The sequence below is a fragment of the Prodigiosinella aquatilis genome, assembly GCA_030388725.1.
GTDB classification, from domain to species: Bacteria; Pseudomonadota; Gammaproteobacteria; order Enterobacterales; family Enterobacteriaceae; genus Prodigiosinella; species Prodigiosinella aquatilis.
Genome location: CP128857.1, coordinates 4,493,295 through 4,550,965, shown reverse-complemented (window position 1 = coordinate 4,550,965; position 57,671 = coordinate 4,493,295). Strand labels below are relative to the sequence as shown.

Below are 57,671 nucleotides of genomic sequence, written 5' to 3'. Positions count from 1 at the left end.
GAAGCGCGCTTTTTCAATATCCAGATAGGCGTTGACGTGTTCCATCTCATCACTTAGCGATACTTCATCATTGCTGCGCTTGAGGTTTTTGCGAAAGAAGGTCGACAGCGATAGCACCAGATGACGGGCATAGTCTGGATTGCGGCGAATGACCGCTGAAAGCGTATTCAGCGCATTGAACAGAAAATGAGGGTTGACCTGTGCATGGAGCAATTTGATTTCGGATTGCACCAGTAACTGTTTTTGTTGTTCAAAGCGGCCAGCCAGAATCTGTGCGGACAGTAGATGCGCAATCCCTTCGCCCAGTGTGCGGTTAATGCTGGAAAACAGCTTGTTCTTCGGTTCGTACAGTTTGATCGTGCCAATCACCCGTTGCTCCTCTCCACGCAACGGGATGACCAGCGTTGAGCCCAGCTTGCAGTGGGGGGAAATGGAGCAGGTATAGGGCACCGCATTGCCATCGGCGTAGACCACCTGGTTATTATCAATCGCCCGGTGGGTGTGAGGTGACGTAATGCGCGAACCAACTTTATGGTGATCATCCCCCAGCCCGATAAATGCCAACAGTTTTTCCCGGTCAGTGATAGCCACGGCACCGACGCCCAGCTCTTCATACAAAATGCGGGCCACACGCATACTGTTTTGTTGATTGAATCCCTGTCGCAACGCTCCTTCGGCCCGTGCCGCGATTTGCAAAGCTTTGGCGGAGAATGCGGAGGTATACTTCTCAAATATTGCTCGTCGATCGAGCAGAATGCGCATAAACATAGCGGCACCGATGCTGTTAGTGATCATCATTGGCAAAGCAATGTCCTTGACCAGTTCCAGTGCCTGGTCAAACGGACGAGCCACCAGCAGGATGATGAGCATCTGTAATATTTCGGCGACCAGTGTAGTGAGCGCCACGACCAATGGCTGGAACAGTTGATCGATACGGTTACGCCGGGCCAGGCTGCGATGGAGCAGGCCACCGACCAGACCTTCCACAATAGTAGAAAGCATACAGGCCAATGCGGTCATGCCGCCCATGGAATAGCGGTGCAGCCCACCGGTTAGTCCCACCAGAAACCCTACTGATGGGCCGCCCAGGACGCCACCCAGTACGGCGCCGATAGCCCGGGTATTGGCAATGGAGTCATCAATATGCAGACCAAAGTATGTACCCATGATGCAGAACATCGAAAAAGTCAGGTAGCACACCAGCTTGTGTGGCAGACGAATAGTGATCTGCATGAGTGGAATGAACAACGGGGTCTTGCTGAGCAGATAGGCAATAACCAGATAAACACACATTTGCTGCAAGAGGGAAAGGATAAGATCGATTTGGCTAACCATCATGGAACGTACCTCACTAATCGGTGCCTGTCGATTTTACGCTTTTAATGTGGTGCGTGACATTTGCATGATCAATGTTCAGTAAAATGATGATTCATAATTTATTCCTATAATATTTCGATGCAAAAGTTTAGCTATTTCTTAAATATTTTTTGGTTTCTTGACTAAGCTATTTAAGGCTAACTTGATGAACGCATTTTTTTGTATCAGGTATCGCCGCGATCAGTGATAACCCATCAGGTTAGCCATATTTTTTATAGGGTTAGATCAATTCTTTTTTGTTACAGGGCTAAGAAATCGTTATTTGGACAATAACACTAATATCATTATTTATCCCTTTAACATATTTAATGAATTCAGATGGTTAATTAGAGGATGGATACCATGTCAGGGTTTTCTGATCATCATGTAATTGATCTCCTTTTTTCCGGCCACTATGCCGATCCTTTTGCTGTGCTGGGTATGCACGAAACTGCTAATGGTCTGGAGGTACGGGCGTTACTTCCTGATGCTAGCGATGTGCATGTCGTGGATGCCCACAGTGGGCGCAACGTGGGACATCTGATTTGTCAGGATGAACGAGGTTTTTTTTCCGCCGTAATCCCACGCCGAAAAAAACGTTTTAGTTACCGTCTGTCAGTTACCTGGCGGAAGGAAACGTATCTGATTGATGATCCATACCGCTTTGGTCCGTTGTTGCAGGATTTGGATATCTGGCTGCTGGCGGAAGGCCGTCATCTGCGCCCGTTTGAACGAATGGGCGTACATCCTGAGACTCTGGATGGCGTGGAAGGTATGCGTTTTGCCGTGTGGGCACCCAATGCGCAACGGGTTTCGGTAGTAGGGAATTTCAATTTCTGGGATGGGCGTCGTCATCCAATGCGTCTGCGTAGTGAGAATGGCATATGGGAACTGTTTCTTCCCGCTGTCCCTTTCGGCGAGCTTTACAAATACGAAATCATCGACTGTTACGACAATGTATTGCTGAAGTCGGATCCTTATGCCTTTGAAGCTCAAATGCGCCCAGACACCGCTTCTCTTATCAGTCCTCTGCCGAAGAAGGTGGCATCCTCTGTGCAGCGTCAGCAGGCTAACGATCTGCAGGCACCCATCTCCGTTTATGAGGTGCATCTGGGATCGTGGCGACGTCATACTGACAATAATTTCTGGCTCAGCTATCAGGAACTGGCCGAACAACTGGTGCCTTATGTCAAAGAAATGGGGTTTACTCACGTTGAACTGATGCCGATCAATGAGCATCCGTTTGATGGTAGCTGGGGTTATCAGCCGCTGGGGTTATATGCACCGACCCGCCGTTTTGGTACGCCAGAAGCGTTTCAGATGCTGGTAAACGCGTTTCATCAGGCGGGTATCAATGTGTTACTGGATTGGGTGCCGGGTCATTTCCCCTCGGATAGTTATGGGTTGTCCTGTTTCGATGGTACTTCACTGTATGAATATGCCGACCCGCGGGAAGGTTATCATCAGGACTGGAATACACTGATTTATAACTATGGCCGCTATGAAGTGCGTAATTATCTGGCAGGTAACGCGCTTTACTGGACGGAGCGCTACGGTATTGATGGCCTGCGCGTGGACGCGGTGGCATCGATGATTTACCGCGATTATAGCCGTCAGGAGGGGGAATGGGTGCCCAACTATTATGGCGGCAAGGAAAACCTGGAGGCGATTGCTTTTCTGCAATACACCAACCAGGTGCTGGGTCAGAATTGTCCAGGAGTGATCACCGCTGCTGAGGAGTCGACGGATTATCCCGGCGTCACGTTACCGCCGGAGAATAACGGGTTGGGTTTCCACTACAAATGGAACATGGGCTGGATGCACGACACGCTGTCCTATATGCAGCTTGATCCGGTGCATCGTAAGTACCATCACGATCTACTGACTTTCGGCATGCTTTACGCTTACAGCGAAAATTTTATCCTACCGCTTTCTCACGATGAAGTGGTGCACGGCAAACATTCGTTGTTGGATCGTATGCCAGGTGACGCCTGGCAAAAGTTTGCTAATTTGCGTGCCTATTACGGTTTTATGTGGGCGTATCCCGGCAAGAAATTATTGTTCATGGGGGGGGAATTCGCCCAGGGCAATGAATGGAACTACGACACCAGTCTGGACTGGCATCTGCTGGACGAGCCGGAGGGCTGGCATAGCGGTGTGCAGCATCTGGTGCGAGATCTCAACCACTGTTATCGCCAGCATCCGCCACTTTACCAGTGCGACTACCAGCCGCAGGGATTTGAGTGGGTGGTGGTGGATGACTGCGAAAATTCCGTTTTTGCCTTTATCCGGCGCGATGGAGAAGGTAAGGAGATGCTGATTGTCAGCAACTTTACGCCGGTGCCGCGCTATGGCTATCGTATTGGCATCAATCAGCCGGGCCCCTGGCGGGAAGTGCTGAATACGGATTCATGGTATTACCACGGCAGTAATCAGGGTAATGAAGGCGTTGTGCACAGCGAATTGGTTGGAAGCCACACCCGTGCGCAATCACTGGTACTGACATTGCCGCCATTGGCCACCTTATATCTGGTCAGGGAGGGCGAGTGACGGTACTGCGAGAAGGTCATTCGACGCCGTTAGGATCGCACTTTGATGGTAACGGCGTCAATTTTGCCCTGTTTTCTGCCGGAGCGGAGCGGGTTGAACTGTGTGTGTTTGATGAACACCAGCAAGAACAACGGCTGCCGTTGACAGGGCGTACCGGGGATATCTGGCACGGTTATCTGCCGGGCGCCCTCCCAGGGTTGCGTTATGGTTTCCGGGTTGACGGCCCGTTTGATCCGCTGAATGGGTTGCGTTTTAACCCGCACAAGCTGTTGCTCGATCCTCGAGCCAGACTGATGGATGGTCAGGTCGTGGATGATGAGATTCTGCATGGTGGTCATGAACGACGTGATGAACGTGACAGCGCCTGCGTTATGCCCAAATGTGTGGTGATTGACGACGATTATGACTGGCAGGATGACCGTTTTCCGCAAGTTCCTTGGGGAAAAACCGTGATTTACGAGGCCCATGTGCGCGGGTTGACCAAACGGTATACGGCGATCCCTTCGGCAATTCGTGGCACCTATGCGGCACTGGCGCATCCGCTGATATTGGATTATCTGACCCACCTCGGCATTACCACACTAGAGCTGATGCCCATTCAGCAGCATGCCGATGAGCCACGCCTGCAAGAGTTGGGACTACGTAATTACTGGGGTTATAACATGCTGCTGCCGTTCGCGGTGGATAACAGTCTGTCAGCCAGTGATGATCCGCTCAATGAGTTCCGTGAGGCGGTGCGGTTACTACATAACGCGGGTATCGAAGTGATTCTGGATGTGGTTTTCAATCACAGCGCAGAACTGGATATCTACGGCCCGACACTCTCGTTGCGCGGTATCGATAACGCCAGTTATTACTGGCTGAATCAGGACGGGACCTATAAAAACTGGACCGGTTGCGGCAATGTGATGCGCCTGGATCATCCGGCGGTTGTCGATTGGGTGATGGACTGTCTGATTTTCTGGCATGAAGAGTGCCATGTGGATGGTTTTCGTTTTGATCTGGCAACGGTTATGGGACGTATACCGGATTTCAGCACTTCCGCGCCATTATTTACTGTTCTGCAACAGCATCATCGACTGCGAGGTTGCAAGTTGATTGCCGAACCGTGGGATATCGGTTGCGGCGGTTATCAGTTAGGAAAATTTCCGCTGCTGTTTGCAGAATGGAATGATCGTTACCGCGATGATATGCGCCGTTTCTGGTTACACGGCACTCTGTCTCTGGGTGAGTTTGCCCGTCGTTTTGCCGCATCCAGCGATGTATTTGAACATCATGGTCGAGAGCCCTGGGCTTCGATCAATATGCTCACCGCCCACGATGGTTTTACTTTGTGCGACCTGGTGAGCTTCAACAATAAACATAACGGAGCTAACGGCGAGCATAACCGGGATGGGGCCAACAGCAATTTCAGTTATAACCACGGGATCGAAGGGCTGGATGCGGATACGGAAATACAGCTCCGACGGCGTGTCAGTCAGCAGGCATTGCTGACCACACTCTTGCTATCTCAGGGAACGCCGATGTTGTTGGCGGGCGACGAGTTTGGGCACAGCCAGCAAGGCAATAACAATGCCTACTGCCAGGATAATTTGATGACCTGGCTGGAGTGGCTGGATGCAGATAAAACATTGATTGCGTTCACTGCCGGGCTGATCAGTTTACGAAAATCGATCCCGGCACTGCAAAAGGAGTCGTGGTGGCGTGCTGACGAGAATGTCGTGCAGTGGCTGAATACACAGGGAGAGCCATTGACGCCGCACGAATGGGAACAAGGGGAGCACCGGATACAAATACAACTTTCCGAACGTTGGCTATTACTGATTAACGCTTGCCCGCAAGCATGCGACATGATCCTGCCGGAAGGCGAATGGCAGGTGTCCTCGCCGTTTGATGCAACAGAAAATCCGATTGATAACCGGATATGGCACGGAAAAGCGCATGCAGTGTGTGTTCTTGTGAAGAAGTGAAAAGGAGTCCGATATGGTTAGTGCTGAAAAAAATGATCCTATGATGCTTGCCCGACAGCTTCCACTAAAATCTGTAGCACTAATTCTGGCTGGTGGCCGGGGAACGAGACTGAAAGATTTAACTGCTCTGCGTGCCAAACCCGCGGTTCATTTCGGAGGGAAATACCGGATTATTGATTTCGCTCTGTCAAACTGCCTGAATTCTGGTATTCGGCGCATTGGTGTGATTACGCAGTACCAATCTCATACTCTGGTACAGCATATCCAACGAGGCTGGTCGTTCCTCAATGCGGAGATGAACGAGTTTGTCGATTTATTGCCCGCACAGCAACGGCATGATGGGAATGATCAATGGTATCGCGGTACTGCCGATGCCGTCTGCCATAACCTGGATATTATCCGGCGCTATCGGGCCGAATATGTGGTGATTCTGGCCGGCGATCATATCTACAAAATGGATTATTCACGCATGCTGCTTGACCACGTAGAGAAAGGCGCGGAATGCTCGGTGGCCTGCCTGCCAGTGCCGCTGAACGAAGCCAGCGCATTCGGTATTGTGAGTGTGGATAAAGATGACCGTATTGTCAGTTTTGCCGAAAAGCCGAAACAACCGACGCCTATGCCGGGTCATCCAGACAAGGTGCTGGCGAGCATGGGCATTTATGTTTTTAATGCGGAGTTTCTCTATCGGCGCCTTGAAGAGGACGTGTGTCAGTCGGATTCCAGTCATGACTTTGGCAAAGACCTGATCCCGAAAATTGTCGAACAGGGCCTGGCCTGGGCACATCCTTTTTCCCTTTCCTGTGTTACTTCCAATGAGAATGCACCGCCGTACTGGCGGGATGTTGGCACGCTGGAAGCCTATTGGCGTGCGAATCTTGATCTGGCTTCGGTAATGCCGGAGTTGGATATGTATGACCACAACTGGCCGATGCGCTCGGCGATGGATGCCATGCCTCCCGCCAAGTTTGTGCAGGATCGTTCAGGCAGTCACGGATTGACCATGAATTCTCTGGTGTCAGGTGGTTGTATTGTCTCTGGCTCGGTGGTGACGCACTCCGTTTTGTTCCCACGAGTGCGAGTGAATTCATTCTGTAGCATCGACTCTTCGGTGTTACTGCCAGACGTCACGATAGGACGTTCCTGCCGCTTGCATCGCTGTATTATTGACCGGGCCTGTGAAATTCCGGAAGGCATGATCATTGGTGAAAACGCAGAGGAGGACATCCGGCGCTTTTATCGATCTGATGAAGGTATCGTGCTGGTAACACGAGCGATGTTGGCAAAACTGAAATAGTTTACCGTTAGCGTGGCGGATAAACCCGGATGGTGTGGATAGGTCTGTGATGTGATCCAATACGAATAATAACGTGGATGCTCAAACGGGAGTAATAATGCGGGTATTACATGTATGTTCTGAATTGTTCCCGTTGTTGAAAACGGGAGGGCTGGCAGATGTCGTTGGCGCGTTGCCTGCGGCACAGATTGAGGCTGGTATGGATGTACGGGTACTGTTGCCCGCGTTTCCCGATCTGAAAAAAGGCATACCTGACACTCAGGTGGTCCGTGAACTGGATACGTTTGCCGGGCATGTGACGGTACGCTATGGGCATTTCAATGGTGTAGGAATTTATCTTATTGATGTACCGCATCTTTATGCCCGTGCTGGTAGCCCTTATCATGATACGTCGCTGTATGCTTATACTGATAACTATCTGCGTTTTGCCTTGCTGGGCTGGATAGGCGCGGAAATGGCTTGTGGCATTGATCCATTCTGGCGACCAGATATTGTTCATGCTCATGATTGGCACGCAGGATTGACCTGCGCTTATCTGGCGGCGCGTGGACGCCCGGCAAAATCGGTGTTTACCGTCCATAATCTGGCGTATCAGGGATTGTTTGAGGCCCGGCATATGTCGGAGCTGAATTTGCCGATGGAGTATTTTCATGTTTATGGTCTGGAGTTTTACGGCCAGATTTCGTACCTGAAGGCGGGGCTGTACTATGCCGATCACGTCACTACCGTCAGCCCGACTTACGCCCATGAAATTACCCAGGCAGAATATGGCTACGGGATGGAAGGATTACTGAAAGCCCGGGAAGAGGAAGGCCGCCTTTCCGGTATTCTCAACGGTGTGGACGATATGATATGGAATCCGGCCCACGACCCGTTACTGACCAGTACGTATGACCGCGATGTACTGTCGCGAAAAGCGGAAAACAAGCAACATCTGCAAACGGCTATGGGATTGACAGTCGATGACAAAATACCGGTTTTTGCCATTGTCAGTCGTCTTACCAACCAGAAAGGTCTGGATATCGCATTGGAAACCGTGCCCGAATTGCTGGATCAGGGCGGGCAACTGGTGGTTCTGGGGGCGGGAGACGCCATCTTGCAGGAAAGCTTTCTGGCGGCGGCGGCGGAATATCATGGCCGGGTCGGTGTCCAGATTGGTTATCACGAAGCATTTTCGCACCGCATTATTGGCGGCGCGGATGTCATTATGGTTCCTAGTCGGTTTGAACCCTGTGGTTTAACCCAGCTCTACGGCCTGAAATACGGTACGTTACCGCTGGTGCGCCGCACGGGAGGACTGGCAGATACGGTAGCAGACTGCTCGCTGGAAAATCTGGCCGATGGCCTGGCGAGTGGATTTGTCTTCAGCGATTGCAATGCAGCATCGCTGGCGCGGGCGATTCGTCGGGTTTTTGTATTATGGTCGCGTCCATCGCTGTGGCGATATGTACAACGTCAGGCGATGGCGATGGATTTTAGCTGGCAGGTCTCTGCTCAGGCCTATCGTGCGCTTTATCAACGTCTGTGGTAGTCACGCATCAGTGGGAAAGGAATATTATGAACTCTCCGTTTATTTATAATTCACCAACACTCAGTGTTGAAGCGCTGAAACACTCTATCGCTTACAAACTTATGTTTACCGTCGGTAAAGACCCCAGCATTGCTAATAAGCACGACTGGTTGAATGCGACATTGTTGGCGGTGCGCGATCGGATGGTAGAACGCTGGTTACGTTCCAATCGGGCTCAACTGTCCCAGGATGTCCGGCAGGTTTATTATCTGTCGATGGAGTTTTTGTTAGGGAGAACCCTATCTAACGCACTGCTGGCGATGGGGCAATATGACGATTTGAAAGCCGCCCTGGATGCCATGGGATTGGACCTGGATGAGCTGCTGGAAGAGGAGTATGACCCAGGGCTGGGGAACGGTGGTCTCGGGCGTCTGGCTGCCTGTTTCCTGGATTCGATGGCGACCATGGCACTGCCGGGGCGCGGCTATGGTATTCGCTATGAATACGGTATGTTCAAGCAGAATATTGTTAATGGTCGTCAGGCCGAGTCGCCGGACTACTGGCTGGAATACGGTAACGCCTGGGAGTTTGTGCGCCATAGCACTCGTTATAAAGTGCGTTTTGGCGGACGTCTTCAGCAGGAAGGCAGCAAAGTCCGCTGGCTGGAAACGGAAGAAATTGTTGCCTGTGCCTATGACCAGATTATCCCCGGTTATGATACCGATGCCACTAACACCTTGCGGTTATGGGCCGCGCAGGCCAGTAACGAAATCAACCTGGGTAAATTCAATCAGGGTGACTACTTCGCGGCGGTGGAAGATAAAAATCACTCGGAAAATGTGTCTCGTGTACTTTACCCGGATGATTCCACCTATTCTGGCCGTGAGCTACGTTTACGCCAGGAGTATTTTCTGGTTTCGGCGACAGTGCAGGATATTCTCATCCGTCACTGGATGATGCACAAAACCTATGACAATCTGGCTGAAAAAATTGCCATCCATCTGAATGATACGCACCCGGTGCTGGCTATTCCGGAGCTGATGCGACTGTTGCTTGATGAGCATAAATTCAAATGGGATGCCGCATGGGAGATAGTGACCAAAGTATTCTCCTACACCAACCACACCCTGATGAGTGAAGCGCTGGAAACCTGGCCGGTGGATATGCTAGGTAAAATCCTGCCGCGTCATCTGCAATTGATTTTCGAAATTAATGAACAGTTTCTGGATGATGTACAGGCACGCTATCCTGATGACAATGAATTATTGGCTCGCGTCTCCGTTATTGATGAAACGCATGGGCGGCAAGTGCGTATGGCCTGGCTGGCAGTAATCTGTTGCCACAAGGTCAATGGCGTCTCCCAGTTACATTCTGATCTGATGGTGCAATCGCTGTTTGCGGATTTTGCCCGGCTTTTTCCGGATCGTTTCTGCAACAAAACCAATGGTGTCACGCCGCGTCGCTGGTTGGCGCTTTCCAATCCGGCGCTGTCCAAAGTGTTGGATGACTCTATTGGACAAACCTGGCGTACTGACCTTAGTCAATTGGACGATTTGAAACAGCATATCGACTATCCGGCTTTTATTCAGAAAGTGCGCAAGGCCAAGCTGGAGAACAAGAAGCGGTTGGCGATTTATGTGGCAGAGCATATGAATGTCGTGATTGATCCGAATGCGCTGTTTGATGTGCAGATCAAACGCATTCATGAATACAAACGGCAATTGCTAAATGTATTACACCTGATCACGCTGTATAACCGTATCAAAGATGACATGGACTCGGAGCGTGTGCCGCGTGTGGCTATTTTTGCCGGTAAAGCGGCGTCGGCATACTACAGTGCCAAGCACATTATCAATCTGATCAATGATGTGGCGAAAGTGGTTAACAATGATCCATTGGTGCAGGATAAACTGAAGATCATTTTTATCCCTAACTACAGTGTCAGTCTGGCACAGATTATCATTCCGGCTGCGGATCTTTCGGAGCAGATTTCGCTGGCGGGTACGGAAGCATCCGGCACCAGCAATATGAAATTTGCACTTAACGGCGCACTGACAATTGGTACGTTGGATGGTGCCAATGTGGAGATGCTGGAGCATGTGGGCGAAGATAATATTTTGATTTTCGGTAACACGGCTGAGCAGGTGGAAGAGTTGCGCCGCAATGGTTACAACCCACGGATTTACTATGATCGTGATGCAGAGTTACATCGGACGCTGACGCAAATTGCCACTGGCGTTTTCAGCCCTGACGAACCGCATCGCTATGCTGACCTGTTCGATTCACTGGTGAACTTCGGTGATCACTACCAGTTACTGGCGGATTACCGCAGCTATGTGGACACACAGGACAAGGTGGATGAGTTGTATTGCGATGAGGAAGAATGGACGCGTCGTACATTGCATAATATTGCCAATATGGGATATTTCTCTTCGGATCGCACTATCCAGGAATACGCTGACGAAATCTGGCATATCAAGCCGATTAAGCTGTAGTTTCTTATCATGGAAACTATCCCCCGCGAAAGCGGGGATAGTTCATATTGGTGAGGTGATCCATTTGCCATATTCCTGATTTTTACGGTTTACCACATCGATAAGTAGCCATTTTTTCTGTAGCCTGGTCCTTGATACTGCGTAAAAAAAGGTAAATGGGTAGCGCTGGAGCATAGGGCTATTTACAATCATTACGCTTTCAGTGCTTGGCTCTCAAAAAGGAATTCTTCATGTCAAAACGTATACTGGCAGCGGTCGCAACGGTTCTTTCTTTAACCGCATTTTCGCCCGCGTTTGCTGCAACCTCTACCTCTACTTATGTGCTGCTTACTACGTCAGCCGGGAACATTGAATTGGCGCTGGACAATCAAAAAGCACCAGTATCTGTGAAAAACTTCGTGAATTACGTAAATAGCGGATTCTATAACGGCACAACGTTCCACCGTGTTATCCCTGGTTTTATGATTCAAGGCGGGGGATTTGACAGCAATATGAAACCGAAGGCGGTTAATCCGGCGATTAAAAACGAAGCGGATAACGGTTTGCGCAACCTGCGGGGTACGATCGCTATGGCGCGCACTGCTGAGAAAGACAGTGCCACCAGCCAGTTCTTTATTAATGTTGCGGATAACGCTTTTCTGGATCATGGTCAGCGCGATTTCGGTTATGCGGTGTTTGGCAAGGTCGTAAAAGGGATGGATGTGGCGGATAAGATTTCTCAGATGCAAACCGAAAATGTCGGTCCTTATCAGAATGTGCCCACCAAACCAATTGTCATTCAGTCGGCAAAAGTTTTAAAAAATAAGTAATTAATGATTCTGGCAGGAAGTTCGCTTCCTGCTTGGTCAGGGCGGTGTGGTGAGATTTAATTTTTGATCTTCAATCAGCATATGCTGGGCGATGACTTCGTAAACGATATAGTGGAATAGTTCTATGCTACTGATCTGCCCTTGTTGACAGCACGCTATCATCTCGTCAACTTGTGCAAGCAACTTATTGTGTATAACGGTATGTGATGCTGCCTTCGGATGATGTTTGTCCCACAGGAACGACTCTTCATCCTGCATGTGCCGTCTAATGTCATCGGCCAGTCTGCTGGCATACTCAATCAATACCTCTGACGAAGATTTTTGCAAAATCAGTTGCAGGAAATCATTAGCCTTATCAAAAAGTAAACGATGCTGCATGTCTATTTCCGCGTAACCTGTTTCGTAGGTGCTGCGCCAGGTCAGTGTAACCAGATGAGAGTCTTTCCTGTTTATATCGTCCTCTTCTGTCGTTTCAAAGATTTCCAGCTCCACTCGGTTACGTCCATTGGCTTTTGCCCGGTAAAGTGCCGCATCAGCTCGCCCAAGCCAATCTGACCAACTGTCTGTCGATTGACCGATGGCGATGCCAATGCTGGCTGTTATCTGAATCGAGTTGGGGAATATCTGTGTTTCCAGCGAGGAAAGAATGCGTTCCGCTGTTTCTATGGCGCCAGCCAGTCCAGTGGATGGCAATATTGCCACGAATTCTTCACCCCCCCAGCGCCCCAGTACATCTGTTGTCCGCAACGATTGCCAGGCCGTATTCACAAAGCCGCATAGTACGGTATCTCCAGCCGCATGCCCGAATTTGTCATTGATCTTTTTAAAATTATCCAGGTCGATCATCAACAAGGATACCGGGTGCCCGTAGCGTTCCAACCGAGCCATTTCCTGCTGGGCGATTTCCTGAATGCGGATGCGGTTCCAGCATCCAGTCAGATTATCTTGTCTTACCATCAGACTATTCAGATGATCTGACCGATCTTTTGCCATCATCATCATCCCGTTGACCACAAACATCAGCGTAAGGATATTGGAAAAATTGAAAATAAAATGATGAAACGAGTTGTTGAGCAAGCTATCTTGTTGATTATTTTGAATGATGGTGGTTACCAACCGTCCGACCAGCGCCAGTAGATTGATACCTAAACCTAACACCATCAGATTTCTTCCCCTTGAAGGCTGCGAAGCGTCCTGAGACATGAGGTAGTAGATAATAATTGCGCTTTGTATAAAAGAAACCGCGGCATTAATTAGCAGCCGTGAATATATACTTTCTATAACCAGGCTGAATGCTATCAGAATGAAAAGAATAGGTCCCCAGAGCACCCAAGATGGGACTTCACGTTTTTGAAAGCGAATGACGGAGAGTAAAAGCAGAGAATAACCCGTTGTCACGATGGTATTGGCGAGCACAATAGAAATAACATCAGGAACGTGGTGTCGAAGCAGTAACAAAGATAAGCCACAGGCAAAGAAAATCATAGACCAGAAACAAATCTCAAGCCCTTGATCATTCTGGCTGTGAACAAACCAGCGGACGCAGATGGCGAGAATAAGACAGATGGCAATGAGCATCATAAACATAGTTGGAATATCAACTTTCATCCGTCACCTCAAAGTGAAAATCAAAAAATACTGTTATTAACCTGCGCACGTTATGAAATATTGAGATGGTGCGCTCATCGGTAATCATGCTGAATGTCCCGTCACATCAAGGGATGCTGGTTAGATCTGGTTATACTCTGTAATTCATCGTGGTGCCGTTATCGACTGAAGGATCTGGAACCAGAACAGAGACAGCAGATCGTGTCGCCTTTGCTCAAACCCGGCAATATAAGTGTGTGGTTGGTATTAGGCCCGTTGTTCGTTCCTGCTAAACTATATGATGTGATTCAGGCTACGTTTTTATCGGCATATATTGGCATGTCTGTACTGTTTTCCAATGGTTTAATGTCAATATCTGGTGTAAAAGATGCAAATTGGCTGAAGATGTAAGGTTGCTTACAGCAAAGGTACATATCTGATGTTTGTGTGATATCGGTGGCGAGCTGGCAGATGCATCTGATTGGCAATATTGTTTTTAAGCCTCAGATATCCGGGCATACCGCACCGAGGAGGCACTTCCCCTGATAGCTGAACATTGCCAGCCTCAGGGGAAACCATGAATGGTTCCCCCTGGTTGTGTTCAGGTATGGCGAATCGGCATTATTCCAGTGCTTTTGCCATGGTTTGCAGCCATTCGTCTACATTACTGGATGGTACTGTCAGTGTGTGTTTGGTCGCTGTTGCCGTGGGATAGCCGCCGACATCATTCTGGCTGTCGATAAAAGAACCCGTGCGCTTCTGGAAGTTACTGACAATGCGTTTATCCACCGCATCGCGATCCAGTGGACGCGCCCCTGCCTTTTGCGTGACCTGATTGACTACGGAACCAGAACGGATGGTGGTCAGCCCGGTAGGCCAGACCGGCGCGGATTTCAGCAGGCTGATGCCAGTGCCAGAGGTCTGGGCCACAGCGTTCCCCGCAGTATCATAAGCCAGGTTATCGCTCATCCAGACATTACCCCCAGTGGTATTGCTGCCGACCAATGACAGACTGGATTGGGTGTTTTTACCGTGATACATCACGTTACCTACGATGGCGACTTTTGGCTTATCGGGCAGAGTACGTCCTTCCCACTCACTTTGTATCGCCCCCATCCGAATGGCCCATTTGCCGGGATTATAGATCAGGTTATTGACGATAACGCCAGTGGCGTTGCCCTTAAACCAGGGATTGCGTTCGTTATTCTGGGCATAGAGGTTGCCGATAATGGCGGCATTGGTCACGTTATCATGAACCAGTGTTCCCATGGAGTGGATGCCCTTGGAATGGCTGGAATCATAAAGGCCTTCGGCGATGATATTGTTTGAAAAAGTAACATTATGGGCCGTACCTGACTGGCCGTCGTAACGGGGGCCGGAAACCGATAGGTTTTCGTCAGTTCCCCAAGCGAAACTGCAATGATCGACCACGACGTTATAGGCGCTGGGGCCATAAAGAGAGACGTCTTTTTCAAAACCGCTCTTCTTGGCGTGGCCTGCGTCACCAATGCGGAAGCGGATGTGTTGCATCAGTACATCGTGCGTTGAAATGGACATACCGCCGCGGATCAGCGTAATGCCTGGTGATGGCGCGGTTTGACCAGCAATCGTCACAAAGGGTTCTGTTAGTTTCAGGTCATGTTCATCCAGATCAATGATTCCACCAACTTCGAAAACAATAATACGCGCGCCTTTTGTGGCCAGTGCTGTACGCAGTGAGCCCGTGCCAGTGGAGGCGAGAGTGGTGACACGGATAATCTTGCCGCCGCTGCCAGCCACAGTATCGGTACCAAATCCTTTTAAGTCAGGCGCTGCGGTTGTTGCAGCGTTAGCCGCCAACACGCAGGTGCCAAATAATACAGCAAATAAAAGATTACATTTCATCGCTGTTTACTCCAGGGTAGTGTTTTTTTCATAAAAAATGAGCGAGCTGATATCGCCCGCTCAGGTCACATCTATTCGTTATCTGCCCGGATAAAAGCGTCGTACTCACAGTATCAGTTGTGCAATGTTCTCTGCCGCCATGAGATCGATTCCGGGCGGGGAACGGTTTAGTTACAGGCTGAACTGGTCAAGGTTGCCAGGTTCTTGCTGACACCAGCATAGTTAGCCAGTTTGTTTTTCACGCACTGGGCACTGACCGGGCTGTAGCTGTAAGGAATGCTGGACGGGTAGGCCCCGGTGGTGGTCCAGCTGTCTGCGTTTACATAAGGCTTGGTATCGGCAGTCCAGGTAATGTTGTAGGTAGTGAAGTCGGCAGGTTTGGTAATGTTGTTGTTACGCAATTCCCACTTGCCGAAATTGGAACCATCATAACGGGACGTTACCGGGTTTACCGTGTTTTCAAACCAGTTGCTCTCGATCAGCGCATTACCATTTTGACGCACGTTCAGACCCGAACTGGTGACATCGGTATACAGGTTGTTGTAGGCATGCACCAGACCACCACGTTGTAGTGGCAGTCGGGAGTTGACGTCGTTGTAGATATTGTGGTGATAAGTGATGTTGCGCTTTGCCGTATCTGACGAGCTGAATCCTGCCAGACCCACTTTCTTAACACCATGGATGTAGTTGTAAGACACGGTAACGTAGGTTGAGTCTTTTTTGATATCCACAGCCGATTCAAAGGTTGTATCACCGTCTTTACTGCCATCACATTCATGATTGGCAGCAAACAGTTCGTTATGGTCAATCCACACATTAGGGGATCTATCAATGCGGATCATATCGCCGTCACTGGCCCCGCCTGGCAGATAACCGATACGCATGTTCTGTACCACCACGTCGGAGGATTTTGTAATCCAGATCCCGAAGTTGGCGGAAGAACCATTGGCACCGATGATAGTGATGCCTTTGGTGAACTCTTTGATTTCCACTCCGCGGGCATCTTTTGCTGACTGGGCGCAAATGTTGGCGGCAGCAGCATTGATCAGCGAGTCTTCATTGCCGGTGTAGGTGATGATCAGCGGATAGGCACCGGTTTTGACTTTCTTGCCAGCGGAGTCGTATCGGGCAGCAGCAATGATATCGATAATATCTTGCATGGATGATGCTGTTTTACTGACTGCACCGGTAACGTTACCGCCAGCGGTGGTGGCATAACCACCGGTTGCTGTACTTGCGGCAAAGACGGGTTGGCATAATGCCAACAACAGCCCCGCAGTTATAGGTTTGAGTAATGCTTTCATGAATAGTGTTCCTATTTTTTCAAAGGTATTTTCGGGCATTTATCGTTCCACATGCCCTTGAGGTAGGTTGTTTCGGCACGAAATAGGTAAGTAGAACCGAAGTATGCTGACCAACCACACACAGTTTTAGCTTAAAAAAGGAACAATTCAATAATTAAAACGATGTTTCATTATGTGTTTTGATATTAATTTTCAGAGATTTGATGGGCATCACTTTTATTGGTCGGATGTCTACGCACTGAAGCATATTATTTTAATAATTAATTATTTTTTAATTTTTTATGGTGATTATTTTTATGTATTAAGTATCGTGACTCCGATTGGTTTGTCTGGATGGTTTTACTGGCGAGTGCATGATGATTCCCTCTTTTATCATGTTAAAAATAAACAGTGTGAATACCAGTATGTTTGAATCAGTTGCACGAGTATGGATCGCTAAAAAAGCGCCGGACTGATCGCCATATTATTTACGGCAGATTGAACGTTTTTTCGTTGCCAGCATTTTTCCCACTATTATCGGCAGATTATTGATTCGCCATGTGAAGGCTGCACATCTGTTTGACATTATCAGGCGTATTGAAGAACGGTGTACGAATTACTCAGGAAGTACAACTAGATAATCTAGCCAGTGGTTTGGTGTGTATTTCAGTCAAGGGAGAGGGTGACTTATAGACGTTTGCGGTGTTGCCAAAGCTCGCTGTTGGCACTATGCAGTCCGCAGAATTCATCTCTTAGCGCTGATACTGTAAATCCTGTGTAAGTCGTGGGTTTGCCGATTTCGGCCAGGCATTGGCTAACTCCTCGGATATTCCAATCCAACCTCGTTTACTTTCGCCTCTCACCCAATGCTTAAAGTGCCAACTACAGGATATTAATTCCTTGCCTGATGCAAAGGCGTCGGCTGCTACGTCCCTTCAGCTACCTGGCTGGCAACCAGCCACTCTTTTTTGAGCAGGGCGTAGACGAATGTGTTGTCATATTTTTCATTGCCGTCTTCCGCTACAAACGAGACAAATTCCATAAAACATCCTTCCTGGCGCATATGAAGGCGGGTGCAAAGTCTCTGCGACGCCAGGTTGTAGTCTTCAACATAGGCATACAGGCGTCTGGCTTCTCTTTCAGTAAACAAATAATGAAAGAGTCCCGCGACGGATTCCGTAGCAAAACCCTGACCTTCATAATGCTGGTTAAAGTGCCAGCCCACACTCCAGGTATTCCGATCCGGCTCTTCACTATTATTGGCAAACAGATGGCCGATAAGCCTGTCTGTCTCCTTAAGGCAAACGGCGAACTGGCTGGCATCATGAGCTCTTTTGTTAACCTCTTCTTTTGCCTCTGCGAAAGTGCTGAGTTTCTCATCATGAAAACAGGGTGTGCGTGGCGAAGATAGATAATCGAATAGCGCCGACGCGTCTTTGTCATTAAATGCGCGAATGATAAGTCGCGGCGTAGTGGTGATGATCATGAAGCCTCGTGTTGATCGGATGATTTTTTGCGGTTTATCATAACATTCCTCCGGTTGGATTAAATTCCACCGGGCAGGTGTATTCAATATTTCAGGCCATATTTTCCCGACAGCCTGCTTTTGGCTACCTCTGGCTACCACTCTTCTATTGCAACACATGTGCTCTGCCTAACATGGAACCCACGAAAGCCTTTATGGTCTGTTCTAAGTGCAGGAGGTTGATGTGGCAGTATCTCGATGTATGACGGGCGTTCTGGCGTATGTTTTATACTGTTCCTGCCTTCCTACCATGCTTTGTGGCTATCAACAATCAAGCGTTGATGACATCAATTGCTGTCACCCCTTTGCTAGTAGATGCGGGTACAATGGCCTGCGTTAGATCCGCTTAATTAGAAAAGTATCAGAAAAAATGGTGGGTACTATTGCGAGTCTCACAAGCAAAGTTATATTTTCGATATTTATCAATAATTTAGGTTTGATATGCTGCTACTAATTGATAACTGCCATCGAAGTCCATTGGCGTTTATTGCCCTCCATGTTTTGGTTCAATCTCATTAAATTACAGTTAATTACCGTTCATTGGTGGGTGAGATAGTCCATTGTTATCCACGAAAATTGCGGGTATCTTTGCGGGTATCGTTTATCTGATACCCGCAATTGTATGCCGCTGACTGATGCAAAAATTCGTAGTACCAAATCGACCAATAAACCGATCAAGCTGGCTGATGGTGGTGGCCTGTATCTGGAGGTTCGCCCGTCAGGTTCAAAACTGTGGCGTTACCGATACCGTATTGCAGGAAAAGAAAACGTATTTGCTCTGGGAGAGTATCCAACACTGAGCCTTGCCGAAGCCCGCGCTGAGCATGATAAAGCCAGAGCTTTGGTCAAACAGGCGATACATCCAGCACATCAGCGCCAGTTAGAACGTATGGCGAGCCACAGTGCTAACGCGAATACGTTCGAAGCTGTTGCGCGTGAGTGGATCGATAAAAAGTCACCAGACTGGACACCTTACTACTTACGGCAGGTAGAACGCTTCTTAGCTGCCGATGTATTTCCTGTCATTGGTAAGCTGCCAATCAAAAGTGTGAGAGCGGCCCACCTGCTTGAGATCATCAAACGTATTGAAGGGCGGGGGGCGGAGACGGTTGCTTTGCTGATAAGGCAGTGGTCTTCTGCGATATTTCGTTACGCAGTAGCAACACTTCGCGCAGATAGCGATCCGGCGGCTGCGCTCAAAGGCGCAATACGCCGACCTAAAGTTGAGCATCATAAACCTCTGTCGCGTACTGAAATTGCGGATTTCATGCAGGCACTGAATCGCTATGGTGGCTATCGCACCACGGTGATTGCCTTAAAATTGATGTTACTGACGTTTGTCAGAACTGTTGAGCTTCGCAAAGCAGAATGGCGGGAATTTGATCTGGATGGTGCTGAATGGCGAATCCCTGCCGGAAGAATGAAGATGCGAGAAGAGCATATTGTCCCGTTATCAACGCAGGCGATTGTGCTGCTACGGGAATTACAGACATACACTGGCGGACGTGGGTGGTTGTTCCCAAATTATCGTAACCCACAGGATTGCATGACGGCGACCACCCTTAATCGTGCGCTTGAGCGTATGGGGTTTAATGGCAAGGATAGCATCGGTTTTTCCGCGCACGGCTTTCGCGCTACCGCATCAACGATTTTAAATGAAATGGGCTACCGCCCGGATGTGATCGAACGCCAGCTTGCTCATACTGAGCGTAACAAGGTACGAGCGAGTTACAATCGTGCGGTGTATTTGGATGAGCGTCGGAAGATGATGCAAGAGTGGGCGGATTTTGTTGGTAATTTGCATTATATATGATTTTGGTTGTTTGAAGTGGGCGACACAAATTGGTCATACGACATAAGCGTTTTTCTAGAACCACTATACGTCCGCTTCGGCACGGAGCGGACAAGCCCATGAATAACACGTCTGCTGTGAGCGAGGAACGGACCTTGCAACTTCGTCGGCACACTTTTAATACCTATTTTTTGAGGGTAGTTAGAAAACTTGTGGCATAAAGGCTCTGCTACTGATCGTACTTTTGAATGAAACTGGGTCTACCCGAATGCAAAATACAAACCGAGCCGTCAACCTTTTCGGTGAATAAATTAGTTTACGCTTATCCTATACGCCTTAGATTCTTTAAATTAAAACAGACTAACTAAAATGGAAAATAAAATTTATGATGATTGGTTAACATGAAAGATAGAAAACAGTAAAAACCACACTTTCAATTAACGGACACCCTCTCTTGCAATGAAGAGAATATGACGCCGCAGTAGCAGGGTAATATCTTGTGTATCTACGTCGAAAAATATCACTCTCTTACTTGCTTAGAACCCTCATAAGAGATACTTTATCAACCTTGGGTCTTTAGTCACGAACATCTAAAGGGCAAATCATGATAAACAATATAGTGCTAAATGAAGTTGCAAGTTACAAATCAAAATCAGAGTTAAATACTGATAAAAAAGTAAATATTATTTATGGTTTAAATGGAACAGGTAAAAGCACTCTCTCCAATTATTTCTATGACATAGAGAATAAAAAATATCAGCATTGCTCTCACTCAGGTGAGTATGATGAAGTCCTTGTCTACAATCAGAAATTCATTCTGGATAACTTTTATGCAAAGGATTCTCTAAATGGAATATTTAGTTTATCCAAAGAAAATAAAGAAGCAAAAGAAAAGGTTGAGAGCCTTACATTAGAAATAATAAAATTATCTGATGAAAAACGTGAAATTGAAAATGAAATTACAGCACAAAAAACCACTATTTCTGATGCAAAAAACAAAGCTCAAAATAAAACATGGGAAATTAAAACTAACTATTCAGGTGGTGATAGGGTCCTTGAATTTTGTTTGTCAGGAAAAATGGGAAGTAAAGAATCATTATTTAACCATCTTTGCTCGATTCCTTTACCTAATCCTAAGCCATCAAAAAACATCTCTAACCTAAAAGAAGAAGCAAGTGCGGTTGATGGCGAGACAGCAATTAAATACAGCATGTTAGAGAAAATTGACACCATTGAATTATCATTCGATGAAGTGGAATTGCTTCAAGATATCATTGTGGGAAGTACAGACAGTCCCGTCTCATATCTTATAAGTAAGCTTCAGAACTCAGATTGGGTAAATGAAGGGCTAAAATACTTAGAACAAACAGGAGACTCCCAGTGTCCATTTTGTCAATCTCAAACTATAACTGAAAACTTGGTTCAGCATATTCGTAATTATTTCGATGAGACGTATCAAAATAGTGTGGAAAAAATGAACTCCATTCAGACTAAATATAAGTCATTGATTGACAGCATTCCTTTACTGGATACTTATAAAGAATGCAAACTGTCTGCCAATTATATAATTAAATTAAGCGACCATTATAACCAATTAAGCAAAGATACAGAGAACAACCTGGAACTAATAAAGCAGAAAGTAATAAACCCCAGTAATCCGGTAACTCTGACTGATATATCTAACTCTGTTGATAACATCAATTCACTAGTGGAATTAGTGAATGCTGAAATAACCACACATAACTCCAAAATAGACAATGCAAAAGATGAGTTAGAAAAAATAAAGATATCGTTCTGGCAGATATTAAGGCATGAGTATGATCAAACAATTTTAAATTTCAACGATATAAAAAAAAGTGCAAACAATATCATCATTCAAAAAAACACAGAAAAAGATGGAAAAGAAGAAATAATAAAGGCTAAAGATGAAGAGCGGATTGAATATCAGAAATCCACCGTAAATATAGATGAGGCAGTATTCAACATAAATCAAGGTTTAAATGATATTGGAATCACTGATTTTTATATCGAAAAATATGAAGATGCTCTTTATCGCATAGTACGCAATGAGTCTAATTCTAAAATATTCTCATCATTAAGTGAAGGCGAAAAAATGATTATCAGCCTTTTATATTTTAGAGAACTATTCAGAGGAAAAAGAATCGCTACCGAGGGTAAAACGAGAAAAATAGCAATAATCGATGACCCTGTATCAAGCTTATCACATATTTTTGTCTATAACATTGGCCAACTGATAAAAAATGACTTCTTTAACTCTGATGAAATAGAGCAGGTATTTGTTTTATCTCACAGTCTGTATTTTTTCTATGAACTTGCTGATGCAAACCATGAAAGAAGAAAAGAAACTCAAAATTTATTTAGACTTTCTAAAAACTCCAATGGCAGTTCAATTAGCTTAATGAGGTACGATGAAATACAGAATGACTACCAGTCTTACTGGTCAGTAATCAATGATGACAAACAACCCCCGGCCTTAATTGCTAACTGCATGAGGAATATAATTGAATACTTTTTTAATTTTGTACAAAAAGCAGATTTAAGCAACGTTACTCAAAAACCGGAGTTAAAAAAACCACGATTTCAGTCCTTTATTCGCTACATAAACAGAGAATCACACTCATTAGGACAGAACATTTTTGACTTCAAGGAATTTAACTATAATGATTTCAAAGAGGGGCTTAGATTAGTATTCGAGCATACGGGTTATTCCGCACATTATAAAAAGATGGCAAAAATAAAGAACTAAAACGTAAGCGTCCGGCGAACTCGTATTGTTAACAAAACTCTGCTGCCACATGCTTCCCTCATTCAATACAACGAATCGGAGGTGAAATATGGCAAAACGGTATTCTCACAGTGAGCGACAACAGCATCTCGATGCCTGGCAACAGAGTGGATTAACCAAACAGCACTATTGTCAGCAACACGATTTGAACCCTGCCACCTTTTATTATTGGCTCAAACATCATCGCAATGACGCTACCGTGACCGTTCCCGCCGCCTTCATTCCAGCTCGCCGGGTTCTGCCTGAGAATAATGACGCCGACACCGTGACGCTCAACCTCCCCAACGGCTGTTCGGTCAGGTGCCTTCCCGCTCAGTTGCGGGCCGTGATGCAGGCCTTGTCCCTATGCTAACGCCGCAGCATATCTGGCTGGCGCGAGAGCCCGTCGATATGCGTCGGGGGATTGATACCCTGACGCAATATATTACCGACCACCTGCACCAACCCTGGCAAGGGGAAGCCGCTTTTGTCTTCTGCAACGTAAGGGGTCGGTGAACTCACGTTGTGCGGATAAAATAATGTTATAGACTGACCAGTATCAGTTGAAGCTATTTTCGGCGTAGGGCAACAGCTCGGCTATTCTGTTATTGGGCCAAGTGGGGAGGCGCGTTAATACGTCACGCAGCCAGATATAAGGATCGTGGCCGTTGAGTTTAGCGGTTTCCAGCAGGCTCAGGATAGCGGCCATACGTTGCCCAGCGCGCAACGACCCGGCGAACATCCAGTTTTTTCTTCCCACGGCTACCGGGCGCATGACATTTTCTGCGCGGTTATTATCTATGGGTACTCGGCCGTCATCCAGATAGCGCAGTAAGGCCGACCAGCGTTTCAGGATATAGTCCAACGCTTTGCGCAGTGCGGAGTTAGGCGCGGCCTGCGGCTGTTGCAACATGAGCCACTGATGGAAGACCTTCAGTCGAGGTTTGGCATACCGCTGTCGCCATTGGCGTTTTTTATCCGCCGGACGCTGTTTGATTTTACGCTCAAGTTGGTACAACTCACGGATGCTGTCGAGGGCCAGTTTGGCCACCGGGCTTTTATTGATGGTAAACAGTTCAAAGAACTTTCGTCGGGCGTGCGCCCAACAGCCCGCGTCCAGGGCCTGGCCGCTGTCGAACAAGGCCTGGTAACCGGCGTAACCATCTACTACCAGGGTACCGCGCCAACCATCAAGGATGTCGCGCGCATATTGACCACTGCGCCCCGGCTGACAGTCATACAGCACTATCGCCTGCTCGGCACTGTGGGTAGTCACATAGGCCCAGAGATAACCGCGTTGAGTTTTGCCTTTGCCAGGGTCGAGGATAGAGAGCGTGGTTTCATCGGCTTGCAGCACCGGATGTTGCAGCAGGTCGTGATGCAGGCGCTCGGCCAGCGGTTTGAGCGCCGCGCCCACTGCGCCGAACCAACCCGCCAGCGTACTGCGCGGGATATCAACACCGCTGCGTTGATAGATAACCTGTTGGCGATAGAGCGGCAGATGATCGAGGCATTTGGCGCTGACCACCTGCGCCAGCAACCCTGGGCCGGGCTGGCCTTTTTCGATCAGCTGCGCCGGTAGTGGCGCGCTGACCACGGTGTCGCAGTGTTCACAGCTGAACTGTGGGCGGATATGGCGATGCACGATAAAACGCGCCGGCACATATTCCAACCTTTCGCTGATTTCATCACGGATAAAGCGCAGGGCATGGCCACAGTCCGGGCAGCTATCGGATGCGGGGGCAAGGTGAATATCCTGGCGTGGTAGTTCCGGCGGCAGCGGTCGGCGTTTGGGCACGGCGGGTTTGTCGGCTTTAGGTTCGGGTAATAACGTGGCCAACTGTTGTTCAATATCGGCGGCATCAGCCTCGATATCTTCATCGAACAGTCCGCGCTGTTCACCCTGGAAGGCTTCGCTTTTACGCCAGTGGCGCTTCGGGCGTAAAAGCGAAGCCTTCCAGGGTGAACTGTTGAAAGATGCCAAAGGGAAGGTGCGGATCTTGGAACGTCTGCGTTCTGCTGAACAGGGTAACTTTGGTGATTGTGAACCTGTAGGGCAAGGCATCAGTGAGATGCGCATCCATACTGGCTGGCTACAGGGTGTATTACACACGGCGTGACAATTTGATTTATCTACTTCTAAATGGTGGTGATAAATCCACACAAAGCAAAGATATCAAACATGCCAAACAACTCCTCGAAACTCTGGAGAATAAAGAATGAAAGACCTCAACTTAGCACCATTAGATGCTGCGGATTATCTGGATAGCGAAGAGGTGATTGCTGAATACCTGAGTGCAGCACTGGAAGACCCTAATCCCGATGTTTTTTTGACTGCGTTGAAAGATGTTATCAAAGCCAAAGGAATGACTAATGTTGCTCGTGAAGCCGGAATCGGGTGCGAAAGTCTGTATAAAACACTGACACCAAGAGCGCACCCTCGGTATGAGACGATCAGCAAACTGCTAACGGTGGTGGGTGTTAAATTACAGGTGGCGTCAATTTGATGAGTTATCTAAGCTCAGCTCATATATATTTACCTAGATAAATCTAGCTTATATGGAAAAGGGACATTAAATGTATAAATACTTTCCTCCAACGCGTATTGATGTATTGAAAAAATTAATATACTTTAGTAATCAAAAAAATATTTATTGATGATTTAATGGTGCTCTATGTCTCTACCATAAAAATGTGTGGGATGAATTCTAATTGGGATTATCCACACGTTAATTAACACTTGCTCGAATACAATATTTTTATATATTTATGTACAATTAAAGAGTAGGAAAAGCAAAGCAACCTTGAGAAACGGAGCTTTGATATGGTGGCTCTTTCTGATGCTGTTAATAATACAAAACTTTTATTTTTCATTGCATTTACCTGTGATATAATGGGTGTTTATAAAAGGTTTTCATTGAGAGCAATGAAATGGATGAGATAATTGTACCATTCGACCCTTCAAAAATCAGGATGGATTCGAGAGTCCAGTCTATTTATACTCTTATGAGTCGTGTCAGGCATAACGAAATATTGACTCCTACATATCAACGGAGAAGTGTTTGGAATAACGATAATAAAAGCCGTTTGATTGAATCATTACTTGTCAGAATACCTATTCCAGTTTTTTATATTGATGCCACAGATGAAGACCGATGGAAAATAATTGATGGTTTGCAGCGAATTACTGCACTAAAAGAGTTTTTAGTTGATAAAACCCTTAAGCTAAGTGGTCTTGAATATACAACCTCCTTTGAGGGCCTTTCATATGACGAGCTCCCAAGGTCATATATTAGACGAATAGAGGAAACCGAAGTTACCATTGTTTTCATAAATCAAGGAACACCTGATAATGTTAAATTTAATATTTTCAAAAGAATAAATACAGGTGGAACTCCTTTAACTCCACAGGAGATTAGACATGCTTTAAATGATGGGAAACCTACAATACTATTAAACGAGTTAGCTGATTGGGAGGTTATTTCTGATTTTTGGGGAACTGAGAATGATAGAATGGAACTTAATGCCTTGGTACTTAGAGCATTAGGTTATTTACTTTTGGATGTAGATATAATTTTTGAAATGAAAATTGAAAATTATCTCGATGCAGCCATGAAGAAGATAAATGAATTAGATGAAGACGAAATTAGTAATATTAGAGCAAAATTTAAAAACTCCATTAATGATTTAAGAACCATTTTTGGGGATATGGTATTTAGGAAAAAGTCATCCTTGCCACAAAGAAAGAAACCAATTAACAAAAATATTTTCGAAACATGGATGGCGGTAATACTTAATATTAATAAGACACAACGGAAGATTCTAGTTAAGAGGAAAGACGAAGTTGTAGAATTTTTTGACAAGCTTCAGGATGACAGTAAATTTAATTTTGCAATATCGTCTAGAAAGCCTGAGTCTATGAGAACTCGTCATAATATGCTGATGTCAAAAATAGAGAGTATAATAAATGATTAATTCATATAAATTAAGGAATTTTAAAAGTTTTAACTCTGCAGAACTTAGTTTCACTAAATTAAATGTGTTATCAGGAATAAATGGGTCAGGCAAATCCTCTATTATTCAGTCTCTGCTATTACTTAAATCTCACTATGAGTATCAATCACCAAATTATAATGTAATTAATCTAAATAATAATTATTGCCAGCTTGGAAAAGTTCAGGATATTTTTCACGAGGGTGCAGAAGACCAAATAATTAAGTTAATCTTGAATGTGGATCATACTGAATTTTTATTTTCCTTTGATTTAGATTTAGAGGAGTTTGGTCTGGATTATTTGCAACTTAAAAATGTCACACACGAGCGAGCTGAAATTAATACCTTTTTTGACAAAGTTTACTATTTGCAAGCAAGCAGAGTTGGTCCAACTGTTTTACAGGAAAAAAACGATTATAGAGTAAGAAATCTTAGAGATATTGGTATGTCAGGTGAGTTTGTATATCATTATCTAAACATTTTTGGAAAGCAATCATTTGAAATCCAAGACAGGCTTCATATAAATGCTGTTAATAGCACTTTAATTGAAAATACTAATAAATGGTTGCAAGATATTTGTCCTGGTATATCCTTGAATACGGACTATATAGATGGTACGGATTTGGTAGGTCTAAATTATTCATTTGAAAGAAAACTGGGTATATCTAACAATTACAGAAGCACAAATGTAGGCTTTGGTATAAGTTATGTGCTACCTGTAATTGTGCAATGCTTGAAAGCTGAAAAGGGTGATTTACTAATCATCGATACCCCTGAAGCTCATTTACACCCGCAAGGGCAATCCAAGTTAGGTGAGTTATTTTCTAAGACAGCAAGTGATGGTGTTCAGATAATAGTTGAAACTCATAGTGATCATGTTATCAATGGGATAAGGAAATCAGTTGTTACTGGATTTATTGGGCCAGATGATGTTAATTTTTATTTTTTTGAAATGGTTGACTCTGGAAATAATATATCTTCCCATACAAATATTCTCTCACCTAAATTAGATGAGAATGCAAAATTCGACTTTTGGCCTGATGGTTTTTTTGATGAGTGGACTAAATCATTGAACCAAATCTTGAGGGCTCAACAATGAATAAAGATAGTATATTTCCGTTCAATGAACTTTCTTTATCTAGTTTAGATAATTCTATTTGTGTAAAATACTATTTTGATAGAATCATTTTTTTCAATAAGTTAATACGGAATGACCAAAAACTCAAAATTGCTTATCATTCATCAGTGTTAAAACAACCATGTAAGGATGGTCAAAATTTCCTTGAACACATAAATAACTCTAAACTTGAAAAGGATAATCAAGGCGTTTTATTATCTACTATTCAAGAAACTCCATTTTTGGAAGAGTTACAACAACAGACTCTTGATCATGAATTATATTTTAATGAAGATCAATCTATTGGTGGTGCATATGCTTATTTTTTGAATAATGCATTCTTATCAATCCCATCAGCTGAGGAATGGGATAAATTCAGTATAGAAATGCAAAAAAAAGAAATAAATGATAATGGCGAGTTAACTGCTACAACTGTTCAGGTTTTAAATCTTGGCGAACTAAATGCTGAAAATTATAAGGATTCTTGGGTTTTAGCTTTAATTGAAGACTCTGATATTTCAACCCCTGAGCAACTTTTTCAACGGCTAGATAGTGATTGCCAATCCATAATTTTATCTGAATGTGCAATAGATTTTATAAACAGGACTGGTGGCAATCTTAGTATTCTAAACAAAATTTATGAATTAAGTTGCCACCTTAACAGTTATTGTACTGATGTTTGGAAATTTGGGGAAATAAGACGCTCTCATATAATACAGAAAGGGGTAATGCTCAAAGATGAATCAGAACCAACAATGCAACAGTATGGAGATGAACGAATTTTCAGGAACCATGTTGGTAAGTCGCAACAATATAGACTTCATTTTAATATAACAGATAGCATTAGAGGTTATATTGGTGGTATTTCTGATGAGCGAAAGATCTTCATAGCATACTTGGGAAATCACTTACGCACTGTTCGTTTTAATTAAATTAATACTCCAATGGCACTATTTAAATATAGGGGACAAGGGAATTTTCTCTGAATTATCAATTGCTTTCATAATTAATTCTTTAACATTTTCGCTTTGGATTTCATTTAAAACTCTTGACAAATGCAATCTTCCAATAGATTCCAATGCATACGGAGTATGAGTATGAATTTTAGTATTTGGGATATTAATTATTTCTTCTGTTATTATTTTTCCAAATTTATTCTTGAATGAACGTTCTTGAATGAGTGGAATAGTAAAGCCCATTGCGATAGCTATATCTTTAACAATTTCGCCATTGTTAATTCTCATACCTAAAACATTCGAGACTTTTCCAACAATAAAAATAATTCTTGCGTCATCTTTACTCACACGACTAATCTCTTCAAGACATTTTGATATATCAAAAATATATTGAAAAACAGTGTAGAATCTGTTTGAGCGAAATTTTCTATTGGAACCTATTTCAGACTTGGCAATTTTTAAAACATCATAACCCAAAGCTTCAACATTTTTCCTATATTGTTGATGATAATTAAAAACGTTTATATAAGGTGGTGATGTAATCACCAAGCTTACTGTATTATTTTCTAATGGTAACTGTCGGCAATCAGCTTGGTAACACTGAACGCCATTACTGTTAAAAGGTAATTCGAGAATAACTTGTATATACTCATAAAAAAGTTTATCAAGGTTGTTTTTACTTTTATTATAGGGGTGAACATCTGATAGTATCAAATATCCCTCAATTAAAATTCTTAAATACTCATCATTGAGATCTATTATTTCTATTATTTCCGTTGTATAGTCGGAAATATTCTCTTCTGAAATCCTATTTAAAACAGACTTCATTATTGCTGAAAACTTATCGACTATAGTCTTCCGTGAATGATAGTCGAGATTGCTAATTTTATATATATTTGAGATTTTGCAAGCAGATGGATTAATATCGCAACCAATTGTATTTAAATTGAGTTTTGAGGCTTCATACAATACAGTCCCACTTCCAGAGAAGGGGTCAAGAACTATGTCACCATTCTTAGAGTAATTCTTTAGCAATGCCTCTATAAATTGTGGGGAAAATTGCCCATTCCATTTAAAAAGATTACTTCTTATCTTTTTGTTGATATCTAATAATTCTTGGGCAATTGCATTCATATTCTTAAAATTAATAACCACAGGAAATAATTTTTTACTATACCATATTTAATGGTTTTCTGCTAGACCAGCCTGCGACATTCGTTAGACTCTCTTTTTATGTATATTTTTATTATTTTGAGCCTATTCCAATTGAGCCTATAATCCATCATAAATTAACCAATCCGCTTTCATATTCAGTTGATGTCCATTTTAGAGTTCTTCCACACTCTTATAGACGTTCCCTATTGGGATCGGTTCTAAAGCGTAAGTTATTTTTAACATATATAATTTCCATAAAATTAATTGAAGACTTTTATTAGTATGTTTTAGGATACGTTCCTTACTGACTTTATTAAAGATAACCCTATAATAAAAATCATCTTAATAAGTCATATCAATTTACTCTTAGTGAGTCAAACCAGCACCTTCAACCCATGCTTCTGCACCACGGTAAGCAGTTTCAGCGATAACCCGCTGGGGCGTTTTACACCACTTTCCCATTTTTGCACCGTTGAAACACTGGTATTCAGGTAACGGGCAAAAACCGGTTGGCTGACGTTCAGCTTCTCACGTAGTGCTTTTATTTCTAGCGGTTGAAGATCATCCACACTATTGATGCAGGCTTTGTCAAAGTTTCTCATCGTTTCCTGTGGGATAGCGTCGACGCTGAATAAGCCAGAAGCCGCGCTGTGGATAGCTTCAAATGCAGGACTCTTGAATTTACTTTTTGCGGTCATGGCAAATCTCCACCAGTTCTTTATGCTTAATCAGTGCCGTAATCTTTTCATCGGCAAGGTTGGCATACTGCTTCGCCAGTTCGCGGAACCCGGCCAGTTCACGATCATCAATGTTCGCCATATCCTGCTTGGCATACAGGAACGTGTAAAACCAATGTTCCCCGCCTTTCGCCAGTATGATGGCGCGATCTCGGTTTTGGTTAAGACGTTTCTTGTAAACGCCGCCGCCGAGATCATCAGCTTTCCCCTGAGTTACCGCCTCAATGGCCTGACATAACTCACTATCCTTGATAGCGTGGGATTTAGCCGCCTTAGTAAACCATTTGGTTTTGAATACACGCATCAGGCCAGCATTCCATACCTTTAACTATAGCACTTAGTGCTAGATTACTCCCTTTTGATGAATATTCAAACTACTTGAAGTCTGCAAAATTCCGTCGTATTTTTATCCGAGTAATCCGTTGTCTTAGACAACTGCCAATGTTTCCAGTGTCAGGATGATACGAGTGACCTGAGAGAAACGCCTTCGGGTGGTCACACTGCTAAAGTCATAAGGAATGAAGCGTGGTCTGAGACTGACGCCTTCGGGCGACCACACCGGTACTCTTCCGTAGCCTGAAAGGAAGAGAGCGTGATGAAGAAGCGCGGTAAATCTGCTTACCTTCTGCAAGCAGATGTCGTCAGGGCCGCTATGAGCGTGACGATGAAGGCTACTACTATACCTCAAGCCCAACTATTGCTGTGGGCCTCGCTATACCCAGCCAGAGAGCGGCCTCCATACCGTAGGGGACTGGCCTGTAGCTGCAACGTTATCGTTGTGGTGATTTCACTTCATAGGCGGCTTAAACAGCGCTTACTTCTGTAAGTTCACGCTATCGTGCAACTTTAGCTTTATTCGTCTCAATGATTTGCGTCTGTGCGTGTGAACGTGCTGGCTGCGCGCTGCTATGCCGTAAGGCATCGGCTACGCGCCTGCCCGCATCGTCTGCACCGGCGTCACTTTTTCCGTGCCAACGGATGAAAGTGACGCCGCAGCCTATGGGCACGTCAGCCCCTGAGACAAGCAACTTCAACCACTGCGTCATGAATCTGACACACCTGTTTGTGCCGAACTGATCGCTTTTTTTTTTTACAGGAGATTGAACCGATACCGAGGCAGGCCCAACGGCCTGAGGGGAAAACCTGCAACCGCAGGCGGTCGCACAGAGTGCATAAACCGACACCCCGCAATACCTCAACCGCTGCCCGCTCTGGCGCACAGGTATCGTTCAAGGCAGGTCAATTCCCATTGTGTCTGCCATTTCCCCAAGCGCCAGAGAAAAGCAGCAGGTTGAAATTGTAGGGAGAAGTTGCATGAGTAAATTAAGTCGTGAAATGACCACACTGGCTAAACAGGCCGGTGGGAGCTACAAAACAGTTCATGATCGCATCCGTATTATGGACAGGCTCTGCCGTCACTTGCTGGCGCTGAATATTCAGGTGCGTGACATCAAGTACCTCAAAGCCAGACATATCGAAAGTTATGTCGCTGAGCGCTTGTCAGAATGCATTGCCGTTCGCACGCTTCACAACGAAATGGCAGCGCTGCGCACAGTGCTCAGGCAGGGAGGACGGGAAAAGCTCGTCGCTTCTGAGCGCCTGACGAATAAAACACTGGGACTGGGTGGCGCAAGCCGTGCGGGTACAAAGTTTGCCATCCCGGATGCGCTCTATCAGTCTGTGCTGAACACTGCCCGTCAGGACGATGCCGGTCTGGCCTGTGCACTTCAGCTTGCCCGGTTGCTGGGGTTGCGCTCTCAGGAGACGGTGCAGTGCGCCAGTTCGTTGAAAACATGGGAAAAGCAGCTTGAACTCCATCAACAAACGCTCACTGTGGTATTTGGCACCAAAGGCGGCAGGCCACGTGAAACCCGGATTATCGATCGCGAAGCCATTCAACGAGCAGTGAAAGCGGCGCTAAAGGTGGCTGAGGCGCGTAACGGCAGGTTGATCGATAAACCCGACCTGAAAACCGCCATGAACTTCTGGCGCACACAGACCACCCGATTGGGGCTGACCGGTCACTATTCTCCGCACAGCCTGCGCTACGCATGGGCGCAGGATGCAATCCGTTATTACCTGTCACAAGGATTTTCCCGTAGTGAAGCCAGAGCGTTAACGTCAATGGATCTCGGCCATGGTGATGGCCGGGGCCGCTACGTTGAACGCGTTTACACCCGGAAGGAGGATTGATCATGGCAGATATCACGTTAATTCGCTTATCGGGTGTGATGAAAAAAACCAGCCTTAAAAAATCATGGATTTACCTGCTGATGAAGCAGGGGGAATTTCCTCAGGCGGTCAAAATCGGTTCCCGTTCGGTAGCGTGGGTGGAAAGCGAAGTGAATGACTGGATCGCTGCACGCGTCAGCCAGCGCGGGGAGGTTCAGCAATGATGCATTGTTATTTTTTTCTGGCGGGCGATTTACGATATACTGCTGATGCTGCGGCAAAATCCGTAGCCGGAATTGGCGTTCCGACACTTACCACGTTGCCTAAAAGACACGGATTTATTACGTGTCTTTTATTAGGCGATGCCTGCGAATACCTGTCAATGGTGGCTCAGGCGGGGGCTCCGCAAGGAGCGCCGGGCTACGTGGTAACCGGTTACGCCAACCCCGTCTGGGCTACCACCATAGAGGTTGGCGTCTCAGGTGGTAGTGATACCCTGCTTACCACGGAGGCTGCCTTATGGCTACGACCCTTCCCTTTCTATACCCGCAATCTTTCTTTTTTTCTGCGGGGGTACATCATGTATGACCCCATACCGCTTACGCTGGAAGAACTCGTCGATCACTGTCGGGCGCTGGCCTATGCCATCATCGAACTGGAAAACGCCCTCGCTAAAGAACTGTTGATGTTTATCTTGTGGGAGCGTCTGAATCAGTTAAATGACACACTGGAAGCGGAGGTATCTGACGATGAGTAAATTCGTTTCGGATATTACCGCTCAGTCCCGCTACTGCTGGTCGTCCATTCTTGCAGCGCTGGATATTTCGGTGCCTTCCGGTGGGAAACATGGCTCCTGTCCTGCCTGTGGTGGGAAAGATCGTTTTCGTTTTGATGATAAAGAGGGACGGGGGACGTGGTTTTGTAATCAGTGTGGTCATGGTGATGGCCTCGACCTGATAGCACAAGTCAGACACTGCGACCTGCCAGCCGCCGCAAAACAGGTGGCCAGTCTGACATTACCCACGTCAACAGCGCCAGCCAGGAAAAAGGCCACTGGCCGCCCGCCTCTTGCGGATAAAATCAAGACAATGCTGAACCATTCAAGTAATGGTGAAAACGTGTATTTGAAAACGAAAGGGCTCTCCACCACTCTCCCATGCCTGACCGCGCAGCAAAAAACGCGCATTAGCGGTATCACGTTTGATGGGGGAAGCCTTCTGTTAGCGCTGCACCGCGTTTCCGGTGAGCTTACCGGCGCACAGTTGATCAACGACAACGGAGAAAAACGCCTGCTGCCTGGTTCACAGTTGAAAGGCGCCTTCATCGCGGTACATTATCCGAAAGAGCCGGACACTATTGTGATCACCGAAGGGTACGCCACCGGCCTGACCATCAGTCTGATAACCACGGCGGCCGTTGTCGCGGCGGTTTCTGCAACCAACCTGATAAATGTCGCTAAAGCCTTACGCAACGAGTATCCCAAAGCCACCTTTATTTTGGCGGGCGATCATGATGTCCATGCTGACGGCGCGACCAATATCGGCAAAGAACAGGCAGAAAAAGCCGCGCTGGCTGTGGATGGCTGGGTTTCGTTACCACCCACCACAAGGCTCTGTGACTGGGATGATTACCGCCAGCAATATGGGCTTGAGGCCACAAAATCCGCCTTCAACAAGCAACGTTATCAGCCCGATACCATGCATACCCCTTTAGTCCGCATCGATACTGCTACATCCGCGTTCAACACCTCATTACCCCTGCGCAAAGGCTCTGACGGTTTTGATACGCGGCAGGATTATCTGATTAAAGGCTATCTGCCGAGTTCGTCGGTGGCCAGCGCTTACGGTGCCAGCGGCTCGTATAAGTCTTTTCTGGCGGTGTCATGGGGATGTCATATCGCCACTGGCAAACCGTGGGCGGGCAAGCCAGTGACGCAGGGGGCGGTGATTTATGTCGTCGGTGAAGGCGGGATTGGTGTTCCCCGTCGTATCCGGGCATGGGAGCAGACGCTTAACGGCGGTAGCCCAATTGATGCGCTTTACCGTGTCGATTGCCCGATTTTTCCGGCCAGCCCGGAGAGCGTGCAGCAAGTGATACAAGCCGCCCGCGATGTGAAAGTCGCCTCCGGTATGTCGGTTCGCCTGATTATTCTGGATACGCTGGCCCGCTGCTTCGGGGGTTCGGATGAAAATGCGGCTAAAGACATGGGCGCATTCATCCAGGGATGCGATGCTATCAAAGCGGCAACACAGGCCACGGTGCTGATTATTCATCATTCCGGTAAAGATCAGGACAAAGGCGCACGAGGCTCCAGTGCCTTCCGGGCCGCGTTGGATGTGGAATTTAACGTGCGCCGTGAAGATGATGGCGGCGCGTTGATCCTCAGTTGCACCAAGATGAAAGATGCAGAAGAGCCGCCGCGTCGCGCCTATGACCTGAATGCCGTTGATCTGTACGTGGATGATGATGGCGACCAGATCACCTCGCTGGTACTGAACGATGAAGGCCGTGAAGTCAGAGAGGATGATGTTGGCAACGATCCTGATTTAGCCGGTATTTCTAGGCTGACAGAAAACCATGTCGCCTTATGGCAGGCCATTCGTTCACGCACGGCCAACGGCGAAGGCTGCACCCGTTCATTAGTACGAGACGATATGCGGGCAATGGGCTTTGATGTGAACAAGAAGTTCACCCGATGGTTGGACAAGCTGGAAAAAGATGGCCTGATCGCCTTTGAAGGGGAACGGATCACGCCGTTATCGCAACGGAATAAGATGGGGGATTAAACGGGGGAAAGTGGGGGTGAACGGATAATGCGTCATCCTATCCGGCATTTTCCCCCATTTCCCACGCATATGTAGACGCGAAGTGGGGGAATAACTTAACTCACTAATAAATAATTACTTTTAATCTAGCCATGAAAATCAGGTGGGGGAAGCCGTGATCCCTGAGCAAGTGGGGGAAAGGTGGGGGATGGTTTTCTGTTCCCGATCTGGTGAGTTATGGAAAAATCACCCACATAAGAAAGATGAGCGCCAGCCCCTCCCAAAAAAGGGGCTGGCGCGATGTGATGGGTTCCGCCGTATGGTCATAGGTATCTTTAGCGTTTTGTTAAAGTAAATTTCTTGTCATCCCTTTCATGCTGGAGACAGGTACAATGGCTTTTACCGCTTTAGCCCATAAGCATGTATCGAAAAAAATTGCGGGTATTCTTGCGGGTATGAAAAGAAAGATCAAATAATATTTTGATTGTTTATCAATAAGTTAGGTTTGATATGCTGCTATTAATCGATAACTATGATTCCTTTACCTATAACCTGTATCAGTATTTCTGTGAATTGGGTGAGGATGTGCTGGTAAAGCGTAATGATGAGCTGCAAATAGCAGATATTGAACGTTTAGCACCGCAGAGGCTGGTGATCTCACCTGGCCCTTGTACACCGGATGATGCTGGCATTTCACTGGCGGTTATTCGCCATTTTGCCGGTAGACTGCCGATTCTGGGGGTCTGTCTTGGTCATCAGGCGCTAGGGCAGGCATTTGGTGCGCGGGTGGTCCGTGCCCGGCAGGTAATGCATGGCAAAACATCATTAATTCAGCATACCAATGTGGGAGTGTTCACCGGGTTGGCTCAGCCGTTGACCGTCACGCGTTATCATTCACTGGTGATTGATAAGGCTTCTCTACCCGACTGTTTCGAGATTACCGCCTGGAGTGAGCATCAGCAGGGAATGGATGAAATCATGGGTATTCGTCACCGTTCTCTGCCTCTGGAAGGGGTGCAGTTTCACCCGGAAAGCATCCTGAGTCAGCAGGGGCATCAGTTACTGAAGAATTTTCTTGGTTTATAGTCATATAGTGGATAATTTTTCTTTCCGGCAGATTAATGATTGCCTCGTTGTGATTTTTTATGCATATTTATTGACTATATTTTCATTCAAGGTAGTGAGATATTGAGGTGGGGAAGCAGATGGCAACAGATAAAATGGCGGTAACAAGAGACACTCACAATAAAGTAATACTTCCGGTTTATGCACCAGCGCAGTTTGTGCCGGTTAAAGGTAAGGGAAGCCGGGTTTGGGACCAGCAAGGTAAGGAATATATCGATTTTTCTGGTGGGATTGCCGTGACAGCGTTGGGGCATTGTCATCCTGCGTTGGTTGAAGCACTCAAGCAACAGGGGGAAACTCTGTGGCATACCAGTAATGTTTTTACCAATGAACCGGCTTTGCGGTTGGCAAGCAAGCTTATCAATGCGACGTTTGCAGATCGGGTCTTTTTCGTTAATTCCGGTGCGGAAGCTAATGAAGCGGCTTTCAAGCTGGCTCGCCACTATGCCATCAAGCGTTACAGCCCATACAAAACCAAAATCATCGCGTTCTATCATGCATTCCATGGCCGCACGTTATTTACTGTGTCGGTAGGGGGGCAGGCGAAATATGCGGATGGTTTCGGCCCGAAACCAGCAGATATTATCCATGTGCCGTTTAACGATCTGGCTGCTGTCAAAGCGGTTATGGATGACCACACCTGTGCGGTGGTGTTAGAGCCGGTGCAGGGCGAGGGTGGCGTCATCCCGGCAACGCCGGAATTTATAAACGGTGTGCGGGCGTTGTGCGATCAATATCAGGCGTTGATGGTATTTGATGAAGTTCAGAGTGGAATGGGGCGCACCGGTAAGCTGTTCTCTTATATGCATTACGGTGTTCAACCGGATATTTTGACTACGGCCAAAGCGTTGGGCGGTGGTTTCCCGATTAGTGCAATGCTGACCACCGAGGAAATTGCTTCGGTGATGACGGTGGGGGTTCACGGTACCACGTATGGCGGTAATCCGTTGGCCTGCGCGGTGGCGGAAGCAGCGCTGGATACGATTAATACGCCGGAGGTGCTGTCAGGTGTGGCCGAACGTCACGATCGTTTTGTGGCAGCGCTGAATACTATCAATGCGGAGTTCGGCATTTTCGACGAGATTCGTGGTCAGGGACTGTTGCTGGGCGTGGCGCTAAAACCGGAATGGCAGGGTCGGGCTCGGGATTTCCTGACTGCTTCGGCTGAGCATGGCCTGATGATTCTGGTGGCCGGGCCGGATGTGATCCGCTTTGTACCTTCATTGGTCATTGAGCTAAACGATATCGATCAAGGCATGGCGCTTTTCGCCAAAGCGGTGGCACAGGTCGTCAACAGTCAGTAAGCCGTCTTTAGACAAAACGAAAAGAGCGTGCCACGGCACGCTCTTTTGTTATCTGATATGGGTTAGCGGGTGCCATAAACCACGATGGTTTTCCCATGGGCAGAGATAAGATTTTGATCTTCCAACATTTTCAGTATACGGCCTACTGTTTCGCGAGAGCATCCCACGATCTGGCCGATTTCCTGGCGGGTGATCTTAATCTGCATGCCATCTGGGTGGGTCATGGCATCAGGTTGTTTGGCCAGATTAAGCAACGTCTGAGCAATACGACCCGTTACGTCCAGGAAGGCAAGATTGCCCACTTTTTCTGACGTTACCTGTAGACGGTTCGCCATCTGGGCAGATAATCGCATCAAAATGTCAGGATTAACCTGAATCAGCTGACGGAATTTTTTATATGAAATTTCAGCAACTTCGCAGGCAGTTTTGGCTCTCACCCAAGCACTTCGCTCCTGGCCTTCTTCAAACAATCCGAGTTCACCAATAAAATCCCCCTGATTAAGATAGGAGAGAATCATTTCTTTGCCTTCTTCATCTTTGATCAGCACTGCGACAGCACCTTTCACGATGTAGTAAAGCGTTTCTGCTTTTTCACCTTGGTGAATAAGCGTGCTCTTTGATGGATACTTGTGAATATGGCAATGAGAAAGGAACCATTCAAGAGTCGGGTCTGTTTGCGGTTTGCCGAGAACCATTCGCTGTCATCCTCTGTTGTAATTCACTGCGCAAATCACAGGGCTCAGAGTTCCCTGTACGGCGTGATAACATAGTTATAATTCAAATTCCGTGTAGGCGGAATGACGTCAGGGAATATAATTAAGTCTTTATCGAGTGACGTCATGATCTGCTCGTTTTTTTGCTTTGGCTCGAAATAAGCAGATTCAGGATTCGTTTGTAACACAGGTTGCACGTAGTGTCTCGTGTTGTCTCGCTTCAGCATGACTAAGCTCTGATTATCAGGCTTTTTTGTACATAAGCGATGTAATATTTCAAAAATAGTTGATTGAGGGTGAGTTTATGCAGGCGCGAGTGAAGTGGGTTGAAGGCTTAACGTTTATCGGTGAATCTGCCTCCGGACATCAGGTATTAATGGATGGCAATGCCGGTGATAAGGCACCAAGCCCGATGGAAATGGTGCTGATGTCTGTCGGTGGGTGTAGTGCTATAGATGTGGTTTCCATTCTGCAAAAAGGCCGTAATGATGTGATGGATTGTGAAGTCCGGCTGACGTCGGATCGCAAAACCGACGCTCCCCGTTTGTTCACTGCCATCAACCTGCATTTTATTGTTACTGGTAAAGGGCTGACCGATAAGGTCGTGGAGCGAGCGGTTTCCCTTTCGGCTGAAAAATATTGCTCTGTCGCGTTGATGCTGGGTCAGGCGGTGGACATTACCCACAGTCATGAAGTGCGCGACGTGGCGTAAAGCTTTAATAGCCGTGAGGTGAGTATATCTCACGGTTGTCAGTGGCACGCGCTGCTGTTTGAGGTGGTGCCGTAGTAAGTGCTGATGTAGCGAACACGTAGTATCGAAAATGATTGGCAGGCACCAAAATAGTGCATGTAGTTATGATTCACTCTGGATGCCCAACGCGTCCATAAATAATTTTATGATCGTATTTATTCTTTTCCCTTTTTTGATAATAAAACAGAATCGGGTGAAAATGGTTAATGATTCTAAAGTAATAGGTCGTAGTAAATTTTGTTCAACATACCTTTCTGCATAATGGCAAGGGAGATAGCCAATAAAATGGCCAGTCAGAATGAGCATGGCGACAGATTCAATTTGCACTGCCTGAATATTGCTATTCTTGAAATTAAATACTTTATTTTTATGATGTATGCTGGCGTAACTATGATTAATGACTTTAGCATTTTTCAGCATATCAATAGTGATATCCAAGTCATTTAAATGGAAGAATTCATGCTCGTTACTACAATATATTTGTGACTCTTCCTGATAGAGAAAATAATATTCAAACTCGCTTTTTTCTTCATAAACCGGCGCAATAGCGCACGTTAATCGACCTTCGTTTAATCCTCTCTCAAGATTGTCGAGCTGTTCCGTTTGAAGCCTGATGTTCAGTTTTGGTGCGATGTGAGCAAGTTGGCGCACCGCTTTGGTGATGGGCGATTGGCGGTCGGTGATGGTGTTATCAATCACACTGATATTGATTTCACCGAGGATTTCATTACGGCTATTTTGCAGACGATCGCGGAATTGATTGATGGAAGAAAATAGCTCCAACGTGGCCTGATAGACGATACTGCCATATTCGGTAAGAAAAAAACCATCACGCCCACGGCTGCATAGTGTCATCCCAAGGCGAATTTCCAGATCAGAAACCTGTTTACTTATTGCTGCCAATCCAATGTTTAATTCATGACTTGCAGAAGTAAAACCTCCGGCTTCGACAACACTTTTGAATACGCGTAATAGCTTTAAGTCCACATTATTGATGCTTATTTGTGAGCTTTCATTTTTTTCTGCTAGTAGGTTTCTGAAATCGGAAAGTTTACTTTCCATAATTGGTATTTACCTCCCGATGTTTTTTCAACAAATATGATGTTCGACGGATTTAATATTATTTGTTGAGATTCATCACTATCGGGCAATAAGCTTTTATTATTATAGAGCGATTCCCCAAATATAAAATTTCTTTCTTCATTTCATTCTCGGAAAAGAATAACGCATTCAATATGCCAGCATGAGGGTTGTTATGTCCAACAGTTCTGAGCTTCTTTGGGGAGCCCGTTTTAAAAGTGCGCCTGCGGCAGCACTGACCGCGTTATCCCGTTGTCCCGATAACTATTTTTCACTCACGCCTTACGATATTGCCGGGTGTCGTGCCCATGCTCATGAGTTGCAGCGTGCCGGATTACTTACGGATGATGAAACGCTCAGAATGATCGCTACCCTGGATACGTTGGACGACGAGTTTCGTCAGGGGACGCTCCAGCCCAGTCAAAATGATGAAGATGTTCATACGTTTATCGAACGGGAACTGGTGGTTCGTCTGGGCGAGTTGGGTGGAAAACTGCGTGCCGGACGGTCCCGGAATGATCAGACTGCTAATGATTTACGCCTGTACCTCCGCGATCATGGCCGTAAAATCGTTGCCGACCTGCTGCAATTGCAGGCGGCATTAATCAAACAGTCTGAGGCACATATACAGACTCTGGCGCCTGGGTTTACCCATTTGCAGCAGGCGCAGCCCATCGTTTTTGCCCATCAGTTGATGGCGCATGCTCAGGCCTTCTCCCGCGATATTCAGCGCATGCAAGATTGGGACGCGCGTTGTGCGTTATCTCCGCTGGGCGCGGCGGCCATGGCAGGCTCGGCTATTGCCATGCATCCTGAACTGTCGGCCCGGGAATTGGGGTATCTGGCACCCTGTGAAAATTCCATTGATGCGGTCGCCAGTCGTGACCATGTGGCCGAGTTTCTGTTTGTTACCGGCATGCTGGGCGTCAATCTTTCCCGTTTAAGTGAGGAAGTGTGTTTATGGGCCTCGCGGCAGTTCCGCTGGGTGGAGATTAATGACAGCTATGCCACTGGCAGCTCGATTATGCCGCAGAAGAAAAATCCCGATATTGCCGAATTGTCGCGAGGTCGCAGCGGTCGCTTGATTGGCAACCTGATGGCCATGCTGGCGACAATGAAAGCTATGCCGCTTTCCTATAACCGGGATTTGGGTGAAGACAAACGCAGCGTCCTTGACTCGGTGGATACGCTGCGTCTGGTCCTACCCGCCATGTCCGGCATGATCGAAACCATGAGCGTGAATGTCGATCAACTTCTGCATCAGGCTCCAGACGGTTTTACGCTAGCAACCGAAGTGGCCGACTGGCTGGCAAAACGCGGCGTTCCTTTCAAGGAAGCTCATGAAATTACAGGAAAACTGGTCCGTCTGTGTGAAATACACGCTTGCCAGTTATGGGAGGTCAGTGATGAACAGCTGGCTGACGTGGATACCCGTTTGACCGCTGATGTCCGTACCTGTCTGACCCTTGATGCCGCAATCGCTGCTCGTGATGGTTATGGCGGCACCGCACCTCTGCGGGTCAATGAGCAGATCGAGCGGCTGAAGTCTGTAATGCAATCACAGTCGGCGTGGGTCAGTGCCTATCGTGGCCTGGTTATTTGATGTTTATCTCTTTTACCCATGACTGGAGCCTGGTATGAGCACCTCGCAACGCTCGCAAGAGCACTCTGAGTATTCGCACCGCGAGAAATATGTCGACCTCAGCCATTATGAATATGTTCCGCGCCGCTATTACGGCCGGATCATCGCTACGGTCATTATCGTCTTACTGCTGATAGCGTTGGGTCACTCGTTTTCACAGGGAAATATTGAGTGGTCCTATGTTGGGAAGTTCTTTACCGCCAAAGCCATCCTTGATGGGGTGGTCAACACGCTGATCATGTCGATACTGGCGATGGCGCTGGGTATCGTGTTCGGGGTGATTGCGGCGATTATGCATATGTCGCGCAATCCGGTGCTGCACTATGTCTCTGTCGGCTATACCTGGATTTTTCGCGGTACGCCGCTGATCCTGCAACTGTTGCTGTGGTTTAACCTGGCGCTGGTTTTTCCAACCATCGCTATTCCGGGTCTATTCAGTGTTGAGACAGTAAGTGTGATGACGCCGTTCATGGCCGCGTTGTTGGGGTTGAGCATCAATCAGGGCGCTTATACCTCGGAAGTGGTGCGCGCCGGGTTGCTCTCTGTGGACATTGGGCAATACGAAGCAGCCAAATCTATCGGTATGCCACACCTGCAAGCGTTGCGTCGGGTAATTTTACCGCAGGCGATGCGAGTAATTATCCCGCCAGTGGGTAACGAATTCATCAGCATGATCAAGACCACCAGTCTGGCCAGCATGATTCAGTATTCAGAACTGCTCTATAACACTCAAAACATCTATTACGCCAATGCACGGGTGATGGAACTGCTGTTTGTGGCTGGTATTTGGTATCTGATTATTGTCACCATCCTGTCGTTTGGTCAGAGCTTGCTGGAGCGGTACTACTCCCGCGGCAGTAGCCGTCGTAACTGAATTACGCGATGAAAGAGGATAGCGGGATGAGAAACATTGTAAGAGCCGTCAACGTTAATAAGTATTTTGACCACTTTCACGCGTTGAAAGATATCAATCTTGAAGTGAATTACGGCGAAGTGATGTGCATTCTGGGGCCGTCTGGTTCAGGGAAAAGTACATTCCTGCGTTGTATCAATCAGTTGGAGGAAGTTGATACCGGCGCTATCTGGGTCGATGAGGAACTGGTGGGATATCGGGTTGCCGGTAAAAAACTCTACCCCCTTAACGACCGGCAAATTGCCCGTCAGCGATTGCATACCGGCATGGTGTTCCAGCGTTTTAACCTGTTTCCCCATAAGACTGCGTTGGAAAACATTATCGAAGGGCCTTGTCAGGTACTGCTGCGCCCGCGACGGGAAGCTACCGAAGAGGCAATGGCGTTGCTCGATCGTGTCGGACTGGCACATAAAGCGAATGATTACCCGCAAACGCTCTCCGGCGGGCAGCAGCAGCGTGTTGCCATTGCCCGGGCGTTGGCGATGAAACCGAAGTTGATGCTGTTTGACGAGCCGACATCGGCACTGGACCCCGAAATGGTCGGTGAGGTGTTGGCTGTCATGCGCTTGCTGGCCAAGGAAGGCACAACCATGGTTGTGGTCACGCATGAGATGGGATTTGCCCGTGAAGTGGCGAACCAGATCGTGTTTATGGACGAAGGCTGCATTATTGAACGTGGTGCCCCGGAAGATGTGCTGCTCAATCCGCAGAATCCACGTATGCAGAATTTCATTTCTGCCATTCTCCTTTAACTTTCACCAAGGGTAATACTCATGAAAAAGCTCGTGCTCTCTGCTGTTGCCGTGTCGGTTTTATTCAGCTCTGTCACCTGGGCTGCGCCATCGCTGCCCGCTGATATCAAGGCCAAAGGGGAATTGACGGTGGCAATTATGCCGAATTATCCGCCGATGGAGTTCAAAAATCCCGCTGATAACCAGTTAACTGGGGCGGATTACGATCTGGGCAATGCGATTGGTAAAAAGCTCGGGATTAAGATCAATTGGCAGGAAATTGGCTTTGAGCAAATGATCAATGCGGTGGCAACCAAGCGTATCGATATGATCATGTCTGGAATGACCGATACCAAAAAGCGTCAGGATGTCGTGAGTTTTGTCGATTATTTCACCACCGGGCCACAGTTTTATACCCTGGCTTCTCGCAGTGATATCAATACTGCGCTTGATTTGTGTGGAAAAAAGGTCGGCTCCAGCCGACGCACCACCTTCCCGGCGGAAATCGCCGCCTGGAGTAAGGCACATTGTGAAGCTGCGGGTAAACCCGCGATTGTGGTGGTTGGCGCGGAAGGTACGGCCGATGCCCGTTCCCAACTGCGGCAGCATCGTCTGGATGGCGTGGTGCAGGGCAGTGAAACCATTCCCTATATCATGAATCTGGAAAAAAACACCTATAAGCCACTGGATAAGGCGTTTTCCTTCCAATACACCGGTATTGGTATCGATAAAGCCAATACCCAGTTGGTCAGTGCCGTTCAGGGCGCGCTTGACGAGATGATCGCCGATGGCAGCTATCTGACGATCCTGAAAAAATGGGGCCTGCAAGATGGTGCTGTCAAGAACGCGACGGTGAATCAGGGTCGCTAATACACGGGTATTGTCGGAGTCAGTCATGATAAATACACGGGATAACTGCCCACGCTGGCCGGAAGGTAAAAAGGGCTGTATGGCGCTGGCGTTTGATCTTGATGGTCCAACCGGCGATGCCATGCTTGACGGCTCTATCTGGCAAAAACCGGAATACTTTACCTTCGGCGGCTATGGTCCGTTTCGGGCGTTGGGACGCATTCTCGATCTGTTGGAGCAATTCACCATCCCGGCCACATTTTTTGTGCCTGCCTGGGTGGTGGAAAACTGGCCTTCACAGTGCGTCGCCATTGTCGAGCGAGGTCATGAAGTCGCCTATCACGGTTATCGACATGAGTCGTTTTATGCTTTGTCAGCTGAAGAACAGCGGCAAGTGATGCAGGTTTCCCGTGATATTTTCTGGCGTTACCTCGGCATTCGTGCCGAGGGTTTTCGCACCCCGTCTGGGGACTGGCATGCGCAAACCACGGCGGTTTTGCTGGATGCGGATGTCATTTATTCCAGTAGTATGCGCGGCGATGATCGCCCCTATCTGATTCCGGTGCCGGGCAAAACGCGGCCACTGGTGGAAATCCCTGGTCGTTGGGAGATGGATGACTACTCCTCGCTGGCCTATACCCGTGCGCCGGATTTTCCCGCCGGGCTTGACCGGACCGCCAGTTATGCCCTGACACTGGATAACTGGCAGCGTGAATACGATGGAGCCATGAATGAAGGGCTGTGCCTGACGACGCTGTTCCACCCTAAAATCAGCGGGAAACCAGGACGTATTTTGTTGCTGGAGCAGTTTTTAGCTCACATGCGTCAGCGTGATGATGTCTGGTTTGCGCGTTGCCGCGATGTCGCGCACTGGTTTTTACAGGAGCCATGTCATGATTAATCAATCCTGCTGGCCGGAGGGCCAGAAGTGTGCGGTGGTGATCACCATCGACTATCACGATGTTCATGGCATTCTCACTCAGACACCGGCGGTCGCCGGGCGGGAGAAAACCCTGTCGGTATGGCGTTATGGCACCACCCGAGGTGTCGATCGTTTACTGGCGTTGCTGGCAGCCAAACAGGTGCCGGCAACCTGGTGTTTGCCCGCCATTGTGGCGCAGGAGAATCCCGAAACCTTTAGCCGTATCGTGCAGTCTGGTCATGAAATAGCCTGTTCGGGACTCCGCCATCAGAATTTCGACAATCTGACGTTGGCTGAGCAGATTGATAGCCTGCGTCAGGGATGCGACGTGCTGGAAGCGCTGAGCGGCGTGCGCCCGGTCGGCTTTCGAGTGCCCGCCGGACAATGGACGGATGGTTTTAGCCAGGCGATGCAGCGGGAAGGCATACGTTGGTCCTCTTCCCTGCGCGGTGATGACTTGCCCTATTTTCACGCCGATGCACCCGTGGTGGAGCTTCCGCTGCACTACGAACTGGAAGATGAACCCTACTTTGCCTTTAACCTCAGTCCTGCCGTTCCACCGGGTCAATCCCGGATTGCGTCTTACTCCCATACGCTGGATAACATGAAGATGGATTTCAGCGGATTCTACCGTTTTGGGTTGTGCTATGTGCTGCGTTTGCATCCGGAAATCATGGGCACTGCCGGTCGCATTGGTGTGTTGGCTGAGTTACTTGATTTTATCACCGGACATGATGGTGTCTGGCTGGCGACCGCCGGTGAGATTGCCAATGAATGGCGGCAACAGCCAGCGAATGTTCCCGAGCATCCAGTGATGGTTTATCACCGTTATACGCATGGGGATGCATGATGCGTTCTGCCCAAATGCAGTTAGCGCGGTTTATTCATGACACTCGCTTTAGTGATATTCCTCCCGCATTGGTAGAGCGCTGTAAACGCCATATCCTTGATACCTTGGGTGCCGCGCTGGCCGGGGTGGACAGCGATGTCTGGCAAACGACTTTTCATATTGTCGAGGCCGACGGTGCCGCGCCTCTCGCGCAAGTATGGGGCAGTACACGCAGAACCAGTACGCGTAACGCGGCGCTGCTTAATGGTATCGCGGCGCATATGTATGAGCTGGATGATACCGGTGGCTGCGACCACTCCGGTGCGGTGGTGGTGCCGGCGGCACTGGCGGTATTGCCGTTGTGCTCCCAACCGGTATCCGGCCAGCAACTCATCACGGCGGTGATGCTGGGTTATGACGTCGGGCGTCGAGTGCTGGAAGCCTGCGGCGGGTACTCTGCCCACAATGGTAAAGGGTGGCATTCTACCGCGACCTGTGGGGTATTTGGTGCCGCTGCCGCCGTCGCTTATCTGTTACAACTGACGCCAGCGCAAACCAGTGCGGCACTGGGGATTGCCGGAAGTTTCAGCGGTGGGTTGTGGGCATTTATTCACGATGGTTCTCAAAGCAAGAAATTACACGCTGGACGTGCTGCGGAAGGCGGCGTGCTGGCAGCTCAGTTGGCTGCTGGCCAGGTGAGTGGACCACAGAAACTGTTTGATGATGTCTGGGGCGGTTTCCTCGCCACGTTGGCGGGACAGGATGCACAGCCGGAAGCGCTGACGGACGGGTTGGGTGATGTCTGGAAATTGGCGCGTTGCTCTATCAAGCCTTACGCTTCTTGTCGTGGAGTCCATTCCGCGATTGACGCTGTTGGGATACTAATGACCAGCATGGACATCAGCATGAACGATGTGGCCAGTATTGATGTCAGCCTCAGCCGGTTCCTGCATGGCATGTGCGGCGGCTGTGATCTGGACAGTTTGGCGGCAGCGCAGATGAGCCTGCCTTATGCGTTGGCGGCGCGATTGGTTCATGGTCATGCCGGGTTGTCGGCTTACAGCGTGGATAAACGGAACGATCCGGATATTCAACGCTTGTTGTCGCGCATCACCCTGCATATTGACGATCAACAGGATGACGACAGCGAGCCATTATTAACCCTGACGACATACCGCGGCGCACGTCAGCAACACCGGGTCGGGATTCCGCTTGGCGCGCCAACCAACCCGCTGAGTGATGCGGATTTGCTGGCGAAATTCGCCACGCTGGCTACACGGGTGGTATCGGAACAGCAAGCGCAGTCAGTGATTAGCTTCTGTCTGGCGCTGGAACAGGAAACTGATTGCCGTATGTTGACATCATTACTGTCGTGCTGAGTCATCTGGAATGGTTTGCCCGATTGGCACATGAATCGGCTTTCACTTAACTGCGGTAGCGCTGTTACTGGCCACCTGTCGTTCGTATAATGAGGTTACTATGGAACACGCTCTTCCCGTTAGCCGTCACGATTTTGATGAAAGAATGATCCCGTTGTATGCGCCTGCCGATTTCATTCCGGTACGCGGAGAAGGCTCACACCTGTGGGATCAACAGGGCAAAGAGTATATCGATTTCGCTGGTGGTATTGCGGTGAATGCGTTGGGCCACGCCCATCCGGCAGTGGTTGCTGCCCTGACTGAACAGGCTGGCATGTTGTGGCATGTTGGCAACGGTTATACCAATGAACCGGTATTGCGTCTGGCGAAGCAGTTAATTGACGCCACATTTGCTGAAAAGGTCTTTTTCTGTAATTCAGGTGCGGAAGCCAATGAAGCGGCGCTGAAACTGGCGCGTAAATATGCTCTGGATACCGTCGGGCATGAAAAGAATCAGATCGTGGCGTTTAACAATGCTTTCCACGGTCGCACGTTGTTCACCGTCTCTGCTGGCGGACAGCCGAAATATTCACAGGATTTTGCGCCATTGCCCACCGGTATTGTCCATACTGATTTCAATGATCTGGCTGCGGCGGCAAGCGTTATCAACGATAAGACCTGTGCCGTGATTGTCGAGCCGATTCAAGGGGAAGGGGGCGTGGTGCCCGCCGATACGGTGTTCCTGCAAGGGTTGCGTGAATTGTGCGATCGCCATCAGGCGCTGTTGATTTTTGATGAAGTGCAGACCGGCGTCGGCAGAACCGGGGATCTGTATGCCTATATGCAATACGGCGTCATTCCCGATGTGTTGACCACGGCGAAAGCGTTGGGTTGTGGTTTCCCGATTGGCGCCATGATCACGACCAATCGGCTGGCCGCCGCATTTTCCGTCGGTACGCATGGTACTACTTATGGTGGTAATCCGCTGGCTACCGCCGTCGCGGGGACGGTATTCGAACTGATACGATCGCCGGTGCTATTGGCGGGGGTGAAGCAGCGTCATCAATGGTTTATAGATGAGCTGGCGAGTATTAATACACAATATCCGGTGTTCGCCGACATACGGGGCCGTGGATTGCTGATCGGTTGTGAGTTGTTACCGGCGTTCGCTGGAAAAGCCAAAGCGATCACTCAACTGGCCAATGAGGAGGGGGTGATTGCCCTGATTGCCGGTCCGGATGTGGTACGCTTCACCCCGTCACTGATTATTCCAGAAGCGGATGTGCGTGAAGGGTTAGCGCGCTTTACACGGGCTATCGCGAAGATTTACGGCTGAAACTGAGCCTGAGAGGTGGGTAATTATGATGATAATCCGTCCGGTTGAGCAGAGCGATCTCCCTGATTTACTGGTACTGGCGGGTAAATCCGGCGTCGGTCTGACATCGTTGCCGAAAAATGAACAGACGCTGGCAACACGGATAGCGCGGACAATCTGTACTCGCCAGGGGGAAGTCCCCCCAGGCGAGCAGGGATACTGGTTTGTGCTGGAAGATACCGTTACGGGACGGGTTGTTGGCGTCAGTGCGCTGGAGGTAGCCGTTGGCTTATCTGAACCCTGGTACAGTTTCCGACTGGGAACGCTGGTGCACGCATCCAAAGCGCTCGGGGTGTATAAGTCAATGCAGACCCTCACGCTGGTACACGACTATACCGGAAGCAGCGAGCTGTGTACCCTGTTTCTCGATCCTGACTATCGTCATGGATCGAATGGTAAGTTACTGTCTAAAGTGCGCTTTTTGTTTATTGCCGCGTTTCGCGAGCATTTCTCACGAAAACTTTTCGCCGAAATGCGAGGTTACTCGGATGAAAACGGTAACTCACCCTTTTGGGACAGTGTTGGTAATCATTTTTTCTCTATTGATTTTGCCAAAGCCGATTACCTGAGTGGAACCGGACAAAAAGCCTTTATTGCCGAATTGATGCCCAAGCATCCACTGTATGTCGATTTGCTGGCACCCGGTGCCCGTGAAGCCATCGGCAGCGTTCACCCCCACACCATGCCCGCGCGTACGGTGCTGGAGTCAGAAGGGCTGCGCTATAACGGATATGTGGATATTTTTGACGGTGGCCCTACGTTGGATGCCGAGATTGACGATTTGCGTGCAGTACGGCACAGCAGATTACTGCCGATTGTGATAATGGATCATCCTTGTGCGGTGCCTCATCTACCGCAGTGTCTGGTGGCTAATGATAATTATCACCACTACCGTGCTCTCTTGGTTCATGCAGATCCTATGAGTGACCAGCTACCGCTTTCTTTAGATGCTGCCCGTGCTTTGGGTGTCGTATCAGGCGATCAGATACGGCTACTTCCTCTCATACCTCAGGAGAAGTTCTAGTGTCTCATCCCGCGCTGTTTATCAAGGGTATCTGGCGGCATGGCCGCGGCCCGGAATTTACCAAAACGGATCCTGTCGATAATCAATTGTTGTGGAAAGCGGCCGCCGCTGACCATGATGATGTCGAAGAAGCCTGTGACGCAGCCCGCGCCGCGTTTCCCGCCTGGGCCCGTACAACACTGAATGAACGTATCGCCGTGATTCGTGGTTTTGCCCAATTGTTGGAACAGCATAAACCGGTATTGGCTTCCATCATCAGCCGTGAAACCAGCAAACCTCGCTGGGAAACCCTGACTGAAGTGCAGGCGATGATCGGCAAAATCGAGATCTCCATTCAGGCTTATCAGCAACGAACCGGTGAGCACTACACGCCGATGACGGTGGGAACCTCTTCTTTACGTCATCGACCGCACGGTGTGCTGGCGGTTTTCGGACCTTACAATTTCCCCGGACATTTGCCGAACGGCCATATCGTTCCGGCACTGTTGGCGGGTAACTGTGTGGTGTTCAAACCGAGTGAGTTAACGCCCGCCACGGCGGAAGAGACAGTCAGGCTGTGGCAACAGGCTGGATTACCGGACGGTGTTTTGAACCTGGTGACTGGCGGTCGTTCAACGGGAGAAGCGTTGAGCGCACATCCCGGTATTGATGGTCTGCTGTTTACCGGCAGTGCCAATACGGGTTATCACCTGCACCGCCAATTGGCCGGACAGCCGGAGAAAATTCTGGCGCTGGAAATGGGGGGAAATAATGCGCTGATTGTCGATGATGTGACAGAGATTGATGCAGCCGTCAATCTGGTTATTCAGTCGGCATTTATTTCCGCCGGACAGCGTTGCACCTGTGCTCGTCGTCTGTTGGTGAAGCGCGGCGATGCTGGTGATGTGTTGTTACGGCGTTTGGTGACAGTAGCGCAGGGGTTACGTGTGGGACGCTGGGATGCGGAACCCCAACCCTTTATGGGGGGGGTGATTTCCGCGGCAGCGGCGACAAACCTGCTGAATGCCCAGCAGCAACTGCTGGCGTTGGGGGCGACACCGTTGCTGATGATGACACAGCTTGAACCGGGTAGTGCATTGCTCAGCCCCGGCATTCTCGAGATCACCAATGTGCAGGCAGCGCCAGATGAAGAGTATTTCGGCCCCTTGCTGAGTGTCATTCGTTATGACGATTTTGATGAAGCGCTGCATATCGCCAATCAGACCCGCTACGGTCTGGCGGTGGGATTGATATCATCCCGGCGCGAGTTGTTTGATCGTCTGCTGCTGGAGGCCCGTGCGGGTATTGTCAACTGGAACAAGCCGTTGACCGGCGCATCCAGCGCCGCGCCGTTTGGCGGTATCGGTGCTTCCGGTAACCATCGAGCCAGCGCATTCTATGCGGCCGATTATTGTGCCTGGCCAATGGCATCGCTGGAAGTCGATACCCTGACGTTACCGGCCGCGTTGTCTCCTGGGGTGTCATTTGATCTGTGATGAATGCCGTGCCTGGTGTGGGGAAACACAATGTCTTATGAAGTGAATTTTGATGGTCTGGTGGGGTTGACTCATCACTATGCCGGTTTGTCGTTTGGCAATGAAGCCTCGACGTTACATCAGAACAGCGTATCCAATCCCCGATTGGCGGCCAAACAAGGATTGCTGAAAATGAAATCGCTGGCGGATCTCGGCTTCCGGCAAGCGGTGCTGCCCCCGCAGGAGCGGCCTCATATACCGATGTTGCGCCGGCTGGGATTCAGCGGCAGTGATGCGACGGTACTGGCGCAGGCGATGCGCCAGGCTCCTCGTTTGTTGTCGGCGTTAAGCTCGGCCTCATCAATGTGGACGGCCAATGCGGCGACAGTATCACCGTCGTCAGACAGTGCCGATGGCCGGGTTCATTTCACGGCAGCCAATCTGAACAATAAATTTCATCGGGCGATCGAAGCCGAAACGACATCAGCGGTGTTGCGGGCTATTTTTAGCAATGAGCGCCATTTTGTGCATCATAACGCCCTGCCGCAGGTTGCACTGTTTGGTGATGAAGGCGCCGCCAACCATAACCGTCTGGGCGGTGCATATGGGCGACGTAGTGTGCAGGTGTTTGTCTATGGTCAGCATGTCTACGGCAATGTGGCCGGGCCGCAGCGTTACCCGGCGCGGCAGACACGAGAAGCCAGTGAGGCGATAGCCCGTCTACATCAGCTTGATGAAAACCACACGGTATTTATACAACAGAACCCGGCAGTGATTGATAAAGGCGTCTTTCATAACGATGTGATTGCGGTCAGTAACCAACAGGTATTGTTTCACCATCAGCAGGCGTTTTTGAATCAGGCCCAGGCGCTGGACGAAATTCGCCGCAAAATGGCCACGCTTGACGAAGAGTTGATCGCTATTGAAGTACCGGAAGCCAGTGTCTCGGTTGAAGATGCGGTGGCAACTTACCTGTTTAACAGCCAGCTCCTGACCCGGCAAGATGGCAAGATGACGCTGGTGGTACCGGAAGAGTCCCGCCAGCATGTCGGGGTATGGCGTTATTTGTCTGAACGGGTGAGCCGTGGTGGCCCGATTGACGAAATCAAGGTTTTCGATTTGCGTGAGAGTATGCGTAATGGTGGCGGACCGGCCTGTCTTCGCTTGCGGGTGGTATTGAATGAACAGGAACTGCAAGCCGTCAATCCGCAGGTCATCATGAACGATAACCTGTTTAACCGCTTAAATGACTGGGTGGAGCGTTACTACCGTGACCAGTTGACGCAGAATGATCTGGCGGATCCTCTGCTGCTGAGCGAAGGACGGGAAGCGCTGGATGCGTTGACGGTGATCCTGGGGCTGGGATCTATCTATCCTTTTCAGCGTTAGGAGTGATGCGCGTGAATTTTCTGTCATTGACTTTGCAGGGAGAGTCGCCAGTCATCAAACAGGGGGAAACCTCGACACTATGCTGGCAATGGCTGGCGGAAGGCATCCTGGCGCTGTGGCCGAAAGCCGTCTATCGACAGGCGGTGGTATTGTCGGCAGGATTACATGGCAATGAAACGGCACCGGTTGAGATGCTCAATCAATTGGTTACTGAACTGTTGAGCGGGCAACGTCCGCTGGCCGTTCGTCTGCTGGTGATTTTCGGCAACATTCCGGCGTTGCAGGCCGGGAAGCGTTATCTGCACACCGATATCAACCGTATGTTTGGCGGTCGTTATCGCCAGTTTGCCGCCAGCGGCGAAACCGCACGTGCCCGGCAACTGGAGCAACTGGTCACGGCGTTCTTTGCCGCCGATGTGCCTGATTCCGGCGTGGCCCGCTATCATTATGATTTGCATACGGCTATCCGGGACTCGGTTCTGCCGCGCTTTGGTTTGCTGCCGTTTCAGTCACACCCTTATGACGCGACGCTGCTTGCCTGGCTGGATGCGGCGGATTTAGACGCGCTGGTGTTCCACCGTGCACCGGGCGGAACGTTCAGTCACTTCAGTAGCGAGTGCTGTCAGGCGGCCAGTTGTACGCTTGAGCTGGGAAAAGCCCGCCCGTTTGGCGCCAATGATCTGCGGCATTTTGCCGACATTAACCGTATGTTGCAGGCGTTTATCTCGGGAGATACGCGACCGGTGCGCCGCCAGACCGCCATGCGTCTGTTCCGTGTGGTGCATACCATTATCAAACACAGCGAGGTATTCCGGCTGAATTTGTCTGACGATACGCCCAATTTTACCTGCTTGACCCAAGGGATGTTGTTGGCAGAGCAACCCGGTGAAATCTACCGGGTTCAGCATGAGCAAGAGTGGGTTTTATTTCCCAATCCTCAGGTGGCGACGGGCATGCGAGCCGGGTTACTGCTGACAGAAACCACCCCGGAAGCGTTATCGATGCTGTGAGTAACCGTGGCGGCCCGGTATTATTTGATGGTTTTGCCTTCCAGCAACCGTTGCACCAATGGCCCCATGATCAGTTCCATCGCCAGTCCCATCTTGCCGCCGGGTACCACCAGTGTATTGATGTGGGAAATAAACGACCCTTGCAGCATGGCCAGCAGATAAGGGTAATCAATGTCGTCCATACACTGAAAGTGAATGACCACAAAGCTTTCATCCAGCGACGGGATGGCTTTTGCCGCAAAAGGGTTGGACGTATCCACCGTCGGTACACGCTGGAAGTTGATATGGGTGCGGGAAAATTGTGGCGTAATGTAGGTGATGTAGTCTTCCATTGAACGCACCACAGAGTCCATCACCGCCTCGCGGGAATGACCACGTTCATTCACATCGCGAACCAGTTTCTGAATCCATTCCAGGTTGACAATTGGCACTACACCCACCAGTAAATCGACATGACGGGCCACATTATGCTGTTGCGTGACTATGCCACCATGCAGCCCTTCATAGAACAGCACATCGGTAGGTTCCGGCATCGGTTCCCAGGGGGTAAATGTTCCCGGCACCTGATTGTAAGGAATGGCTTCATCGTAAGTATGCAGATATTTACGGGTTTTTCCGGTGCCGTGCTGCCCATATTCAGTGAACGATTTCTCAAGCAGACAGAAATCGTTGGCCTCCGGGCCAAAGTAGCTGATATGCCGCCCTAAATCTCGTGTTTTACGGATTTCCATGTCCATTTCCGGACGGGTGTAACGGTGGAAGCTGTCCCCTTCAACCTGAGCAGCGCGGATTTTCAACTGCTGGAAAATCTTGCGAAAAGCTAGACTGGTGGTGGTGGTTCCGGCGCCACTGGAGCCGGTTACAGCGATAATCGGGTGTTGGTGCGACATGATGCTGAAACTCCGTTATGGGGGTATGCATCGGTACGGTTACTGAAAACCGTCACTGCGGTTAGATAACCCCATTGTTACCATGTTTATCTGGGGGTTACATCCCTTTTCACGTTTTTTGCTACTGATTCAATATTCGTGAAGATCACTCGCGGTAAGCTGACTGCGGGGCATCACATTGATGGTTTCATGCAGTTCGGACCACACCAGTACCGCTTCGCCATGTTCCAGTTGCCGACGTACATCAGCCACTTTTTGCTCCAGTGTGCGCTCATGCTCTCCATAATCAGTGCCTTCACGCAGCACAAAAGATTCGATCAGATTTTCCAGTGTTTCCGGGTCCAGTTGTTGCCAGGGAATAATCACATTATTGGTCCAAAAACGGAGTGAGCCAGTCCGGAATGCGCTGTTCCAGCCACATTTCGGGGTTAAGTAACGAGCCACCAACAAAGCCGACATGGCCGCCGTGATCTGTTAGCTGATACTCAATATTCGGCGGTAATAATGCCAGGTCGGGGATCACGTCTTGTGTCATGAACGGATCATCTTTGGCCTGAATGATCAGTAACGGTTTACAAATCTGCGGTAACAGCGGCATTGCACTGCACCGTTGGTAATAGTCTGCCGCATTCAGAAAGCCATGAATACGGGCGGTGATCAGATCGTCGAACTCGCGTAGCCGTCGTATTTTTTTCAATTGTGGCAAAAGAATGGGCAATGTATCAGGATAAGCGGCGATTTTACGGCTGGCATTCTGTTTTAGCAGGTGTACCAGATAGTGTTGATAAATCCGTGAAAATCCCTGATCGATACGCTGGCTACAAGGTGCCAGCATCAGCGGTGCCGAGACAATAACCGCCGCAGCCAGGCTGCATTGTGCTCCCTGTTGACCCAGCAGATAAGCCAGCATATTTCCCCCCAGCGACACGCCGACGGCGGCCGTTGGCGCCTCACCCAGCGTTTCATGCATCCAGCGTAGCAAATAGCTGGCGTCTTCGGTTTCACCTGAATGATAAATGCGCTTCATGCGGTTGGGTTTGCCGCTGCAACCGCGAAAGTGCATCACCATCGCCAGCCAGCCGCGCCGTTGACAGGCGGCCAGTAATCCATGGGCATAAGGACTGTGGAAACTGCCTTCAAGACCGTGAAACAGTACCACCCGGGGTTTATGTTTTGCTGATAGTGGATCTTCGCTCCAGGCCAGATCGACAAAATCGCCATCCGGCATATCCAGCGTCTGCCAGACGGGTTTTAACCGGAGGTGACGACGGATCAGTTGTGGCAGCAGCGTTTGCAGATGTGGATTGTGCATCCCTGACATGGGATGAAAAGTCTGACTGGTCAATGGTTCAATATTCATAGTAAAAGACTTGTCTGGGCCATATCACGCTGCTAGGTTGATTATCTTGTCAATTCGTCTGGTATAAGGCATCCCGATTTCATGGCGCATTTTAGCCTTTTCCTTTCCATGCTTGGTTTTCTGTGGGTTGCAGCCATTACCCCAGGCCCTAATAATATGCTACTGACGGCGTCTGCCGCCAATTTTGGTTTTATACGTTCGCTACCACTGATGCTCGGGATCATGATCGGCATGCAGAGTGTGTTGTTATTGGCCGCGCTGGGTCTGGGGAGCTTGTTGTTGATTTATCCTCCGTTACACCTGGCGTTGAAAGTCCTCGGCAGTGCCTACCTGCTGTGGTTGTCATGGAAGATTGCCACCGCAGCCTATGAACAACTGGATACGGATACTGCACCGCCGCATCCTATGCCGATGTATCAGGGGGGACTACTGCAATTTTTGAACCCCAAGGCTTGGCTGATGTCACTGGGTGCGGTGGCCGGATTCAGTCTGGCAGGGGAAGGGTATATCGGCTCGGTGGTCGGCATCAGTATTGCGTTGGTCACGGTTAATGCGGTAGCGGGGGCCATCTGGTTGGTGTTTGGCTCGGTAATCGGCCAGATGTTGCGCAGCCCGACTGCCTGGAAGATATTCAATCTTGGTATGGGGTTACTGACTGCCGCCTGTGTGCTGATGATTTGGCATTAAACCGGGATACCTGCCCTCGCAGATATCCCGAAATCCCAGCGGATTAACTTTGACTATCAAAAGAGTGGGGACTATCAAAAGATTGGGTTAATTGCTCCAACTGTTCCTGCGCGTCCAGCCAGGCCATCTCGGTTGTTTCAAGCTCGTTTTTCACCGCCGTTTGCTTTTGCAGGCACTCGGTAAGTTCAGCTTTACGACTGTTGTCATAAAGCTCGCTGTCGGCAAGACGGGACTCCACTGCTGCGAGTGCACTGTTCAATTTTTCCATCTGCTGTTCGAGCTGAGCGATCTGTTTGCGCAATGGCTGGGTCTGTGTACGCAGTTCTGCTTCCCGTCGTTTTTGCTCTTTACGTGCCTGAGCATTATTGGTGGCGTTCGCTTTCAGACCGTCGTCAGCCGAAGTGTCCTGTTTTTGCATACCCAGCAACCACTGTTGATAATCTTCCAGATCGCCATCAAATGGCTCAACTTTGCGGTCATGTACCAGATAAAGATCGTCAGTAGTGGATCGGATCAGATGGCGATCA

48 protein-coding genes and 4 pseudogenes (2 of these 52 cut by a window edge) are annotated in these 57,671 nt (G+C 48.4%); 36 read left to right on the top strand and 16 right to left on the bottom strand.

Annotated features, from left to right (window positions below; genetic code table 11):
- Positions 1-1,338: the 5' portion of a sensor histidine kinase gene (locus tag PCO85_21210; GenBank protein ID WJV53629.1), read on the bottom strand. 396 nt of this gene lie to the left of the window's left edge; 1,338 of the gene's 1,734 nt are visible here — the first part of the coding sequence; it begins with the start codon at positions 1,336-1,338; its stop codon lies off the left edge, out of view.
- A gap of 381 nt (positions 1,339-1,719) precedes the next feature.
- Here PCO85_21210 and glgB point away from each other — a divergent pair, with 381 nt between their 5' ends.
- From glgB to ppiA, 6 genes are all read left to right on the top strand, one after another.
- A complete protein-coding gene (gene glgB / locus PCO85_21205; GenBank protein WJV53628.1) occupies positions 1,720-3,906 on the top strand; it encodes a 1,4-alpha-glucan branching protein GlgB in 2,187 nt (728 codons plus the stop codon).
- Positions 3,903-5,876 (top strand): glycogen debranching protein GlgX, encoded by a 1,974-nt coding sequence (gene glgX, locus PCO85_21200; GenBank protein WJV53627.1) that lies wholly within the window; start codon positions 3,903-3,905, stop codon positions 5,874-5,876. The genes glgB and glgX overlap by 4 nt, the downstream gene beginning before the upstream one ends.
- A gap of 13 nt (positions 5,877-5,889) precedes the next feature.
- Positions 5,890-7,173 carry a glucose-1-phosphate adenylyltransferase gene (glgC, locus tag PCO85_21195; GenBank protein ID WJV53626.1) on the top strand — a complete coding sequence of 428 codons (1,284 nt, stop codon included), beginning with the start codon at positions 5,890-5,892 and terminating at the stop codon, positions 7,171-7,173.
- Between the two features lie 97 nt (positions 7,174-7,270).
- Positions 7,271-8,704 (top strand): glycogen synthase GlgA, encoded by a 1,434-nt coding sequence (gene glgA / locus PCO85_21190; GenBank protein ID WJV53625.1) that lies wholly within the window; start codon positions 7,271-7,273, stop codon positions 8,702-8,704.
- A gap of 26 nt (positions 8,705-8,730) precedes the next feature.
- Positions 8,731-11,178, top strand: a complete 2,448-nt coding sequence (glgP, locus tag PCO85_21185) for a glycogen phosphorylase (GenBank protein WJV53624.1) — start codon at positions 8,731-8,733, stop codon at positions 11,176-11,178.
- Positions 11,179-11,408: 230 nt separating this feature from the next.
- Entirely contained in the window at positions 11,409-11,987 is a 579-nt protein-coding gene (ppiA, locus tag PCO85_21180; GenBank protein ID WJV53623.1) for a peptidylprolyl isomerase A, read from the top strand.
- 36 nt (positions 11,988-12,023) lie between these two features.
- Here ppiA and PCO85_21175 read toward each other — a convergent pair whose 3' ends face one another.
- The 4 genes from PCO85_21175 to PCO85_21160 form a co-directional block, all read right to left on the bottom strand.
- On the bottom strand, positions 12,024-13,148 hold the full coding sequence (locus PCO85_21175) for a diguanylate cyclase (protein ID WJV53622.1): 1,125 nt from the start codon (positions 13,146-13,148) through the stop codon (positions 12,024-12,026).
- Between the two features lie 1,047 nt (positions 13,149-14,195).
- Positions 14,196-15,458, bottom strand: coding sequence for a right-handed parallel beta-helix repeat-containing protein (locus PCO85_21170; GenBank protein WJV53621.1), 1,263 nt, complete (start codon positions 15,456-15,458; stop codon positions 14,196-14,198).
- A gap of 167 nt (positions 15,459-15,625) precedes the next feature.
- Positions 15,626-16,762 carry a polysaccharide lyase gene (locus tag PCO85_21165; protein WJV56165.1) on the bottom strand — a complete coding sequence of 379 codons (1,137 nt, stop codon included), beginning with the start codon at positions 16,760-16,762 and terminating at the stop codon, positions 15,626-15,628.
- 904 nt (positions 16,763-17,666) lie between these two features.
- Positions 17,667-18,227 (bottom strand): GNAT family protein, encoded by a 561-nt coding sequence (locus PCO85_21160; GenBank protein WJV53620.1) that lies wholly within the window; start codon positions 18,225-18,227, stop codon positions 17,667-17,669.
- Positions 18,228-18,888: 661 nt separating this feature from the next.
- On the opposite strand from PCO85_21160, the gene PCO85_21155 reads away from it, so the two are divergent.
- The 4 genes and pseudogenes from PCO85_21155 (at position 18,889) to tnpB (ending at position 23,356) form a co-directional block, all read left to right on the top strand.
- A complete protein-coding gene (locus tag PCO85_21155; protein ID WJV53619.1) occupies positions 18,889-20,079 on the top strand; it encodes a tyrosine-type recombinase/integrase in 1,191 nt (396 codons plus the stop codon).
- Positions 20,080-20,662: 583 nt separating this feature from the next.
- Positions 20,663-22,825 carry an AAA family ATPase gene (locus PCO85_21150; GenBank protein ID WJV53618.1) on the top strand — a complete coding sequence of 721 codons (2,163 nt, stop codon included), beginning with the start codon at positions 20,663-20,665 and terminating at the stop codon, positions 22,823-22,825.
- Positions 22,826-22,913: 88 nt separating this feature from the next.
- The gene (locus tag PCO85_21145) at positions 22,914-23,216 is read left to right on the top strand and encodes a hypothetical protein (protein ID WJV53617.1); all 303 of its coding nucleotides are present in this window, start codon (positions 22,914-22,916) and stop codon (positions 23,214-23,216) included.
- A pseudogene (gene tnpB / locus PCO85_21140) lies at positions 23,210-23,356 on the top strand (IS66 family insertion sequence element accessory protein TnpB). The gene PCO85_21145 and the pseudogene tnpB overlap by 7 nt, the downstream one beginning before the upstream one ends.
- Before the next feature lie 46 nt (positions 23,357-23,402).
- Here the strand turns inward: tnpB and PCO85_21135 are convergent.
- A pseudogene (locus PCO85_21135) lies at positions 23,403-24,740 on the bottom strand (IS66 family transposase).
- Between the two features lie 70 nt (positions 24,741-24,810).
- On the opposite strand from PCO85_21135, the pseudogene PCO85_21130 reads away from it, so the two are divergent.
- From PCO85_21130 to PCO85_21110, 5 genes and pseudogenes are all read left to right on the top strand, one after another.
- Positions 24,811-25,066 (top strand): annotated as a pseudogene (locus PCO85_21130) (type II toxin-antitoxin system RelE/ParE family toxin).
- Positions 25,063-25,350, top strand: a complete 288-nt coding sequence (locus PCO85_21125; protein ID WJV53616.1) for a putative addiction module antidote protein — start codon at positions 25,063-25,065, stop codon at positions 25,348-25,350. Before PCO85_21130 ends, PCO85_21125 begins: the two are co-directional and overlap by 4 nt.
- A 424-nt stretch (positions 25,351-25,774) precedes the next feature.
- The gene (locus PCO85_21120) at positions 25,775-26,818 is read left to right on the top strand and encodes a DUF262 domain-containing protein (GenBank protein ID WJV53615.1); all 1,044 of its coding nucleotides are present in this window, start codon (positions 25,775-25,777) and stop codon (positions 26,816-26,818) included.
- Positions 26,811-27,935, top strand: a complete 1,125-nt coding sequence (locus PCO85_21115) for a DUF3696 domain-containing protein (GenBank protein ID WJV53614.1) — start codon at positions 26,811-26,813, stop codon at positions 27,933-27,935. Before PCO85_21120 ends, PCO85_21115 begins: the two co-directional genes overlap by 8 nt.
- Entirely contained in the window at positions 27,932-28,885 is a 954-nt protein-coding gene (locus tag PCO85_21110) for a hypothetical protein (GenBank protein ID WJV53613.1), read from the top strand. The genes PCO85_21115 and PCO85_21110 overlap by 4 nt, the downstream gene beginning before the upstream one ends.
- Positions 28,886-28,903: 18 nt before the next feature.
- Here the strand turns inward: PCO85_21110 and PCO85_21105 are convergent, their stop codons facing one another.
- The 4 genes from PCO85_21105 to PCO85_21090 form a co-directional block, all read right to left on the bottom strand.
- Entirely contained in the window at positions 28,904-30,043 is a 1,140-nt protein-coding gene (locus tag PCO85_21105; GenBank protein WJV53612.1) for a DNA methyltransferase, read from the bottom strand.
- Positions 30,044-30,438: 395 nt separating this feature from the next.
- The gene (locus PCO85_21100) at positions 30,439-30,762 is read right to left on the bottom strand and encodes a DNA-binding transcriptional regulator (GenBank protein ID WJV53611.1); all 324 of its coding nucleotides are present in this window, start codon (positions 30,760-30,762) and stop codon (positions 30,439-30,441) included.
- On the bottom strand, positions 30,746-31,105 hold the full coding sequence (locus tag PCO85_21095) for a type II toxin-antitoxin system RelE/ParE family toxin (GenBank protein WJV53610.1): 360 nt from the start codon (positions 31,103-31,105) through the stop codon (positions 30,746-30,748). The genes PCO85_21100 and PCO85_21095 overlap by 17 nt, the downstream gene beginning before the upstream one ends.
- A gap of 529 nt (positions 31,106-31,634) precedes the next feature.
- Entirely contained in the window at positions 31,635-31,847 is a 213-nt protein-coding gene (locus PCO85_21090) for a hypothetical protein (protein WJV53609.1), read from the bottom strand.
- A gap of 268 nt (positions 31,848-32,115) precedes the next feature.
- Between PCO85_21090 and PCO85_21085 the strand changes: the two genes are divergently transcribed.
- From PCO85_21085 to PCO85_21055, 7 genes and pseudogenes are all read left to right on the top strand, one after another.
- Positions 32,116-32,994, top strand: coding sequence for an integrase domain-containing protein (locus tag PCO85_21085; protein WJV53608.1), 879 nt, complete (start codon positions 32,116-32,118; stop codon positions 32,992-32,994).
- Between the two features lie 2 nt (positions 32,995-32,996).
- Positions 32,997-33,197: an AlpA family transcriptional regulator gene (locus tag PCO85_21080; protein ID WJV53607.1), complete on the top strand. Its 201-nt coding sequence runs from the start codon at positions 32,997-32,999 to the stop codon at positions 33,195-33,197.
- Positions 33,194-33,730, top strand: a complete 537-nt coding sequence (locus tag PCO85_21075; GenBank protein WJV53606.1) for an ash family protein — start codon at positions 33,194-33,196, stop codon at positions 33,728-33,730. The genes PCO85_21080 and PCO85_21075 overlap by 4 nt, the downstream gene beginning before the upstream one ends.
- A pseudogene (locus PCO85_21070) lies at positions 33,723-34,607 on the top strand (primase-helicase zinc-binding domain-containing protein). Before PCO85_21075 ends, PCO85_21070 begins: the two are co-directional and overlap by 8 nt.
- A 63-nt stretch (positions 34,608-34,670) precedes the next feature.
- Positions 34,671-35,759, top strand: coding sequence for a helicase RepA family protein (locus tag PCO85_21065; protein ID WJV56164.1), 1,089 nt, complete (start codon positions 34,671-34,673; stop codon positions 35,757-35,759).
- A gap of 489 nt (positions 35,760-36,248) precedes the next feature.
- Complete coding sequence (locus PCO85_21060; GenBank protein ID WJV53605.1) at positions 36,249-36,824, top strand: aminodeoxychorismate synthase component II; 576 nt, start codon at positions 36,249-36,251, stop codon at positions 36,822-36,824.
- A 119-nt stretch (positions 36,825-36,943) separates the two neighbouring features.
- Entirely contained in the window at positions 36,944-38,167 is a 1,224-nt protein-coding gene (locus PCO85_21055) for an aspartate aminotransferase family protein (protein ID WJV53604.1), read from the top strand.
- A gap of 62 nt (positions 38,168-38,229) precedes the next feature.
- Here the strand turns inward: PCO85_21055 and crp are convergent, their stop codons facing one another.
- On the bottom strand, positions 38,230-38,862 hold the full coding sequence (gene crp, locus PCO85_21050; GenBank protein ID WJV53603.1) for a cAMP-activated global transcriptional regulator CRP: 633 nt from the start codon (positions 38,860-38,862) through the stop codon (positions 38,230-38,232).
- A 322-nt stretch (positions 38,863-39,184) separates the two neighbouring features.
- Between crp and PCO85_21045 the strand changes: the two genes are divergently transcribed.
- Positions 39,185-39,592, top strand: coding sequence for an OsmC family protein (locus PCO85_21045; GenBank protein ID WJV53602.1), 408 nt, complete (start codon positions 39,185-39,187; stop codon positions 39,590-39,592).
- Between the two features lie 141 nt (positions 39,593-39,733).
- On the opposite strand, the gene PCO85_21040 is transcribed toward PCO85_21045, so the two are convergent.
- A complete protein-coding gene (locus tag PCO85_21040) occupies positions 39,734-40,693 on the bottom strand; it encodes a LysR family transcriptional regulator (GenBank protein WJV53601.1) in 960 nt (319 codons plus the stop codon).
- A gap of 193 nt (positions 40,694-40,886) precedes the next feature.
- On the opposite strand from PCO85_21040, the gene argH reads away from it, so the two are divergent.
- From argH to astE, 12 genes are all read left to right on the top strand, one after another.
- A complete protein-coding gene (argH, locus tag PCO85_21035; protein WJV53600.1) occupies positions 40,887-42,314 on the top strand; it encodes an argininosuccinate lyase in 1,428 nt (475 codons plus the stop codon).
- Between the two features lie 34 nt (positions 42,315-42,348).
- The gene (locus PCO85_21030) at positions 42,349-43,227 is read left to right on the top strand and encodes an amino acid ABC transporter permease (protein WJV53599.1); all 879 of its coding nucleotides are present in this window, start codon (positions 42,349-42,351) and stop codon (positions 43,225-43,227) included.
- Between the two features lie 26 nt (positions 43,228-43,253).
- A complete protein-coding gene (locus PCO85_21025) occupies positions 43,254-44,018 on the top strand; it encodes an amino acid ABC transporter ATP-binding protein (GenBank protein WJV53598.1) in 765 nt (254 codons plus the stop codon).
- A gap of 21 nt (positions 44,019-44,039) precedes the next feature.
- The gene (locus PCO85_21020; protein WJV53597.1) at positions 44,040-44,867 is read left to right on the top strand and encodes an ABC transporter substrate-binding protein; all 828 of its coding nucleotides are present in this window, start codon (positions 44,040-44,042) and stop codon (positions 44,865-44,867) included.
- Between the two features lie 25 nt (positions 44,868-44,892).
- Complete coding sequence (locus tag PCO85_21015; protein WJV53596.1) at positions 44,893-45,747, top strand: polysaccharide deacetylase; 855 nt, start codon at positions 44,893-44,895, stop codon at positions 45,745-45,747.
- Positions 45,740-46,618, top strand: coding sequence for a polysaccharide deacetylase (locus tag PCO85_21010; GenBank protein ID WJV53595.1), 879 nt, complete (start codon positions 45,740-45,742; stop codon positions 46,616-46,618). Before PCO85_21015 ends, PCO85_21010 begins: the two co-directional genes overlap by 8 nt.
- A complete protein-coding gene (locus PCO85_21005; protein WJV53594.1) occupies positions 46,615-47,976 on the top strand; it encodes an MmgE/PrpD family protein in 1,362 nt (453 codons plus the stop codon). The genes PCO85_21010 and PCO85_21005 overlap by 4 nt, the downstream gene beginning before the upstream one ends.
- A 100-nt stretch (positions 47,977-48,076) precedes the next feature.
- A complete protein-coding gene (locus PCO85_21000) occupies positions 48,077-49,291 on the top strand; it encodes an aspartate aminotransferase family protein (GenBank protein ID WJV53593.1) in 1,215 nt (404 codons plus the stop codon).
- Positions 49,292-49,316: 25 nt separating this feature from the next.
- Positions 49,317-50,354 carry an arginine N-succinyltransferase gene (gene astA / locus PCO85_20995; protein ID WJV53592.1) on the top strand — a complete coding sequence of 346 codons (1,038 nt, stop codon included), beginning with the start codon at positions 49,317-49,319 and terminating at the stop codon, positions 50,352-50,354.
- Positions 50,354-51,829 carry a succinylglutamate-semialdehyde dehydrogenase gene (gene astD, locus PCO85_20990; GenBank protein WJV53591.1) on the top strand — a complete coding sequence of 492 codons (1,476 nt, stop codon included), beginning with the start codon at positions 50,354-50,356 and terminating at the stop codon, positions 51,827-51,829. The genes astA and astD overlap by 1 nt, the downstream gene beginning before the upstream one ends.
- Before the next feature lie 30 nt (positions 51,830-51,859).
- Entirely contained in the window at positions 51,860-53,197 is a 1,338-nt protein-coding gene (gene astB / locus PCO85_20985; protein ID WJV53590.1) for an N-succinylarginine dihydrolase, read from the top strand.
- 5 nt (positions 53,198-53,202) lie between these two features.
- A complete protein-coding gene (gene astE / locus PCO85_20980) occupies positions 53,203-54,207 on the top strand; it encodes a succinylglutamate desuccinylase (GenBank protein WJV53589.1) in 1,005 nt (334 codons plus the stop codon).
- Between the two features lie 20 nt (positions 54,208-54,227).
- Here astE and PCO85_20975 read toward each other — a convergent pair whose 3' ends face one another.
- The 3 genes from PCO85_20975 to PCO85_20965 all read right to left on the bottom strand — a co-directional run bounded on the left by PCO85_20975 (position 54,228) and on the right by PCO85_20965 (position 56,457).
- Positions 54,228-55,097, bottom strand: coding sequence for a phosphoribulokinase (locus PCO85_20975; GenBank protein ID WJV53588.1), 870 nt, complete (start codon positions 55,095-55,097; stop codon positions 54,228-54,230).
- Between the two features lie 129 nt (positions 55,098-55,226).
- Positions 55,227-55,463 (bottom strand): YheU family protein, encoded by a 237-nt coding sequence (locus PCO85_20970; protein WJV53587.1) that lies wholly within the window; start codon positions 55,461-55,463, stop codon positions 55,227-55,229.
- A gap of 1 nt (position 55,464) precedes the next feature.
- The gene (locus PCO85_20965) at positions 55,465-56,457 is read right to left on the bottom strand and encodes a hydrolase (GenBank protein ID WJV53586.1); all 993 of its coding nucleotides are present in this window, start codon (positions 56,455-56,457) and stop codon (positions 55,465-55,467) included.
- Positions 56,458-56,538: 81 nt separating this feature from the next.
- Here PCO85_20965 and PCO85_20960 point away from each other — a divergent pair, with 81 nt between their 5' ends.
- Positions 56,539-57,144 carry a LysE family translocator gene (locus PCO85_20960; GenBank protein WJV53585.1) on the top strand — a complete coding sequence of 202 codons (606 nt, stop codon included), beginning with the start codon at positions 56,539-56,541 and terminating at the stop codon, positions 57,142-57,144.
- 43 nt (positions 57,145-57,187) lie between these two features.
- On the opposite strand, the gene PCO85_20955 is transcribed toward PCO85_20960, so the two are convergent.
- Positions 57,188-57,671, bottom strand: the end of a protein-coding gene (locus PCO85_20955; GenBank protein ID WJV53584.1) for an ABC transporter ATP-binding protein. The gene runs 1,454 nt beyond the window's last position; the window shows 484 of its 1,938 coding nt (coding positions 1,455-1,938); its start codon lies off the right edge, out of view; it ends in the stop codon at positions 57,188-57,190.

Excerpts from the sequence above, each read along its gene's own strand:
- glgC (WJV53626.1), top strand. The coding sequence starts at position 5,890 with ATGGTTAGTGCTGAAAAAAATGATCCTATGATGCTTGCCCGACAGCTT.
- PCO85_21080 (WJV53607.1), top strand. The coding sequence starts at position 32,997 with ATGGCAGATATCACGTTAATTCGCTTATCGGGTGTGATGAAAAAAACC.
- PCO85_21115 (WJV53614.1), top strand. The coding sequence starts at position 26,811 with ATGATTAATTCATATAAATTAAGGAATTTTAAAAGTTTTAACTCTGCA.
- PCO85_21085 (WJV53608.1), top strand. The coding sequence starts at position 32,116 with ATGAGTAAATTAAGTCGTGAAATGACCACACTGGCTAAACAGGCCGGT.
- PCO85_21015 (WJV53596.1), top strand. The coding sequence starts at position 44,893 with ATGATAAATACACGGGATAACTGCCCACGCTGGCCGGAAGGTAAAAAG.
- PCO85_21105 (WJV53612.1), bottom strand. The coding sequence starts at position 30,043 with ATGAATGCAATTGCCCAAGAATTATTAGATATCAACAAAAAGATAAGA.
- PCO85_21000 (WJV53593.1), top strand. The coding sequence starts at position 48,077 with ATGGAACACGCTCTTCCCGTTAGCCGTCACGATTTTGATGAAAGAATG.
- PCO85_21020 (WJV53597.1), top strand. The coding sequence starts at position 44,040 with ATGAAAAAGCTCGTGCTCTCTGCTGTTGCCGTGTCGGTTTTATTCAGC.
- PCO85_21010 (WJV53595.1), top strand. The coding sequence starts at position 45,740 with ATGATTAATCAATCCTGCTGGCCGGAGGGCCAGAAGTGTGCGGTGGTG.
- PCO85_21060 (WJV53605.1), top strand. The coding sequence starts at position 36,249 with ATGCTGCTATTAATCGATAACTATGATTCCTTTACCTATAACCTGTAT.
- crp (WJV53603.1), bottom strand. The coding sequence starts at position 38,862 with ATGGTTCTCGGCAAACCGCAAACAGACCCGACTCTTGAATGGTTCCTT.
- PCO85_21045 (WJV53602.1), top strand. The coding sequence starts at position 39,185 with ATGCAGGCGCGAGTGAAGTGGGTTGAAGGCTTAACGTTTATCGGTGAA.
- PCO85_20960 (WJV53585.1), top strand. The coding sequence starts at position 56,539 with ATGGCGCATTTTAGCCTTTTCCTTTCCATGCTTGGTTTTCTGTGGGTT.
- argH (WJV53600.1), top strand. The coding sequence starts at position 40,887 with ATGTCCAACAGTTCTGAGCTTCTTTGGGGAGCCCGTTTTAAAAGTGCG.
- PCO85_21100 (WJV53611.1), bottom strand. The coding sequence starts at position 30,762 with ATGACCGCAAAAAGTAAATTCAAGAGTCCTGCATTTGAAGCTATCCAC.
- PCO85_21170 (WJV53621.1), bottom strand. The coding sequence starts at position 15,458 with ATGAAATGTAATCTTTTATTTGCTGTATTATTTGGCACCTGCGTGTTG.
- PCO85_21005 (WJV53594.1), top strand. The coding sequence starts at position 46,615 with ATGATGCGTTCTGCCCAAATGCAGTTAGCGCGGTTTATTCATGACACT.
- PCO85_21155 (WJV53619.1), top strand. The coding sequence starts at position 18,889 with ATGCCGCTGACTGATGCAAAAATTCGTAGTACCAAATCGACCAATAAA.
- glgP (WJV53624.1), top strand. The coding sequence starts at position 8,731 with ATGAACTCTCCGTTTATTTATAATTCACCAACACTCAGTGTTGAAGCG.
- astE (WJV53589.1), top strand. The coding sequence starts at position 53,203 with ATGCGCGTGAATTTTCTGTCATTGACTTTGCAGGGAGAGTCGCCAGTC.
- astB (WJV53590.1), top strand. The coding sequence starts at position 51,860 with ATGTCTTATGAAGTGAATTTTGATGGTCTGGTGGGGTTGACTCATCAC.
- PCO85_21040 (WJV53601.1), bottom strand. The coding sequence starts at position 40,693 with ATGGAAAGTAAACTTTCCGATTTCAGAAACCTACTAGCAGAAAAAAAT.
- glgB (WJV53628.1), top strand. The coding sequence starts at position 1,720 with ATGTCAGGGTTTTCTGATCATCATGTAATTGATCTCCTTTTTTCCGGC.
- PCO85_21090 (WJV53609.1), bottom strand. The coding sequence starts at position 31,847 with ATGACGCAGTGGTTGAAGTTGCTTGTCTCAGGGGCTGACGTGCCCATA.
- PCO85_21175 (WJV53622.1), bottom strand. The coding sequence starts at position 13,148 with ATGGTGTTAGGTTTAGGTATCAATCTACTGGCGCTGGTCGGACGGTTG.
- PCO85_20975 (WJV53588.1), bottom strand. The coding sequence starts at position 55,097 with ATGTCGCACCAACACCCGATTATCGCTGTAACCGGCTCCAGTGGCGCC.
- PCO85_21075 (WJV53606.1), top strand. The coding sequence starts at position 33,194 with ATGATGCATTGTTATTTTTTTCTGGCGGGCGATTTACGATATACTGCT.
- PCO85_21145 (WJV53617.1), top strand. The coding sequence starts at position 22,914 with ATGGCAAAACGGTATTCTCACAGTGAGCGACAACAGCATCTCGATGCC.
- PCO85_21030 (WJV53599.1), top strand. The coding sequence starts at position 42,349 with ATGAGCACCTCGCAACGCTCGCAAGAGCACTCTGAGTATTCGCACCGC.
- PCO85_21055 (WJV53604.1), top strand. The coding sequence starts at position 36,944 with ATGGCAACAGATAAAATGGCGGTAACAAGAGACACTCACAATAAAGTA.
- PCO85_21110 (WJV53613.1), top strand. The coding sequence starts at position 27,932 with ATGAATAAAGATAGTATATTTCCGTTCAATGAACTTTCTTTATCTAGT.
- PCO85_21120 (WJV53615.1), top strand. The coding sequence starts at position 25,775 with ATGGATGAGATAATTGTACCATTCGACCCTTCAAAAATCAGGATGGAT.
- PCO85_21125 (WJV53616.1), top strand. The coding sequence starts at position 25,063 with ATGAAAGACCTCAACTTAGCACCATTAGATGCTGCGGATTATCTGGAT.
- PCO85_21160 (WJV53620.1), bottom strand. The coding sequence starts at position 18,227 with ATGATCATCACCACTACGCCGCGACTTATCATTCGCGCATTTAATGAC.
- PCO85_21150 (WJV53618.1), top strand. The coding sequence starts at position 20,663 with ATGATAAACAATATAGTGCTAAATGAAGTTGCAAGTTACAAATCAAAA.
- PCO85_21095 (WJV53610.1), bottom strand. The coding sequence starts at position 31,105 with ATGCGTGTATTCAAAACCAAATGGTTTACTAAGGCGGCTAAATCCCAC.
- PCO85_21165 (WJV56165.1), bottom strand. The coding sequence starts at position 16,762 with ATGAAAGCATTACTCAAACCTATAACTGCGGGGCTGTTGTTGGCATTA.
- glgA (WJV53625.1), top strand. The coding sequence starts at position 7,271 with ATGCGGGTATTACATGTATGTTCTGAATTGTTCCCGTTGTTGAAAACG.
- PCO85_21025 (WJV53598.1), top strand. The coding sequence starts at position 43,254 with ATGAGAAACATTGTAAGAGCCGTCAACGTTAATAAGTATTTTGACCAC.
- PCO85_21065 (WJV56164.1), top strand. The coding sequence starts at position 34,671 with ATGCATACCCCTTTAGTCCGCATCGATACTGCTACATCCGCGTTCAAC.
- astA (WJV53592.1), top strand. The coding sequence starts at position 49,317 with ATGATGATAATCCGTCCGGTTGAGCAGAGCGATCTCCCTGATTTACTG.
- PCO85_20965 (WJV53586.1), bottom strand. The coding sequence starts at position 56,457 with ATGAATATTGAACCATTGACCAGTCAGACTTTTCATCCCATGTCAGGG.
- ppiA (WJV53623.1), top strand. The coding sequence starts at position 11,409 with ATGTCAAAACGTATACTGGCAGCGGTCGCAACGGTTCTTTCTTTAACC.